Here is a 55,800-nt window from a genome sequence, read left to right on the forward strand (position 1 = left end):
TGCTGGAACAACGCCTCGGCCTGCGCCTGGCACAGAGCGAAGAAACCCTGGCCGGTGACGAGCCGTTCAGCGTCGAGTGGACCAGCCAGCATGGCCTACGCCAGTTAGCCTTGCAGGCCATCGAGAACGGTTGGAGCGAGCGCCAGGAACGCGCCGTTGCGGCGGCTTCCGGTTGGCTGCCGGTGGGCGAGCTGGGCCAAGCGCACTGGGGACAGATTCGCGGGCCGATCCGCGCCTTTGCGCCAACGCTGTTTGACGAGCGCCCGGATGACGCGCCGCAACCGCTGTTGGTCGATATCGAGCTGGCCGGTGTACGCATTCACGGCTGGCTGGATGGCGTGACCTGCGTCGGCCTGTTCGACTACCGCCTGCGTGATCTCGGCGCCTGGGAGCTGGCGCCATTCTGGCTGCGCCATCTGCTGCTCAACTGCGCTGCCACGCCCGAGATCAGCCGCGACAGCCGTCTGCTCTCGCCGAAAAGCGAATGGCGTCTGGGCCCGCTGGCCAATGCCCGCGAGCTGCTGGTGCCCTGGCTCGAAGCCTACAAAAGCGCGCTGTGCGAGCCGCTGCCGCTGTTCGCCAAGTGCAGCCACGGCTTTGCCCGCAAATGGCGTAGCCCCGGCAAGAAGGAGCCGATTGATGCCGCGCGCAGCGAAGCGCGGGTGATGTGGCAAGGCAATGACTTTATGACCGGCGAAGGTCAGGACCCCTGGAATGCCCTGGCTTTTCGCGACCGTGAGCCGCTGGATAAACGCTTTGAAATGCTGGCCGAACAGCTTTACGGCCCGGCGCTGGATGCCCTGCAAGGCAGTGACGAGGATGAAGCATGAGCAGCGCCAGCCTGAACCTGCTGCACGACAGCTTCACCGGCCGCTCGCTGATCGAAGCCAGCGCCGGCACCGGCAAAACCTGGACCCTGACCGCGTTGTACGCGCGCCTGTTGCTGGAGAAGCAGCTCAACGTCAGCCAGATTCTGGTGGTGACCTTTACCACCGCTGCCACCGCCGAGCTGCGCGAACGCATTCGCAAGCGCCTGGCCGAGTTGCTGGCGGTGTATGAACAGGGGCCGGGCGACGACGCCTTGCTCAATGAACTGCTTGCCCAGTACCCGGATGCCGCCAGCCATCGGCGTCTACTGCTGGCGGTGCACGGTTTTGACGAGGCGGCGATCTTCACCATTCACGGCTTCTGTCAGCGCGCCTTGCAGGACGCCGCGTTTGAAGCGGGTGGCGATTTCGACAACGAACTGACCTTTGATGACCGCGAAATTATCGACGCCCTGCTCGCCGACCTCTGGCGGCATGAGCTGGCCAGCGCCGAGCCGGAATGGGCGGCGTTTCTGGTGCAGCAGAAGATCACCCCGCAGGTTCTGCGTCAGCGTTTGCGCAATCACCTGGGTAAGCCGTACCTGCGCATCGAGCCGCAACCGGGCACGCGCAGTGAGATGAGCGCCCTACGTGCCGCCTGGCAGCAGGCGCAGTGTCTTTGGCATGGTGAAAGCGCGGCCTGGTTGCAGCAACTGAAAGCCTTCGATGGCTTTAAGAGCAATATGTGCAACCCAGCCAAACTGGGCGTCTGGCAGGCCGAGTTGGACGGTTATTTCAGCGACGCCGCCGCGCTGTTCAGCAAGACCGAAGCGCATCGCCGCCTGGCCCGCGAAGGCTTGAACAAGGCCAGCAAGAAGGGCTGCGAAGCCCCGGCCAATCCGCTGGCCGCGGCCTTGCAGGAACTCTGCGATGCCCTTGATGCCGCGCAACCCGAGGCCGAGCAACGCCTGATCGACCTGCAAGTGCGCCTGATTCATCAGCTCAACGAGCAACTGCCCGCGCGCAAGGCGGCGCAACGCTTGCTGGCCTTCGATGACCTGCTCAACAAGCTGCAGCAAGCCTTGCAGAGTGAGGGCGGCGAGCACCTGGCCAGCACCCTGCGCACGCAGTATCCGGTGGCGCTGATCGACGAGTTTCAGGACACCGACCCGGTGCAGTACCGGGTGTTTCATCGCATTTATCAGGACGCCGGCGATCTGTGTTTTGTCGGCGATCCGAAGCAGGCCATTTATGCCTTCCGTGGCGCGGATCTGGCGACCTACCTCAAGGCGCGCAGCGAAGCTGCGCGCCAGTACAGCCTGGCCACCAACCACCGCTCCACGCCCGAGCTGATCGCCGCGCTGAATCAGCTGTTCGATCGGCCCATGCCCTTTGCAGAGCAAGGTTTGGCTTACCAACAGGTCGGGGCCAGCAGCAAGGCGCGGGCGCAACTGGTGTTGCCGCATGGTGAGGATGAAACCGACGCACCGCTGGCGCTGGTCTGGCTGGATAACGACTACCTGGGCAAGGGCGAAGCGGGCGCATTGGTGGCGCGGGATACGGCGCAGCGCATTGCGGCGGTGCTTAGCGCCAGCAGCCGTGGCGAGGCGTATTTTGAGCAAGACGGCACGCGCACCCCGCTTAAAGGCGGGGATATTGCCGTGCTGGTCGCCAGTCACCGTCAGGCCGGCGAAGTGGCTGCCGAGCTGGCCGCCCGTGGCGTGCCCAGCGTGCGCCGCGGCAAGGAGAACGTCTGGCACAGCGAGGAAGCTGATGAGCTGTCCGCCGTGCTCGCCGCCTACGCCGAGCCGGGCCGCGAGGGCGCGTTGCGTTATGCTCTGGCTAGCCGTTTGCTGGGCCGTAGCGCCGCCGATCTGGCCGCCTGCAGCGAGGATGCCCAAGCCTGGGACCGCGAGCGCGAAGCCGCCGAGCGCTATCACCAACTCTGGCAACAACAGGGCTTTATGCGCGCCTTCCGCGCCTGGCTGGATGAGCAGCACGTGGCCCAGCGCCTGCTGGCCCTGGTCGATGGCGAGCGCCGCCTGACTAACCTGCTGCACCTGGCCGAACTGCTGCAAACCGAAAGCCTGCAACGCCCCGGTCTGGAGCAATTGCTCGCCTGGTTCAACGCCCAACGCAGCGCCGAGGCCCATGGCGAAGACGCCTTGCTGCGTTTGGAAAGCGATGCCGAACGCGTGCAGATCGTCACCATCCACACCTCCAAAGGCCTGGAATACCCATTGGTGTTCTGCCCCTACCTGTGGGACGGCGCGCTGCTGCGCCAGCATGAAGACATCAGCTGCCACGCCGACGATGGCACACCGCTGCTGGACCTGGGCAGCGAGCAGCTCGACATGCACCGCGAGCGTGCCCGTCATGAGCGTTTCGCCGAAAAACTGCGCCTGACCTATGTGGCCCTGACCCGCGCCCGCGATCGCCTGTGGCTGCACTGGGGGCCGGTGGACTGCAAACCGAAAAAGGACGGCACCCTCGGCGACAGCGGCCTGCACAGCAGCGCCTTGGCCTGGCTGCTGCATGGCCGCGGGTTACCGGGTGAAGATGCTCTGACCGAACTGGCCGGCCACCTGCAAAGCCTCAGCCCGCAAGGGCTGCGTGCCGAAACCGAAAAGCTGATCGCCAGCAGCCAAGGCCAGATGGCCCTTCAACCGTTGCGTGACAGCGAGGCCAGCGCCGCCGGTGAGCAGCGTGCGCCAGCCCCGCAGCAACTCGCCACCTTGCAACGCAGCCTGCACAGCGCCTGGCGCATCGGCAGCTTCTCCGGGCTGGCCGCTGGCATGCATATGGAAGCCCCGGACCGCGACGGCCTGGTGATACCCGATGCCAGCGAGCCGGGCACGGGCTTCTTCGCCTTCCCCCGTGGCGCGCGAGCCGGTACCTGCCTGCACGCCATCCTCGAAGATTGGGCGCGCGGTAAAGGCGCACTGAATGAGCTGATCGAGCCGGGGCTGAGTGGTCACGGTATCAGCAGCGACTGGCAGGCCGTGGCGCTTGACCATCTGCAACAGGTGATCGACACCGATCTGGACGGCCAGGGTCTGACCCTCGCCGGTCTAAATCCGACGCGACGCTTGCCCGAACTGGGCTTTACCTTTCCCCTGGCGGGGCTGGATGTGCAACGCCTGCGCGCGATTCTCTGCGACCCGGCGCATGGCCTGGCGGCACCGATGCGCGAGGCGGCGGCGCGGCTGGAATTCGACAGCCTTAAGGGCTTTCTCAAGGGCTTTATCGACCTGACCTTCGAACATAACGGGCGCTGGTACATCGCCGATTACAAGTCCAACTGGCTCGGGCCGGACGCCAGCTACTACGGCGGCGAACGCCTGCTGCAAGCCCTGGCCGCCGAGCATTACTACCTGCAATACCTGATCTACCTGGTGGCGCTGCGACGCTTTCTGCGTCAGCGTCAGGATGATTTTCACAACGACCAACTGGGTGGCGCCTATTACCTGTTTCTGCGCGGCATGCCGAGTGCTGGGGTGTATTTCTCGCGGCCTGCCGATAGCTTGCTGGATGCCTTGGATAGCCTGTTTGCGGAGGGCGCGTGATGCTTAACGATCTGCCCCTCGGCCCGCTGGAACGCGCCCTGGTCGACAGCCTGCAGCGCCTTGATCCGCAGGCGTCGCCGATGGTGTTGGCCTCGGCGGCGTTGCTGTGCATGGCCTTGGACAAGGGTGATGTTTGTTTGCCGTTGGCGCGTCTAGCCGGGCAGCGGCCCTGGCCCGACCATGGCTTCAGTTTGCCGCCGCTGGCCGAGTGGCAGGCGCAGCTGGAAGCATCTTCCCTGGTGGGTGGTGATGGTGATTTCACCCCGCTGATTCTCGAACACGGCCGTCTCTATCTTGCGCGCTACCAGGCCTACGAACGCCAGTTAGCCGAACAGTTGTTGCTGCGTGCGGCCGATCTACCTGCGGTGGATGAGGCGCAATTGAGCGAAAGCCTCGGCCGTCTATTCGCCTTTAACCAGCAACAACCTGACTGGCAGCGCCTGGCCGCCGCGCAGGCAGTGCGGCGCAAACTGGCGGTGATTTCCGGCGGTCCCGGCACGGGTAAAACCACCACTGTGGTGCGTCTGCTCGCTGCGTTATTAGAGCAACCTGGCTGCGAGCATCTGGCCATCGGCCTGGCCGCGCCCACCGGTAAAGCCGCTGCGCGAATGGCCGAGGCGATCCGCAATGCCAAAGCCGAATTGCCGGTCAGCGAGTCAATCAAAGCCGCCTTGCCGGATGAAGCGCGCACCCTGCACCGCCTGCTCGGCAGCCGTGGCGACAGCCCGCAGGTGCGGCATCACGCCGCCAACCCGCTGGCGCTGGATGTGCTGGTGGTGGACGAAGCCTCGATGGTCGATCTGGCGCTGATGGCCAAACTGCTCGACGCCTTGCCGCCCTCTGCGCGGCTGATCCTGCTCGGCGACAAGGACCAACTCTGCGCCGTGGAAGCCGGTGCGGTGTTTGCCGAACTCTGCGAGGGCCGTGGCTTTGATGCTCAGGCGGCGAGCGAACTGCAACGCATCACCGGCCAGCAGGTGCCTGTCAGCCAACCCAGCTCGCAACTCGGCGATGCAGTGGTGCTGCTGACCCACAGCCACCGTTTTGCCGGCGACAGCGGCATCGGCGAGCTGGCGCGGCGCATTAACGGCGGCGATGTCAGCGGCACGCTGAACCTGCTCAAGGAAGATCGCAGTGATCTGGCCTGGAATGCCCAGCCGACGCCCAACGAGCTGCTGGAACGTCTGGATCAGGGCTATGCGCCCTATATCAGCGCCGCCAAAAGCGCCGACCCAGCGGCAGCCTTCGCCGCGTTCAATACCTTCCGCGCGCTCTGCGCCCAGCGCGAAGGCGCCTGGGGCGTGGCTGGCATCAACGAAGCCCTGGAGGCGCGAATCAAGCGGCGCAGCCAGGTCGCCAGCCGCGAACGCTGGTATGTCGGCCGGCCGGTGATGGTGCGGCAGAACGACTACGCACTTGGTCTGTTCAACGGCGATATCGGCATCTGCCTGCACACTGAGTACGGCCTGCGGGTGTTCTTTGAGGGTGAAGAAGGCTATCGCCCCTTCGCCCCGGCCCGTCTGCCCAGCCACGACAGCGCCTTCGCCATGACCGTGCATAAAAGCCAGGGCTCGGAGTTCAGCGAAGTGCTGCTGGTGCTGCCCGAACTGCCCAGCCCCCTGCTAAGCCGCAGCCTGTTCTACACCGGTATTACTCGTGCCAAACACAAGGTGGAAATCTGGGCTTTGCCGCCACGTCTGGGCGAGGCGGTGGCGACCCGAGCGGAACGGGCGGCTGGTTTGGCTGGGCGGCTGGAGATGCCATTAACTGAAAATGCTGCTTCTGTAACGACGCAGGGACAGCTCGATCTTTTCTAGCTAGGAGTTTTAGATGAGCAACGGAATGTTCTGGTGCCGACTAGTGGCGCTCTTTCTGGGGGTGGTTTCACCTGCGCTATTCGCTGCTGAAGGGCCGCAGGTCTACAGCGGGATGTTGGGCAAGATGGTGATAGTAGTGGAACTCGATCTGCGCGACCCTGAGCAGGTTATTGGCCGCTATTTTTACCGCAAGCACCACCATGATTTGGCCTTGGAGGGCCGACTGCAAGGCCAGCAACTCAGTCTGGTCGAAGGCCGAGATAGGTACGACGGCGCTCCGCGTCCCGAACTGCGCTTGCAGCGCAGCTCGCAGGGGTGGCATGGCGAATGGGTCGGACCGCAGGGTAAAAAGCTTGCCGTTAAGCTTACCCAGCCGACCATTGAGGAGCCGCCAGCGGGAGCCGAACCTTTCTGGTATCGCCTGTATGAGGAGTCGCCCTACGAGTTTTTGCGCCTCAAAAAACTGCCGCTAGAACCCGGTAAACGACAGGACTTTATGGGCCATGAGTTGCAATGGTGGACGGAGGCTGTTTCGGGGCTGGCGATGTTCGAAGTGCTGAGTGGCTACCCCCAGGCACAACTGGATTCGATCAACCAGCAGTTGCGGGCGCGGTTGCGCGAGGAAGTGATCGACTATCACGCCTGCAAGCTGGGGGCGGGTGATTCACGGGCGGAGTTTCTGCAAACCGTGAGGCCGAGGCTTTTGTCAGCGCATGTTGTAAGCCTGAGTATTTTTACCAGCTATGACTGCGGTGGAGCTCACCCGGATTTCAGCGATGCACCGCTCACGCTGGATGTACATACCGGAAAGCCGCTGGGCTTGGAGGACCTGCTCTGGGTCGGTGAGGGCCCTGCTTTTCACTATCTAGAAACGCGAGAGCACAAGCCGGATGAGGAATCGGTGAATTTCGATGTGTTCTCCCAATACCGTAATCGGTACTTCGCGGCCTGGTTGGTCGAGCAGTGGCGACAGATCGCTCCAGACGAGTTGCCAGAGCCTGCAGATGATCTCGAGTGCAATTACAGCGACCCGGAAATCTGGGACTTCCCTAGTTGGTATCTCAATGAGGAGGGTATTGTGTTCGACCCGATCTTCCCGCGTGTCGCGCGTGCCTGCGAAGGGACCGAGTGGTCGGTGCTGCCCTATGCGGTAGTCAAGAAGCATCCCGGTCGATTGCGCTTGGCATTGCCGGACTAAGGCGGGTATTGCACTGCGTGCATCATCGGCCTAGGATGCGCGCCTCTCTCAACCGACAGCAAAGGAGCCACATCATGCAGCAGCTGATCAACCTTTGCAGGTCGCGCCTGGTTTAATCGCCTCTTCCGCAGCTCTTCGCAGCGGTTCGCATTGCCCGGCTTCGGCCTGCCAACTCCAAGATTTTTTCGTTTCAACCAATTTGGATTGGACTATGGGCACTTGCATTCGCAATTTGTCCGACGGCATCGTTTTGATCGCCGCGGACGACACTTGGATCGAAGGAAAAGCGATCCAACAACTTGAAACCACCGCACGTCTGCCGGGTATGCAACGGGTCGCCGGGATGCCGGATCTGCACCCGGGGCGCGGCTATCCGGTCGGTGCGGCATTCTTTTCCGTGGGGCGGCTGTATCCGGCGTTGGTCGGCAACGATATTGGCTGTGGCATGGCGCTTTGGCGCACCGATATCGGCGTGGCCAAGCTGAACCTGGACAAGCTGGAAAAGCGCCTCGGTAGTCTCGACGGCCCCCTTGGTGATGACTGGCAGGAGGCCGTCGCCGCGTTTGGCTTGCCGCTGAGCGGCCACGAGCATTCCCTAGGCACCATTGGCGGCGGCAACCACTTCGCCGAACTGCAGCAACTCGACCAGAGCTTCGATGACGAGGCGCTGGCTGCGTTGGGTATCGACCGTAAGCAGCTGCTATTGCTGGTGCATAGCGGGTCGCGCGGTTTGGGCGAGGCGATTCTGCGCGAGCAGGTCGACTTGTTCGGCCATCAAGGGTTGGAGGCTGGCACAGCGGCTTGCGCCCATTACTTGGTACGTCACGATGGTGCCTTGCGCTTCGCTGAGGCCAATCGGCAGTTGATCGCCCGGCGCATGCTGGAACGACTGCGCGCTGAGGGTGGGCAGTTACTGGATATCAACCACAACCTGGTATCGCCGGCACATATCGTAGGTCAAGACGGCTGGTTGCACCGCAAGGGCGCCACGCCGTCCGATCAGGGTGTACTGGTGATTCCCGGCTCACGTGGCGATTACAGTTACCTGGTGCAGCCGTTGGCCGACGAACGCAGCCTGTTGTCCCTGGCCCATGGCGCGGGGCGTAAATGGATGCGCAGTGACTGCAAGGATCGCCTGGCCGCGCGTTACAGCGTCAAACAGCTGGAGCGTACGGCGCTGGGCAGCCGGGTGATCTGTACTGATCGGGCGTTGATTTACGAGGAAGCGCCAGAAGCCTACAAGGCCATCGATTCGGTGGTCGGTGCGCTGCGCGAGGCGGGTCTGTTGCGGGTATTGGCACGCCTGAAGCCGGTGCTGACCTACAAGACGCGCGGAGGTTGCTGCTGATGATCCTTCTGCAATTGTCGGCGGCCCAAGGGCCGGAAGAATGCGCCTTGGCGGTGGCCAAGGCGCTCAAGCGTCTGCTGGTGGAAGCCACGGAGCTGGGCGTTGAGGTGCGGGTGCTGGAGCAGGAGGCCGGCGAACGCCCGGCAACTTTGCTTTCGGTCTTGCTGGCGCTGAGCGGTGAGGCAGCCGAGCAGTTGGCGGATGACTGGAGGGGTTCGCTGCAATGGATCTGCGTCAGCCCTTATCGGCCGGCGCATCGGCGCAAGAACTGGTTCTTCGGGGGCGCGCGTTTCGCCGTGCCGCCGGCCAACCTGGAAAGCCAGATACGCTTCGAAACCCTACGTTCCTCCGGTCCCGGCGGCCAGCATGTCAACACAACGGACTCGGCAGTGCGCGCCACCCATGTGGCCAGCGGCATTAGCGTCAAGGTGCAGTCCGAACGCAGCCAGCACGCCAACAAGCGTCTTGCGTTGTTGCTGATTGCACGGCGCCTGGTCGAGCAAGCTGAACAGGCGAGCGAAGCCTTGCGGGCCGAGCGTCGGTTGTTTCATCACCAAGTGCAGCGCGGTAATCCGCGGCGCACCTTCCGGGGCGTCGATTTCTCTTCGTAGGCTCTTATACGACGAATTACTCAACTCAGATTCCATTCTCAGGTGCATGTTGTGCTGCCCGCGGGGCAGCACAATACCTACAATGCCGTGAGTGGATATTCGGGGCCGCCCCAGCTTCAAGCACCACTAACGGGGGCTGAAAGTGAGAAAGGCGTTTGCTGTTTTACTTATTAGCCTAGCGCTATGCACCAGCGTTCTGGCGGCGCCTTTGCGTCTGGTTACCGGCGATGACTACGCGCCCTTTACCGGTAAGGCGCTGCCTGAGGGTGGCATGCTGACGCAGGTGGTGCGGGCGGCGTTACAGCAAAGCAATATCGCCAGCAGCCTGGATTGGCAGCCATGGAACCGTGGTTACCTGAAAACCCTGCGCGGGCAATATGACGCAACCTTTCCCTATGTGCGCACTCCGCAGCGTGAGGAAGTGTTTCTCTACTCGGAGCCGCTGTTTGTTGCCGAGCAGCATATTTTCAGCCGCGCTGGTGAGGTGATCGAGGTTGACGATGTGCCCAGCATGCAGGGCCGGCGCCTGTGCTATCCACTCGGTTGGCAGCCGCCACCGATCATTCAGCAACTGGTCGATGATGGGCAACTCAGTCGGCACTCCCCGACGGGGCTGCACGAGTGCGCACGTCTGTTATTGATGGGGCGCGATGATTTCTTTATCTCCGACCGGCGTCTCGGCGAAACCGCGTTGCGCTTGACCGGGGAGCCTATCGAGCGCTTTCGCCGCTCCAACAGCGCGATCAGCCGTAGCACCTTGCATCTGATCGTGCCGCGCAGTCACCCGCAGGCGGCGGTGATCATCGCGCAGTTCAATCAGGGCTTGGCGCAGTTGCGCGCTAGTGGCGATTATCAGCGCATGCTTGAGCGCAACCTACAGCAGAGTGAGGTCGCTGCGCCCTGAGTTGGCGCAGTGCCTTCATGGCCGGCCATCCCTGGCGGCCACCCAGCTATTTCTTAAGTTTGGGGTTGGGGAAAAACTGCACGACTTGCACCTTGGGATCCGCGACCTTGGGTTTTAGCGCGCTGATATTGACCCGCGTCGGCAGCTCACGTGGCACCGAGTTGCCGCGCTCATCCAGGGTGTCGGCGTAGCCGCAGCCGATGCACTCGCGGTGCGGTACGCCGTCCACGTTCCACATCTGGATCTTGTCCATTTCGCTGCAAGCCGGGCAGACCGCGCCGGCGATAAAGCGTTTTGCGCTGATATTCACAGGGGTATCTGTCATGCGGCCTCCTGGCTCAAGCCGAGGTGACGCAGCAGGGCGTCGATGGATGGCGGGCGGCCACGGAAGTCGACGAACAGCACCATCGGCTCCTGCGAGCCGCCACGGGCGAGGATGGCTTCACGGAAGGCACGGCCGGTGGCGCTGTTGAACACGCCTTCTTCCTCGAATTTGGAGAAGGCGTCGGCGCTCAGCACTTCGGCCCATTTGTAGCTGTAGTAACCGGCCGCGTAACCGCCGGCGAAGATGTGCGCGAAACTGTTGGGGAAGCGGTTGTAGGCCGGCGGACGCAGCACCGAGACTTCCTGGCGGATGCCTTCAAGCACGTCCAGCACGCTGCGGCCGTCACCGTGGGTGGCGTGCAGTTCGAAGTCGAACAGGCTGAACTCGATCTGCCGCACCATCATCAGCCCGGATTGGAAGTTCTTCGCCGCCAGCATCTTGTCCAGCAAGTCTTGTGGGAGTGGTTCGCCAGTCTCGTAGTGGCCGGAGATCAGCGCCAGGCCCTCGGGCTCCCAGCACCAGTTCTCCATAAACTGGCTCGGCAGCTCCACTGCATCCCAAGCCACGCCGTTGATCCCGGACGCACCGGCGTGCTCAACGCGGGTCAGCAGGTGGTGCAGGCCGTGGCCGAATTCATGGAACAGGGTGGTGACTTCATCGTGGGTTAGCAGCGCTGGCTTGCCGCCGACGGCTGGGGTGAAGTTGCACACCAGGTTGGCCACCGGGCTGATCAGCGTGCCATCGGCCGTGCGGCGCTTGTCGCGCGCGCCGTCCATCCAGGCGCCGCCGCGCTTGTTGGCGCGGGCGTAGAGGTCGAAGAAGAAACGCCCGACGTGTGAGCCGTTCTCGCTGATTTCAAACAGGCGCACATCCGGGTGCCAGGTGTCGAAGCCGCTCAATTCCTCAATCTGGATGCCGTAGAGTTTTTCAACGATGGCGAACAGGCCGCTGAGCACCTTGTCGATGGGGAAGTAGGCACGCAGGATTTCCTGGGAGATGCTGTAGCGCTGCTCGCGCAGTTTTTCGCTGTAGTAGCCGACGTCCCAGCTTTGCAGCTCGTTACAGCCCTGTTCTGCGGCGAAGGCTTGCAGCTCGCGCAGGTCCTGCTCGGCAAATGGTTTGCCGCGTGTGCCGAGATCACGCAGGAAGTGCAGCACCTGGTCGGTGGTCTCAGCCATTTTGCTAGCCAGGCTTAATTCGGCGTAATTGGCAAAACCCAGTAGCTTGGCCAGTTCCTGACGCAGGGCGAGGATTTCCAGCATCACCGGACCGTTGTCGTTCTTGCCGGCATTCGGCCCCTGGTCAGAGGCGCGTGTGCAGTAGGCGGCATAAACCTCTTCGCGCAACGCGCGGTCGTTGGCGTAGGTCATCACCGCGAAGTAGCTGGGGAATTCCAGGCTGATCAACCAGCCATCCAGACTCTTGGCCTCGGCAGCTTGTTTCATCTGCGCCTTGGCCGAATCGGTCAGGCCATCCAGCGCGGCCTCGTTGGTGATGTGCTTGGTCCAGGCCTGGGTGGCATCCAGCAACTGATTGGAGAACTTGCTGGCCAGCTCGGAGAGCTTCATCTGGATCTCGCCGTAGCGCTTCTGCTGTTCGGCTGGCAGGTCGATACCGGACAGGCGGAAGTCGCGCAGGGCGTGTTCGAGAATGGTCTTCTGCGCCACGTCGAAACCGGCTGCTGCGGGGCTCTCGGCCAGCTTTTGATAGGCCTGGAACAGCGGCTGGTTCTGGCCGATTTCGGTCCAGTATTCGGACAGCTTGGGCAGGCAGGCCTCGTAGGCGGCGCGCAGCTCGGGGCTGTTGCACACTGCGTTCAGGTGGCTGACCGGGCTCCAGGCCTGGCCCAGACGTGCGCCCAGCTCATCAAGCGCGAGCACCAGGCCCTCCCAGCTCGGTGTGCCAGACTGTTGTTCAAGCAGCTGGCTCATGGCCGTGCGGTTATCGGCAAGAATGCGGTCCACCGCTGGCTCGACATGCTCTGGACGGATGGCGGTATAGGAAGGCAGATCGAAGGCTTGCAGCAGTGGGTTGTTGGCAGTCACGACAGGTCACCTGTAACGGAATGGGTTTGCAGCTGTGACCCCGGCGGGCGCAAAAGGCTCCCAGGGTCAGGCTTGAGTGGGCATGGGGCGCTACAAAACAGCGCGCATGTCCTGAACATGGGTGCCATCTTAATTACAATCAAGGTCAGACGCAGCCTAAGAGGTTTCTATCGTGGCGATTCGTACTTATCAACAGTTCACCCCCTTGCTCGGCCCGCGGGCCTTTGTCGATGCCTCGGCCGTGGTGCTCGGCGATGTGGAAATCGGCGCGGACAGCTCGGTCTGGCCGCTGGTGGTGATCCGTGGCGACATGCACAGCATCCGCATTGGCGAACGCAGCAGCATTCAGGACGGCAGCGTGCTGCACATTACCCATGCCGGGCCCTTCAACCCGCGCGGCTACCCGCTGAATATTGGCGACGATGTGACCATCGGCCATAACGTCACCCTGCACGGCTGCAACATCGGCAACCGGGTGCTGATCGGCATGGGCAGCATCATCATGGATGGCGTGGTAATCGATGACGAAGTGATGCTCGGCGCTGGTAGCCTGGTGCCGCCGGGCAGCCATCTGCAAAGCGGCTACCTGTACGTCGGCAGCCCGGCCAAGCAAGCCCGCGAACTGAGCGAGAAGGAGCGCAGCTACTTCCGCTATAGCGCCGACAACTACGTACGGCTGAAGGATCAACATCTGATGGAAGGTTACGGCAGCTGATGACTCAAGCGGCTTTGCATTACTCGAATATCCTGTTTGACCTTGATGGCACCCTGACCGACCCGCGTGAGGGGATTACCCGCTCGGTGCAGCATGCGCTGGCCAAACTGGGCATTGATGAGCCTGATCTGCAGGCGCTTGAACACTTTATCGGCCCGCCGCTGCTGCAGTGTTTTATGCAGACCTATCAGTTCGATGAGGCCACGGCCTGGCAGGCGGTGAACCACTATCGCGAGCGTTTCCGTGAGGTGGGACTTTATGAAAACCAGCTATTCGACGGCGTGGGTGAGCTGTTGCAGCTGCTGCAGAACCAGCAGCGCACGCTGTATATCGCCACCAGCAAACCGACGGTATTTGCCGAGCAGATCGCCCGGCACTTTGGCTTTGCCCAGCACTTCAAGGTGATTTACGGCAGCGAGCTGGACGGCACGCGCACCGACAAGGTTGAGCTGATCGCCCACCTGCTGGAAAAAGAGCAATTAGCGGCCGAGAGTACGCTGATGATCGGCGATCGCAAGCACGACCTGATCGGCGCGCGGCGCAATGGCCTGGATGCAGCCGCAGTGGGCTATGGCTTTGGCAGTCTGGCCGAATTGCAGGCTGAGGCGCCGACCTATCACTTCCACAGCCTGGCCGAGTTACACCAGGCGTTTGTGCGTTAGGTGTCGTAAGCGAGTTGCCAGGAGCAGGCAACCCGCCACCGAGGATTAGCCGTTTTTCTGGTAGATGATCTTTTTGGTGCCGCCGTCGCAGCTGCCGACCACCATATTGGGGTCTTGGGCGTCTTCGTTGGGCACGATTTCCAGGGTGTAGCTGGCAACGCCGGCGGCCTGGATTTTCACTTCAATCTCCGCACGCAGCTCTTCGCAGGGCTTGGGTGCGGCCAGTAGGCTGGTGCTGAATAGACCAAGCAGCACGGCCAGGGTGAATTTGTTCATTGCATCGTTCCTTTTGCGTGAACAGAAATTACCAATCTTGGAGTGGGGTTTAGGTACGTAAGTTCTAAGAGCCCGCAGATAAGTCGGCCAGCGCTTGTTGTCGTTCGCGCTCGGGCAACTCGCCCAAGGCGGCGACGCGTCGATAGAAACGCGACCAGTCGCGCTCAGCTTGCTCGAACAGTGCGGCGAAGGCCGGCACCCATTGATCATAGAGGCCAAACGGCAACAGCTTGGCGTTGTTGATCGGCGCGTTGATCCAGTCGTCGTAACGGCCATTGCCGCCCCACTCGCGGGCGCTTAGCGCATGGTATTCGGCGCGCAGACGGGCGATTTCGGCCTGCTTGTCGGTGCGCATCTGCGTGGGCGGCAGATCACTGGCGTAGAGCTGCTGCAGGCGTGTTCGGCTGGCCAGCACCAGGGCGATAAATTGCTCGCGCTGCTGTTCGCCCTGCGGGTCGCTGGGCGGCAGCCCATGCTTGGCGCGCCATTGGCGTAGGCCCTCGCGCTCGACAAAGCTGGCGAAGGACTCGTTGAACGCGGTGTCGTTGGCCACATACAGCTGCTGGTGCGCCAGTTCGTGGAAGATCACCGCCACCAGGCGTTCATCGCTCCAGCGCAGCATAGTGTTGAGAATCGGGTCATCGAACCAGCCCAGGGTCGAATAGGCCTCGACACCGTCCAGGTAGGTATCCAGGCCCTGCTGTTTCAGCAGTGCTGCCGAACCACGCGCCCGGCCCTGGCTGTAAAAGCCACGATAGGCTACGCAACCGGCGATGGGAAAACAGTGCAGCTCGGGCGATAGGGAAAATTCCGCGGTGGCAAACACATTCCACACCACAAACGGCCGCTGGATATCGGCGTACAGGCGGTAGCTGTCATTATCGGGCAGGCTCAGCTGGGCGCTGGCGAAATCCCGCGCCTGTTGAGCACGTGCCAGGCGTTGCTTGAGTTCGGGGTCGGCCGTCGGGTTCTCCAGCAGCTCGGCAACAGGCTCGCGGGCCTGCAGCAGGTGCAGTTGCCCGCCGGCCAGGTGGCTGTAGTAGTCCAGGGTGCTGCAGCCGTTCAACAGCAGCGCAGCGGCCAGCGGAACCCAGCGCCAGAGCAGAGCGTCGAACATGGATCAGTACCCGTGAGTAAACAGGCTGTCACGCTAGCGCATCGGCGCTGCTGCCTCCAGCACGGGATCGGCGTAGGCTAACTGTCGTTGCGATTTATGGAGGTGTCCCATGCGTTACCTGGCTTTGCTTGGCGGTGTGCTGGTGCTCAGCGCCTGCGCCTCTCCCGTGCCTGCGCCTGATCCGAGCCAAGCCTGGGTGGACCTGCGCAGTAATGCCGGCACCCTGCTGATGGCCAATCGACTTGATGGCCAGCGCCTCAACGATGGCCGTTACTTTCAGGTGCCTGCTGGTGCTCATGAGCTGCAGGCGCGCTTTCAGTTCGAGGTGAACGGCGGCGGTGGCCTGGATGGCGCCTATGAGCCGCGTCAGGTGACCTGCGAAATTCGCGTGCGCTACGACAACTTCGTGGCTGGCCAGCGCTATCGATTGGAAGCCAGACCCATGCAGATGAAAGCGCAGGCCTGGCTCTACGATGCGCAGCGCAACGTGCTGGCGCGCGGTAAGGTACTGCGCTGCGGCACCTTCTAAGAACCTGCCCACGATCTGCTGCGCGTTGGCCCTGCTGCGTTAAAAACAGGCTCGGAATGCTCATGTACAACAGTACACTCCGCTTCCTCGCCTGTTTTTGCCTTGCAGTGCTCTAGCTCGCTAGATCGTGAGCAGGTTCTGAATTAGAGGCTGCTATCGAGCACCGCTTCCAGGGTGATCTCGGCGTTCAGCACCTTGGACACCGGACAGCCATTTTTGGCGGTTTCTACGGCTTTCTCGAAGGCCGCGCGGTCGGCGCCGGGGATGCGCGCCTTGAGTGTCAGATGCACGGCGGTGATGGAAAAACCGCCGTCGGCTTTGTCCAGGGTGACTTCCGCTTGTGTGTCGATACTCTCAGCGGTCATTCCGGCTTCGCCTAGCTCCTTTGACAGTGCCATGGAAAAGCAGCCGGCGTGAGCGGCGCCAAGCAGCTCTTCCGGGTTGGTGCCCGGCTGATCTTCGAAGCGGGTGTTGAAACCATAGGGCGCGCTTTTCAGGGCGCCGCTCTGGGTCGAGATCGTACCTTTGCCGTCCTTGATGCCACCTTGCCAGTGGGCTGATGCTGTCTTCTTCATCCGAGTTCTCCAGTGCATGGGTTACCAGGTTGAGAGCAGGCTGAGGTGGCACAAGTTCGGAAAATAAGTCCCGCCAGTCGGTTAACGCAGTTGCGCGACCAGCTCGAATGCATGCAGTCGGTCGGCAAAGTCGTACAGGTCGCAGGTGAAAATCAGTTCATCGGCACCGGTCTGTTCCAGTAGCACTTCCAGGCGTGCGCGCACCTTGTCCGGGCCGCCGATCATCGCCATGCCGAGGAAGCTGCTCACTGCTTCTTTTTCATGCGGCAACCACAAGCCCTGCATGCTGGTAACGGGCGGTCTCTGCACCAGGCTCTGGCCACGAATCAGCGCGAGGATGCGCTGATAGGCCGAGGTGGCCAGATATTCAGCCTGCTCATCGCTGTCGGCGGCAATCAGCGGTACGCCGAGCATCACATAGGGTTTGTCGAGCACCTCAGAGGGCTTGAAGTGATTACGGTAGACGCGAATCGCCTCATGCATAAAGCGCGGCGCGAAGTGCGAGGCGAAGGCGTAAGGCAGGCCCTTTTCGCCCGCCAGTTGGGCGCTGAACAGGCTGGAGCCGAGCAGCCAGATTGGCACATTGGTGTCGCTGCCGGGCATGGCTATTACCCGCTGATCCGGCGTGCGTGGGCCGAGATAGCGTTGTAACTCCTCAACATCCGCTGGGAAGTCATCAGCGCTGCCAATCCGGTCGCGGCGCAACGCCTGGGCGGTGAAGTGATCGGCCCCTGGCGCGCGGCCCAGACCCAATTCAATGCGCCCAGGATAGAGCGTGGCCAGGGTGCCGAACTGCTCGGCAATTACCAGTGGCGCGTGGTTAGGCAGCATCACCCCGCCAGAGCCCAGGCGAATCTTCGACGTGCCGGCGGCCAGATACCCCAGCAGCACGGCAGTGGCCGAGCTGGCGATGCCGTCCATGTTGTGGTGTTCGGCCACCCAGAAACGCTCGAAGCCCAGGCGCTCGACATGCTGCGCCAGGGCCAGGGAGTTGTGCAGGGCCTGGGCGGCGTTGCCGTCATCGCGAATCGGGGCGAGGTCCAGGGTGGAGAATTTGCTCTGTGCGAGTGCGCTCATCGGGCCGCCTGTGGTTTATCCGTGTGTTGGGGCGCCACAAAGCGCCAATACCTGAGTTAGATAGTGGGGCTTGTTCTGCGGATTCCAAGGGGCACGGCGCGTCGGGCGGGAAGACCCGCGGCCATGTTCAGGCATGACCGCAGCGTTTGGGCTCAGCTATCGCTCAGGCGGAAGCCGATCTTCAAAGTGACCTGATAGTGGCCGACCTTACCATTTACGATATGCCCGCGGGTTTCCACCACCTCGAACCAGTCCATATTGCGTACCGACTTGGCACATTCGGCCAGGGCATTTTCGATGGCGTCCTCGATGCTGACTTTCGAGGAACCGACGATTTCGATTTTCTTGTAGGTGTGATGATCGGACATGGGGCGTTCTCCACTGGTTGATGATTCAACGCTAGTTGAGTCGCCGCAGTTCTGCCTGACTGCCGATTCAGCCTTGCAACTCGTGACGTAGCCAGGTGGCCAACAGCTGCGCGCGTTTATCCAGGCGTCGCGCCGGCACCCACAGGGCCAGGCGTGCCGAGGTTTCGACAAAGCCCCAGGGCGCGACCAGGCGACCAGCGGCCAGGTCGTCGGCCACCAGTTGCTGCGGCGCGATGGCCACGCCCAGGCCGGCTGCGGCGGCTTCCAGCAGGTAATACAGATGTTCAAAGCCCTGGCCGAGCTTTAGCGCGCTGGCATCCAGCCCGTTGCTGGCGGCCCAGCTGGGCCATGCTTGTGGGCGCGAGCTGGTGTGCAGCAAGGGTTCGCCGAGCAGCGCTGCGGCGGGAGCCTGATGCAATGCGGCGAACTGCGCATAACGCGGGCTGAGCACCGGGCCGATGCGCTCGGCGGCCAGCTCGAACACCTGCATATCCGCCGGCCACGGCGGTTCGGCGAACCACAGCGTGGCATCCACACCACTGCGTCGTGGGTCCAGTTCACCTTCGCTGGCGGACAGTTGCAGGCGTAGTTCCGGCAGCTCGCGGTTGAGCCGGTCCAGGCGCGGGATAAACCAGCGCGCCAGCAGGCTGCCCGGGCAGGCCAGGACAAATGGCGCATCGGCCTGACCCTGCTGCAGCTCGGCGCAGGTGCTGCGCAGACGGTTGAACAGTTCGGCGCTGACATCGCGCAGGCGAATGCCGGCATCTGTGAGTTTAAGGCCGCGACCCTCCTTGCTGAACAGCGCTACACCCAGGTGCTCTTCCAGGCTGCGCACCTGGCGGCTGACCGCGCCATGAGTGACATGCAGTTCGTTGGCCGCCTGGCTGACGCTGTTCAAGCGGGCGGCTGCTTCGAAGGCGCGCAAGGCGTTAAGCGGTGGAAGGTCGTGGCTCATATGTGAGTTTTCCTGACAGGTTGTGGCGATCTTATCGCTTTTGCCGCGCGCGCCACAGCTTTATCCTGTGCCCATTGCCGTAGAAGCGGGCATCACTGTCCGCCAAACGCACCCGAATTTTCTGAGGAGAACGCCATGACTTCCTTCCGCGCTGGCCCTGACGCCAACGGCCTGTTCGGCTCGTTCGGCGGCCAATATGTTGCCGAAACCCTGATGCCGCTGATCCACGACCTGGCAGAAGAGTACGAAAAGGCCAAGCTCGACCCCGAGTTCCAGAAGGAACTGGCCTACTTCCAGCGTGATTTCGTCGGCCGTCCGAGCCCGCTGTATTTCGCCGAGCGCCTGACCGAGATGTGCGGTGGCGCGAAGATCTACTTCAAGCGTGAAGAGCTCAATCACACCGGCGCGCACAAGATCAACAACTGCATCGGCCAGGCCCTGCTGGCCAAGCGCATGGGCAAGAAACGCATCATCGCTGAGACCGGCGCCGGCATGCACGGCGTGGCCACCGCCACCGTGGCGGCGCGTTTCGGCATGGAATGCGTGATCTTTATGGGCACCACCGACATCGATCGCCAGCAGGCCAACGTGTTCCGCATGAAGCTGCTGGGCGCCACCGTAATTCCGGTCGTCGCCGGCACCGGCACGCTCAAGGATGCGATGAACGAAGCGCTGCGCGACTGGGTGACCAACGTGCACAACACCTTCTACATGATCGGCACCGTGGCCGGCCCGCACCCGTACCCGGCGATGGTGCGCGACTTCCAGGCGGTGATCGGCAAGGAAACCCGCGAGCAGATCCTCGCCCAGGAAGGCCGTCTGCCCGACAGCCTGGTGGCCTGCATCGGTGGCGGCTCCAACGCCATCGGCCTGTTCCACCCGTTCCTCGACGATAAAGATGTACAGATCGTCGGCGTCGAAGCGGCCGGTTACGGCATCGAAACCGGCAAGCACGCCGCCAGCCTGAATGGCGGCGTACCGGGCGTGCTGCACGGCAACCGCACCTTCCTGCTGCAGAACGACGATGGCCAGATCATCGACGCCCACTCGATTTCTGCCGGCCTGGACTACCCCGGCATCGGCCCGGAACACGCCTGGTTGCACGACGTTGGCCGGGTTGAATACACCTCGGTGACCGACGACGAAGCCCTGGCTGCGTTCCATACCTGCTGCCGCCAGGAGGGCATCATCCCGGCCCTGGAAAGTGCCCATGCCCTGGCCGAAGCCTTCAAACGCGCGCCCACTCTGCCCAAGGAGCACCTGATGGTGATTAACCTGTCCGGGCGTGGCGACAAGGACATGCAGACCGTTATGCACCACATGGAAAACACTGTGCAGGAGAACCACTGATGAGCCGCCTGCAAACCCGCTTTGCCGAGCTGAAACAGCAGAACCGCGCCGCCCTGGTGACTTTCGTCACCGCCGGCGACCCGAACTACGACGCCTCCCTGGCGATCCTCAAGGGCCTGCCTGCCGCTGGCGCTGATGTGATCGAGCTCGGCATGCCGTTTACCGATCCGATGGCCGATGGCCCGGCGATCCAACTGGCGAATATCCGCGCGCTGGAAGGCGGTCAGGACCTGGCGAAAACCCTGCAGATGGTTCGCGCGTTCCGCGAAGGCGAGCAGGTGACGCCGCTGGTGCTGATGGGCTACTTCAACCCGATCCACAAGTACGGCGTTGAACGCTTTATTGCCGAGGCCAAAGAAGCCGGTGTCGATGGCCTGATCGTCGTCGATCTGCCGCCCGAGCATAACGCTGACCTGTGTGATCCTGCTCAGGCGGCGGGGCTGGACTTCATCCGCCTGACCACCCCGACCACCGACGACAAACGCCTGCCCAAGGTGCTCAACGGCAGCTCCGGCTTCGTCTACTACGTCTCGGTTGCCGGTGTGACCGGTGCCGGTTCGGCCACCCTGGATCACGTCGAGCAGGCCGTCACCCGTCTGCGTCGTCACACTGACCTGCCGCTGTGCATCGGTTTCGGCATCCGCACTCCGGAACATGCGGCGACCATCGCGCGTCTGGCCGAAGGCGTGGTGGTTGGCTCGGCGCTGATTGACCAGATCGCCAACGCCAGCAGCCACGAGCAGGCCGTAGACGGTGTGCTGAGCCTATGTGCGGCGTTGGCTGAGGGCGTGCGCGGCGCGCGCGCCTGAGTCCTGGGGTGGGCGGAGTTCCTAGCGGACACTCCACCCATCCACCGCTGCATCGGTGGATGAAAAAGCGTTATCCACCCTACGCGTTACACGCCCCGATCCACCCTACATGACCGAGAAACTTGCGAGTGGGCCGCTGCCTGGCGTCCAATAGCCCACCCCTTGCCCTAGAGTCTCGCCATGTCACGTCCGCCCATCGCTCGCAAACCTCGCGCCAGTAGCCAGAGCCGCATCGCCGGCATTCTGGCCGCTGCCCGTGAGTTGCTGGCCGAGCATGGTGTGGCCAGCCTGTCGATCTACAGCGTGGCTGAGCGCGCGCAGATTCCGCCGTCCTCGGTGTACCACTTCTTCGCCAGTGTGCCCGCCTTACTGGAAGGGCTGACGGCAGACATTCACAGCGCGTTTCGCGCCTGCCTGCAGGAGCCGATTGAACATGCGCAACTGCGCGACTGGCGTGACCTGTCGCGTTTAGTGGAGCAGCGCATGCTGGCGATCTATGCCGCCGATGCCGCCGCGCGCCAGTTGATTTTGGCGCAGCACGGCCTGGCCGAAGTCACCCAGGCGGACCGTCAGCACGATATCGAGCTGGGCCAGTTGATGCAGCAGTTGTTCGATCACCACTTCCCGTTGCCGCAGCTGCCGGAGGATGTCGATGTGTTCGCCCTGGCCATGGAGCTGGGCGACCGCGTCTATGCCCGCTCGGTGCAACTGCACGGCGCAATCACCCCGCGCATGGCCGAGGAAGGCATGCGGGTGTTCGATGCCTATCTCAGTCTCTATCTGCCACCCCATCTACCAAAAAGGGCGCTATAAGCGCCCTTTTCAATTTCCACCACCGCTCGTTCAGAGCGCCTTTTCAAATACCTGCGAGTTGCGCTGGTAGTTGTACAGCGAGGCGCGCGCAGCTGGCAGGCGGTCGACACTGCTGGGCATAAAGCCGCGTTCGCGGAACCAGTGGGCCGTGCGCGTGGTAAGTACGAAGAGGGTCTTCAGACCCTGGGCGCGGGCGCGTTCCTCGATGCGTTCGAGCAGCTCGTCACCGCGGCCACCGTGACGGTAGGCCGGGTTGACCGCCAGGCAGGCCAGTTCACCGAAATCCGAGTCGGCAATCTGGTACAGCGCGGCGCAGGCGATGATCAGCCCTTCACGTTCGACAATGCTGAACTGCTCGATCTCGCGCTCCAGCACCTCGCGCGAGCGGCGCACCAGAATGCCCTGGTCTTCCAGCGGGGTGATCAGTTCCATCAGCCCGCCAACATCCTCGATGGTCGCTTCGCGCAGCGATTCGAACTGCTCCTGGGCCACTAGGGTGCCGTTGCCGGTGCGAGTAAACAGCTCGCTAAGCAGCGCACCGTCTTCGGCATAACTGACGATATGGCTGCGGCGTACCCCGGCCTTGCAGGCCTCGGCGGCGGCATCCAGCAGTTCAGCTTGGTAGCTGCTGCCCAGGCGCAGCAAGTGCGCGGGCACCTGCTGCGGGCGCAGTTCACGCACCAGTTTGCCGGCTTCGTCGAGCAGGCCGCACTCGGCGCCGAACAGCAGCAGCTTGTCGGCGTCCAGGTCGATGGCGGCGCGGGTGGCGACGTCTTCGCAGGCGAGGTTGAAGATCTCACCGGTCGGTGAGTAACCCAGTGGCGACAGCAGCACGATGCTGCGCTCATCCAGCTGGCGATTGATGCCTTTGCGGTCGATGCGCCGCACTTCGCCGGTGTGGTGATAGTCGACGCCATCGACCACGCCAATCGGCCGCGCAGTGACGAAGTTGCCGCTGGTGATGCGCAGGCGTGAGCCCTGCATCGGCGAGCGCGCCATGTCCATCGACAGGCGTGCTTCGATGGCGATGCGCAGCTGGCCGACGGCATCGATCACGCATTCCAGGGTCGGGCTGTCGGTGATCCGCAGGTCACGGTGAAAGCGTGGAGTCAGGCCGTTGTTGGCCAGGCGCGCCTCGATCTGTGGGCGCGAGCCATGCACCAGCACCAGGCGTACGCCGAGGCTGTGCAGCAGCACCAGGTCGTGAACGATATTGCCGAAATTCGGGTGGGCAACGCCCTCGCCCGGCAGCATTACCACAAAGGTGCAGTCGCGGTGGGCATTGATATAGGGCGAAGCGTGGCGGAGCCAGTTGACGTGGTCGTGCATTGCTTGAAGAACCTGTGTCGAATACGGAGCGCATGGGAAGGGCGCAAGGTCGCGCCAGGCGGCAGCCGAGAGCAGCGGTTTTATCGTCGCAGTTGGGGCAGCTTCACGCGTTCTCTCCTCCGGATGACTCAGGTTGTTTGGCTTGTAGGCAGTAATGTTCGATCAGCTGTTGCAGCAGACGCACAGTAGGCTGCAAACGTGACATTTCCAGGTACTCGCCAGGCTGGTGGGCGCAGTCGATATCGCCAGGTCCGAGTACCAGGGTTTCGCAGCCAAGCTGCTGAAGATAAGGCGCTTCGGTGGCAAATGCTACCGCTGTGGCGCTGTGTCCGGTCAGACGCTCGGCAATGCGCACCAGTTCACTGGCGGCGTCTTGCTCGAAGGGCGGCACGCTGGGGAACAGTGGGGCGAAGTCAATCTTCACCTGATGCTGTTCGGCCAGCGGCTGCAGCTTCTGGCGAATGGCCGCGCGCAGGGCTTCCGGCTGCATGCCCGGCAACGGGCGCAGGTCGAACTCCAGTGAGCACTGGCCGCAGATACGGTTGGGGTTGTCACCGCCGTGGATGCAGCCGAAGTTCAGGGTCGGCGTGGGCACGCTGAATTGTGGGTTGTGGTACTCGCGCTGCCATTGCGCGCGCAGGCCACGTAGCTCAAGCATCACGTCCTGCATGGCTTCCAGGGCGCTGTGGCCGAGGCTCGGGTCGGAGCTGTGGCCACTTTGCCCGAGAATATCGATGCGCTCCATCATGATGCCCTTGTGCAGGCGGATGGGCTTGAGGCCGGTCGGCTCGCCGATCACCGCCGCGCGGCCCAGTGGCTGTCCGGCTTGCGCCAGGGCGCGGGCGCCGGACATCGAGCTTTCTTCATCGCAGGTGGCGAGAATTAGCAGCGGCTGCTGGAAACGCTGCGTCAGCAAGGGTTGCACCGCTTCGATGATCAGGGCGAAAAATCCCTTCATGTCGCAACTGCCGAGGCCCACCCAGCGGCCATCGACTTCGCTGAGCTTGAGCGGATCGGTCTGCCACAGCGCGGCGTCGAACGGCACGGTGTCACTGTGTCCGGCCAGCACCAGACCGCCGGGGCCACTGCCATAGCTGGCCAGCAGGTTGAATTTGCCTGGGGCGACTTGCTGCACGTCGCAGGCGAAACCGAGGTCGCCGAGCCAGCTAGACAGCAGTTCGATCACCGCGCGGTTGGACTGATCCCAATGCGCCTGGGTGCAGCTCACCGACGGGGCAGCAATCAGGGCAGCAAACTGGTCTTTGAGGGAAGGCAGGGGCATCGGTCATCTCCGCAAGCGAGGCCCATCATAGGGCCATCGCCTGCGCAGATAAAACCGTGCAGCGGGTGTTTAGAGGAAAACGCCGCGCAGGATGTAGAAGAACAGAATCGACAGGGCAGCACCTACGGGCAGGGTGATCAGCCAGGACATGAAGATCTTGCCGATCACGCCCAGGTTCAACGCGCCAATACCGCGGGCCAGGCCGACACCGAGCACCGCACCGACCAGGGTGTGGGTGGTGGACACCGGCAGGCCGATGGCCGAAGCACCGACCACGGTGGTGGCGGTGGCCAGTTCGGCGGCGAAACCACGGCTTGGGGTCAGCTCGGTGATTTCCTTGCCGATGGTGGCGATCACCTTGTAGCCGTAAGTGGCCAGGCCGATGACGATACCCACCGCGCCGAGCAGCAATACCCAACCAGGCACGGCCGACTTGGCGCCAACGGCCATTTCACCGCCGGACTGGATCACCCCGACAATCGCTGCCAGTGGGCCGACGGCGTTGGCCACGTCGTTGGAGCCGTGGGCGAAGGCCATGGCGCAAGCGGTGAAGATCATCAGTACGGCGAAGACCTTCTCCACGCTGGCGTAGTGGAAGTCCTTGTCCGCTTCGACATCGATCTTGATGCGGCTGAGCAGGACGATGCCGAGCAGCATAACCAGGCCGCCAACACCCAGTGACAGGAAGAAGCCTTCAGTGGCGGATAGGTTCAGGCCGATATGCTTGAGGCCTTTGGTCAGGGTCATGATGCTGACCATAAAACCGGTGGCAAACATATACAGCGGCACGAAGCGCTTGGCGTTGAGGAAGGGGTTGTCGGTGTCGATGATCAGCTTCTGCACGCTGACAAACAGGCCGAAGGCGACGATGCCGGACAGCACGGGGGAAACCACCCAGCTGGCGACGATCGGGCCAACGCCGGCCCAGTTCACCGCATCCATGGACACGCCAACGGCGGCAAAGCCGATGACCGCGCCGACGATGGAGTGGGTGGTAGATACCGGCCAGCCTTTGGTTGATGCCACCAACAGCCAGGTACCGGCTGCCAGCAGGGCCGACATCATGCCCAGCACCATCAGGTCTGGGGTGATCATCGAGGCATCGACGATGCCGCTCTTGATGGTTTCGGTGACTTCGCCACCGGCCAGATAGGCGCCAGCGAACTCGAAGACCATGGCGATCAGGATCGCCTGTTTGATGGTCAGGGCTTTGGAGCCCACCGAGGTACCCATGGCGTTGGCCACGTCATTGGCGCCCACGCCCCAGGCCATGAAAAAACCAAAGAGACAGGCAAGCAGCAGCAATACGAGGCCGTAGTCCGCAATCAGAGACATAAATAATTAATCCGTAGATTCCAGAAAGGACACTGGCGCTTAGCGCGCCAGCAGTTGTTCCAGTCGGTTGCCGACACGTTCGGCACGATCGGCTACGTCGCCGATCCATTCGATGATCTTGTAGAGGAACATCACATCGACAGCGGGAAGGTCCTTCTCCAGTTTGAACAGCGCACGACGCACTTCGATTTGCATCTTGTCGGTGTCGCGTTCGATCTGTTCCAGCTCCATGACCATGGATTCGACCAGCGCCGCTTCACGGCCACCGAAGCCGGTTTCCAGCAGCTCGTCGAGTTCGTTCATGGCTTTCAGCGCTTGGGCGCTGGCATCCACGGTGCGTTGCACAAAGGCGCGCATCAGTGGCTGCAGAGCCTGTGGAATAGCCATTTCGCGGCCAAGCATCAGGCCGGCGATGTCCTTGGCGCGGTTGGCGACTTTGTCCTGTACACTCAGCAGCTCAAGCAGATCCGAGCGCGGTACGGGCAGGAACAGGCTCTTGGGTAGGTGCAAACGCACACTTTTCTTGAGCTTGTCGGCCTCATGTTCGAGGCTGGCCATTTCCTGTTGTACCTGTTCCACCTTGGCCCAATCTTCCACCATCACGGCTTCGAAGAAGGGCACCAGATTGGCTGCGCACTCGTGGGCTTTGGCAAAGTGTTTTTGCATCGGCCCAATCGGTGAGCGGCCAAACAGGCTGGCAAATGGATTGACTGGCATAGGGTGAACCCCGGCGTTAAGAAGGCGGCAAGTATACGGATCAGTCCGCAGGCTCGCCAGCGCAGGTAATCGGACTGTCACAATTTCATAGTAGGCGTTGATCCCCACCATCATGAACAAAGAAACCGAAATCAAACTGCGGGTTAGCCGTGCAACCCTGGCCGCCCTGCGTGATCACCCGTTGCTGAAGAAGCGCAACAAGAGTGGTTGGGAGCAGCGCGAACTGTTCAATCAGTACTTCGATACGCCCGAACGTGACCTGGCTGCGGCCAAAGTGGCCCTGCGTGTGCGCCGCGATGGCGAGCAGTTTATCCAGACCCTGAAAACCCGTGGGCAGAGCGTGGCCGGTTTGTCCGAGCGCAATGAGTGGGACTGGAACCTGGCCAAGGCCAAGCTGGACCTGAAAAAACTCGATGACAGCTGCTGGCCGGCGGCGCTGGCCGAGCTGGACAAGAAGCAGCTGGTGCCGATTTTCACCACCGACTTTATCCGTGAGAAGGCGGAAATCGCCTGGGGCCGTGGCAAAGCCAAGGTGGTGATCGAGGCGGCGCTGGATCTAGGCAAGGTGATTGCCGGCGAAGGCGAAGAAGAAATCTGCGAACTGGAACTGGAACTGCGTCAGGGTGAGCCTGAGGCGCTGCTGGAACTGGCCGCCGAGCTGGCTGCCGACCTGGCGCTGATGCCCTGCGATATCAGCAAGGCCGAGCGCGGTTATCGCCTGTTCGATGCCGGCAGCTACAGTCTGAACCTGCCGGCACCGAGTCTGAGTGCGGAAACCAGCCTGGATGACAGCGTCGCGGCATTGGGCTGGCATCTGCTGGGCAGCAGCCAGCGCCTGGCCGAGCAGTACCGCTTCAATGGGCATTGGCGCTTGCTGGTCGAGTGGCTGGAGCAGCTGATCGGCTTGCGCGCGCTGCTCAGCAGCCTGGGCCAGGCCGCGCCGCGTGCCAGCAGTCATGCCTTGCGTGAGTTGCTGGATGCCTTGCTGCTGGAATGGCGCCCGCGCGTGCTGGCCGGTCAGGACGATGACAGCCTGCGCAAGAACGCCCCGGCGTTGTTCGCAGCAGAACTGCAGGGCAATCGTTGGGGCCTGTTTTCGCTGAACCTGTCGCGCTGGCTGTTGGCCCGCAGCTGGACGGTGGAGCGCAACAACCGTGGTAATCGTCAGGGCGCCGCGCCGCTGGGCAACTGGTTGCCGACGCTGGTTGCCGAAGAAGGCGCTGCCTTGCAACTGCGTCGTTATCAGCAGCAGCCGGAAGACCTCGCCGAACAGCTGCCGCGTATCGAGCGCCTGTTGGTCTGGCTGCACCTGGCCCGTGAGGTGCTGGAGGTGCCCGAGGTCGACCGCCTGTACGGTGAACTGAACAAGCTGGCAGAACTGGCCAATCAGCCCATCGACCCTGAAGTGCTGGCTGCGCGCAAGGCACAGCTATTGACCATCGGTTCGCTGAAAGCCTGGCGTCAGCTGGTCAAGTAACTGCCGCTGCGCTGTAGGCTTGTTGCAGGAGCCCGGCTACACCGGGCTCCTCTCTCATCTCTCAACTGCCATCCCGAAAGCGCGCCCATACGGCATCGCGGGTAGCACTGTGCTTTTCTGGCAGGGTTTCCAGCGGGTGCAGGCGGCGCTTGGTGTCGCGGTCCGGGTAGAGGTCGGGCTGGTTGCGCAGGGCTTCGTCGAGAAACTCGCGGGAATCGGCGTTGCCGCTGGGGTACAGGGTTTCGGCAGTGATCAGTGCGGCGACCTTGGGCTGCATCAGGTAATCGATAAAGCGGTGGGCCAGGTCGACGCGCTTGGCGCTGCTGGGAATCACCAGGTTGTCGATAAACAGGATCGAGCCTTCATCCGGCACCAGGAAACGTACGGGCTGACCCGCATCGGCAGCGGCCAGGGCATCACCGACCCAGGCCATGGCCACGCACAGCTTGCCTTGATTGAGATCGTCGATATAGCGCTCGCTGTCGACATAGCGCAGATTCGGCCGCAGGCCATCCAGCACACGGCTGGAACGCTCGATGCGGCTTGGTGCGCTGCGGGCCAGGCTGCGACCCTGGTAATTGAGCAGCAGGGTCAGGGTCTCGTCTGGAGCGTCCAGTACGCTGATGCCGCAACTGGCCAGGCGTGAGCTTTGCTCGGCATCGAACAGCAGGCTCCAGCTATTGGGCAGCGGGCCGCCAAAGGCTGCTTCGGCCTGCGGCGTGTTGATCGCCAGGCCGACTGCGCCCCACAGGTAGGGCAAGGCATGGCGGTTGGCCGGGTCGAGGGCGACCAGAGTGCTGAGCAGCTGCTTGTCGAGATGCTTGCGGTTGGGTAGCAGGTTGAAATCCAGCGGTTGCAGGGTGCCGTTTTTGATCATCGCCGGCAGGGTATCGTGCGACGGCACGGCAACATCGATGGCTTCACCGCTGGCCAGTACCGTTTCCAGTTCTTCGGCGGTGCTGAAGGTGTGGTATTCCACACGGATGCCGGTTTCTGCCTCGAAGTCCTTGAGCACCTGCGGGGCGATGTAGTCGTTCCAGTTGTAGACGCGAATCACCTCTTCGGCGCTGGCCAGCAGCGGCGTCAGGGCAAGCAGCAGTGAGGCAAACAGGCGAGGCATGGATATCTCCTGAGTAGGTTGATGTCGCGTCAGCAGAAGTTCGCGGCGCAGGTAATCCGTCATCACACCGAGGCGTGACTCAAAGGGCAGGTGCTGCGCAACGCGCGGAATAAAAATGGCCCGCAAGGTGGCTGCCATGGATGGCAGACCATAAAAAACGCCGGCTCAAAGGCCGGCGTTGGGTGTTGCATCAAACCGTGTGCAAGTACCAGTTGTATTCGAGGTCGGAGATCGAGTTTTCAAACTCGGCCAGCTCGCTTTCCTTGCAGGCGACGAAGATATCGATGTATTTCGGGTCGATATAACGGGCCAGCACTTCACTGTCGTCCAGCTCGCGCAGAGCATCACGCAGGTTGTTCGGCAGGCTCTGTTCGTTCTGCTCGTAGGAGTTGCCTTCCACCGGTGCGCTTGGCTCGATCTTGTTGGTCAGGCCATGGTGCACGCCCGCCAGTACTGCCGACATCAACAGGTAAGGGTTGGCATCGGCGCCGGCAACACGGTGCTCGATGCGCACGGCATCGGCTGTGTCATTCGGTACGCGCAGCGCTACGGTGCGGTTGTCGATGCCCCAGCACGGCGAATTCGGTACGTAGTACTGAGCACCGAAACGGCGGTAGGAGTTGACGTTCGGGCAGAGGAAGGCCATCGAGGCCGGCATGGTTTCCAGCACGCCGCCGATGGCGTGGCGCAGGGCGTCATTCTGTACCGGGTCGTCGCAGGCGAAGATGTTGTTGCCCTGCTTGTCGAGGATCGAGATATGCACGTGCAACCCGTTACCCGCCTGGTTGGGGTAGGGCTTGGCCATGAAGGTAGTGTCCATCTCATGGTCGTAGGCGATGTTCTTGATCAGGCGCTTGAGCAGTAGCGCGTGGTCGCAGGCTTTGATCGGGTCAGCGACGTGGTGCAGGTTGACCTCGAATTGCGCCGGGGCGCTTTCCTTGACGATGGCGTCGGCCGGGATGCCCTGCTCTTTGGCGCCTTCGAGGATGTCCTGCAGGCACTCGGCGTATTCGTCGAGGTCGTCGATCAGGTACACCTGGGTCGATTGCGGACGCTTGCCCGACAGCGGCGACAGCGGCGGCTGTGGACGGCCGTTCACGTTGGCCTGGTCGATCAGGTAGAACTCGATTTCAAAGGCGGCACAGATGGTAAGGCCCAGTTCGTCGAACTTCGTAACCACCTGGCGCAACACTTCCCGTGGGTCGGCAAAGAACGGCTCGCCTTCCATTTCATGCATGGTCATCAGCAGTTGCGCGGTTGGGCGCTTCTGCCATGGCTCATTGCTCAGGGTGTTGGGGATGGGAAAGCAGACGCGGTCGGCGTCGCCGATATCCAGACCCAGGCCGGTGCTTTCCACCGTCGAGCCGTTGATATCCAGGGCGAACAGAGAAGCCGGGAGATTAATGCCGCGTTCGTAAACCTTATGCAGGCTCGCACGCTCGATACGCTTGCCGCGCACCACACCATTCATATCTGCGATCAGAAGGTCGACGAACAGGACCTCAGGATGTTTCTTAAGGAACGCGTTCGCTTCATTAAGCTGAACGGCACGCGGGGGTACCGACATGATGCAACACCTTTTTTGTTAAAAATATCAATCATGCAACTGCACGGGTGTGAGTCAATCTTAAACACCAGATGCTGTCAAGAGAGGCGCATTTTGCCCCAAAAGGGGGCTCGGTGGCCAGTTTTAGGGCATTACAGGGCAATGCAGCCCTGCTCAAAGCCTTGTCCGCCGGGGTGCTCAGTCGGGTGTGTTCAATTTTTTACATGACTATTGTGAAAAAAAATGAACAAGGCTAAGCTCGGTCGAAACCCATAACAGCAATAAAACGGGTGTCTCATGTCGCGCCAGCCGATTATCGGCGTTAGTGCCTGCACCAAGCAGATCGGGCACAACATCTACCACACCGCAGGCGATAAATACTTGCAGGCCATCGTTCAGGTGGTTGGCGGTATGCCAGTGATCATTCCCGCACTGGGCGAGCAGCTTGATCAGGCTTACCTGTTGCAGCACCTCGATGGCCTGGTGTTTACCGGCTCGCCATCCAACGTTGAACCACACCACTATGCTGGCGATGCCAGCGAACCCGGCACCGCCCATGACCCGGCGCGTGACAGTACAACTCTTCCCTTGATTAAAGCAGCAATTGCCGCCGGTATCCCGGTGCTCGGCATTTGCCGCGGCTTTCAGGAGATGAATGTGGCTTTCGGTGGCGCGCTGCACCAGCGTGTACACGAGGTTGCTGGGCTTATGGATCACCGCGAGCCGAGTGACCTGCCCGCAGAACAGCAATATGGCCTGCGTCACGCGCTGCATGTGCAGCCGGGCGGGCTGCTCGCCGGCATCGGCTTGCCGGAGGAGATTCAAGTCAATTCCATTCATGGCCAGGGCGTTCAGCGTCTGGCGCCGGGCCTTCGCGTAGAAGCACTGGCGCCTGACGGGTTGATCGAAGCCTTCTCCGTCGAAGGTGCCAAAAGCTTCGCATTGGGGGTGCAATGGCACCCTGAATGGCAGGTACGATCCAACCCGAATTATCTCGCCATCTTCCAGGCCTTTGGTGAGGCTTGCAGGAAGAAGGCGGGGCAACGCTGAGCCGACTATATATAGGTCGGCTCTCACCAACCCTGAGGTCTCTATGAGTACCAAACTAGACCAGCTTTCGAGCTGGCTGAAAGAACGCAAAATCACCGAAGTTGAATGCCTGATCAGCGATCTTACCGGCATTGCCCGTGGCAAGATTTCGCCGACCAACAAGTTCCTCGACGAGAAGGGCATGCGCCTCCCCGAGAGTGTGCTGCTGCAGACCGTAACCGGCGACTACGTCGAGGACGACATCTATTACGACCTGCTCGACGAAGCGGACATCGATATGTTCTGCCGCCCGGACGAGAACGCCGTATTCCTCGTGCCCTGGGCCATTGAGCCGACTGCGATGGTGATCCACGACACCTTCGACAAGCAGGGCAACCCGATTGAGCTGTCGCCGCGCAACATTCTCAAGAATGTGCTCAAGCTCTACGCAGACAAGGGCTGGAAGCCAATCGTCGCACCGGAAATGGAGTTCTACCTGACCAAGCGCAACAGCGACCCGGATTTCCCGCTGGTCGCCCCGATGGGTCGTTCCGGTCGTCCGGAAGTGGGCCGTCAGTCGTTCTCCATTGATGCGGCCAACGAATTCGATCCGCTGTTTGAAGACGTGTACGACTGGTGCGAAATCCAGGGCCTGGACCTCGATACGCTGATCCACGAGGACGGTCCGGCGCAGATGGAAATCAACTTCCGTCATGGCGAAGCCCTGCACCTGGCCGACCAGATCACCGTGTTCAAGCGCACCATGCGTGAAGCGGCGCTCAAGCACGATGTGGCCGCCACCTTTATGGCCAAGCCGATCACCGATCAGCCGGGCAGCGCGATGCACATCCACCAGAGCGTGGTTGACATCAAAACCGGCAAGAACCTGTTCTCCAACCCGGATGGCAGCATGAGCGAACTGTTCATGCTGCACATCGGTGGCCTGCAGAAGTACATCCCCGAGCTGTTGCCGCTGTTTGCGCCGAACGTCAACTCGTTCCGCCGCTTCCTGCCGGATACCTCGGCGCCGGTGAACGTCGAGTGGGGCGAAGAGAACCGTACTGTGGGCCTGCGCGTGCCGGAAGCTACGCCGCAGAACCGCCGCGTGGAAAACCGCCTGGCCGGTGCCGATGCCAACCCTTACCTGGTGTTGGCGGCTTCACTGCTGTGCGGCTACATGGGCATGGTCGGCGACTTCAAACCGAGCGCGCCGGTCAAAGGTCGCGCCTACGAGCGTCGCAACCTGCGCCTGCCGATCACCATCGAGCACGCCCTGGAGCGCATGGAAGCCTGTAAGGACGCGGAGAAGTACCTGGGCGACAAGTTCATGCGCGGCTACGTCGCGGTGAAGCGCGCCGAGCACGAGAACTACAAGCGGGTCATCAGTTCCTGGGAGCGTGAGTTCCTGTTGCTGTCGGTGTAACCGTCAGGCGGCTGGTGCGGGCGATCCCTGTGCCAGCCGCCGCCAAGAATTTTCTGGGGCTGCGGCAATACGCAGCCTGTGTGATCAAGGTGTTGTTATGAACAGTCAAGTGACCAACCCGAAAACCCGCGAGTGGCAGGCCATGAGCCGCGAACACCACCTCGCGCCGTTCAGCGATTTCAAACAGCTGGCGGAAAGTGGGCCGCGCATCATTACCAAGGCCGACGGGGTGTACCTGTGGGACAGCGAGGGCAACAAGATCCTCGATGCCATGGCCGGGCTCTGGTGTGTGGCGATCGGCTATGGTCGCAAGGAACTGGCAGACGCCGCCGCCAAGCAGATGCAAGAACTGCCCTACTACAACATGTTCTTTCAGACCGCCACGCCGCCCGCGCTGGAACTGGCCAAGGCGATTTCCGAGCTGGCTCCGGCCGGTATGAACCACGTGTTTTTCACCGGTTCGGGTTCGGAAGGCAACGACACCATGCTGCGTATGGTGCGCCATTACTGGGCGATCAAGGGGCAGCCGAACAAGAAGGTGATCATCAGCCGGGTTAACGGTTACCACGGCTCCACCGTGGCTGGCGCCAGCCTGGGTGGCATGAAGTACATGCATGAGCAGGGCGACCTGCCGATTCCGGGCATTGTGCACATCCCGCAGCCGTACTGGTTCGGTGAGGGCGGCGATATGAGCCCCGAAGCGTTCGGCATCTGGGCCGCCGACCAGCTGGAGCAGAAGATCCTCGAAGTCGGCGAAGAGAATGTCGCCGCCTTTATTGCCGAGCCGATCCAGGGCGCGGGTGGTGTGATCATTCCGCCGGACAGCTACTGGCCGCGTATCCGTGAAATCCTCGCCAAGTACGACATCCTGTTTATTGCCGATGAGGTGATCTGCGGTTTCGGCCGTACCGGCGAGTGGTTCGGTAGCGATTACTTCGGTAATACCCCGCACATGATGACCATCGCCAAGGGCCTGACCAGCGGCTACATCCCCATGGGTGGGCTGATCGTGCGCGACGATATCGTCGAGGTGCTCAATCAGGGCGGTGATTTCAACCACGGCTTTACCTATTCCGGGCATCCGGTGGCTGCTGCGGTGGCCCTGGAAAACCTGCGCATTCTGCGCGAAGAAAAGATTGTTGAGCGCGTCAAAGCAGAAACGGCACCGTATTTGCAAAAGCGTTTGCGTGAGCTGGCCGATCACCCGCTGGTGGGTGAGGTGCGCGGCGTCGGTATGTTGGGCGCCATCGAGCTGGTGCAGAACAAGGCCAGCCGCAAGCGCTTCAGCGCAGATGTGGGCGTTGGCATGATCTGCCGCGGTCACTGCTTTAATAATGGTCTGATCATGCGCGCCGTAGGCGACACCATGATCATTTCGCCGCCGCTGGTAATCAGCCACGCGGAAATCGACGAACTGGTTGAAAAGGCCCGTAAATGCCTCGACCTGACTGCTGCAGAGGTGCTGGTTTAAGGTTCAATAACCTTTGGTTTCAGATGCTTACGTCTGAAAGTTGTCAACGGGTGGTGACCTTGCCAGACTGCGCCAATGCGTAAGTCAGGCTCACCGGAAGGTGCTGCAGATGACGCGCATCTTCCGGAAACGACTACAACAACAGGAGCTGTACGCATGAAAAAATTCGGCAAAACCCTTCTCGCGTTGTCCCTTGCTGGGGCTGTGGTGAGTGCCGCACACGCGGATGACAAGGTCCTGCACGTTTACAACTGGTCCGACTACATCGCAGAAGACACCCTCGACAACTTCCAGAAGGAAACCGGCATCAAGGTCGTCTACGACGTCTTTGACAGCAACGAAACCCTGGAAGCCAAACTGCTGGCCGGCAGCTCCGGTTACGACATCGTGGTACCGTCCAACCCATTCCTGGCCAAGCAGATCAAGGCCGGTGTGTTCCAGAAGCTGGACAAGTCCAAGCTGCCAAACTGGGAAAACCTCGACAAGAACCTGCTCAAGGCGCTCGACCCAAGCGATCCGGGTAGCCAGTACTCGATTCCCTACATGTGGGGCACCATCGGTATCGGTTACAACGTCGACAAGGTCAAGGCCGCACTGGGCGAAGACGCCCCGGTCAATTCCTGGGACCTGGTATTCAAGCCAGAAAACATCGCCAAGCTGAAAGACTGTGGTGTGTCCTTCCTCGATTCGCCAACCGAAATTCTCCCGGCTGCGCTGAACTACCTGGGCTTCAAGTCGGACAGCACTGATTCCGGCGAGCTGAAGAAAGCTGAAGAACTGTTCCTCTCGATCCGTTCCTCGACTTCCTACTTCCACAGCTCCAAGTACATCGGCGACCTGGCCAACGGCAACATCTGTGTGGCCATCGGCTACTCGGGCGACCTGTACCAGTCCAAGTCCCGTGCTGAAGAAGCCAAGAACGGCGTGAACATCTCCTACAGCATCCCGAAAGAAGGTGCTGGCAGCTTCTTCGACATGATGGCCATCCCGGCCGATGCGAAAAACGTCGAAGCCGCTCACGTGTTCCTCAACTACCTGATGAAGCCAGAAGTCATGGCCAACATCACCAACTTCGTGCAGTTCCCTAACGGCAACGCTGCGGCCACCCCGCTGGTTGACGAAGCACTGCGTAACGACCCGGGCATTTACCCGGACGCGGCCACCATGGCCAAGATCTACACCTTCCCGGATCTGCCAGCTAACGCGCAACGCGCAATGAACCGCAGCTGGACCAAGATCAAATCGGGTCAGTAATGCCATAGCCCTAACGGTGTGCGGCGGGTTGCTCCGCCGCATTCACCCACAACAATAAGGAAGCTCCTATGCGTCGTACTCCACTTCTGGCTGGCCTGCTGGCCGCCGCCGTCAGCATCAGCGCCGTGCAAGCCGCTGAACCTGTGGTCAATGTCTACAACTGGTCTGACTATATCGGCGAAACCACCCTGGCCGATTTCCAGAAGGCTACTGGCATAAAAGCCATGTATGACGTGTTTGACTCCAACGAAACCCTGGAAGGCAAACTGCTGGCGGGCCGTTCTGGCTACGACATCGTAGTGCCGTCCAACCATTTCCTTGGCAAGCAGATCAAGGCGGGCGCGTTCCAGAAGCTCGACCGCAGTCTGCTGCCGAACTGGGAGAACCTTGACCCGGTGCTGCTCAAGCAACTGGAAGTCAACGATCCCGGTAACCTGTATTCGGTGCCGTACCTGTGGGGCACCAACGGTATTGGCTACAACGTGGCCAAAATCAAGGAAGTGCTCGGTGTCGACGAGATCGACTCCTGGGCCATGATCTTCGAGCCAGAGAACCTGAAGAAGCTCAACGCCTGTGGTGTGGCCTTCATGGACTCTCCCGACGAGATGTTCCCTTCCGTCCTCAACTACATGGGCCTCGACCCGCGCAGCACTAATCCTGAGGACTACAAGAAGGCTGAGGCCAAGCTGATGGCCGTGCGTCCTTACGTCACCTACTTCCATTCCTCGAAGTACATCGGCGACCTGGCCAACGGCGACATCTGCGTAGCGTTCGGCTACTCCGGCGACGTATTCCAGGCGGCGGCACGCGCTGAGGAAGCGGGCAAGGGCATCGAGATCGCCTACAGCATTCCCAAGGAAGGCGCCAACCTGTGGTTCGACATGATGGCCATCCCGGCCGATGCGAAGAACGTCAAGGAAGCGCACGCCTTCATCAACTACCTGCTTGAGCCGGCGGTGATCGCCACGGTCAGCGACTATGTTGGCTACGCCAACCCAAACCCCAAGGCGGGCGCGCTGATGGATCAGGAAGTGCGTAACGATCCTTCGATTTATCCATCGCAGGCTGTGTTGGACCGGTTGTACATCTCCGCCGAATTGCCACCGAAGATCCAGCGTGCCATGACGCGCGCCTGGTCCACGATCAAGTCCGGCCAGTAAGCGGAAACTGAAAGACCCCGTACGGCAGGCCTGCCCTGACCGTACGGCCCGCTGCGCCAAGCGCGGCAGATTATATTCGGGTCAGTGACCCAATTTTTGCGGGAGTTTTGGTAATGGCAGTTGCTTCCAGTGCCTATAAAAAGGTTCTCGAGGGTGATCAGCAACCGAAAGAGGTGCTGGTCAAGATCGAGCGTGTGACGAAGAAGTTCGACGAAACCATCGCGGTTGATGACGTTTCGCTGACCATCAACAAGGGTGAAATCTTCGCCCTGCTTGGTGGCTCCGGCTCGGGTAAATCGACCCTGCTGCGCATGCTCGCCGGCTTCGAACGTCCGACCGAAGGGCGCATTCTGCTCGACGGTGAAGACATCACCGACCTGCCGCCCTACGAGCGGCCGATCAACATGATGTTCCAGTCCTACGCTTTGTTCCCGCACATGAGCGTGGCTGACAACATCGCTTTCGGCCTCAAGCAGGACAAACTGCCGAAAGCCGAAATCGACGCCCGCGTCGAAGAAATGCTCAAGCTGGTGCACATGACCCAGTACGCCAAGCGCAAGCCGCACCAGCTTTCCGGTGGTCAGCGTCAGCGCGTGGCCCTCGCTCGTTCGCTGGCCAAGCGGCCGAAACTGCTGCTGCTCGACGAACCCATGGGTGCTCTGGACAAGAAGCTGCGCTCGCAGATGCAGCTTGAGCTTGTCGAGATCATCGAACGCGTCGGCGTAACCTGCGTCATGGTGACCCACGATCAGGAAGAGGCCATGACCATGGCCCAGCGCATCGCCATCATGCACCTGGGCTGGATCGCCCAGATCGGCAGCCCGGTGGACATCTACGAAACCCCGACCAGCCGTCTGGTCTGTGAATTTATCGGCAACGTCAACCTGTTTGAAGGTCAGGTGGTCGAGGACATGGAAGGCCATGCACTGATCGCCAGCCCGGACCTGGAACGCAACATCTACGTCGGCCACGGCGTCAGCACCTCGGTGCAGGACAAGAGCATCACCTACGCCATCCGCCCGGAGAAGCTGATCGTTACCACTGAGCAACCGACCTGCGAATACAACTGGTCGCGCGGCACCGTGCACGACATCGCTTACCTCGGCGGCCATTCGGTTTTCCACGTATTGCTGCCAAGCGGCAAGGTGGTTCAGTCCTTTGTTGCCAACGCCGAGCGGCGTGGCGCCCGACCTACCTGGGACGACGAAGTGTTCGTCTGGTGGGAGGACGATAGCGGGGTGGCATTGCGCTCATGAACATTATCCGAAGCATCAGCCGCCGTATGCCCAAGGGCCGGCACCTGGTTATCGGGGTGCCGTTCCTCTGGCTGTTCCTGTTCTTTATGTTGCCGTTCTTCATCGTTCTGAAGATCAGCTTCGCCGAAGCCGACGTGGCCATCCCGCCGTATACCGACGTGTACAGCTGGGCGGAAAACAAGCTCACTCTGATCATCAACCTGGGTAACTACATCTTCCTCAGTGAGGATGCGCTGTACCTGGCGGCCTACATGGGTTCGCTGAAGATGGCCACGATCAGCACCCTGCTCTGTCTGGTGATCGGCTTCCCCATGGCCTACGCCATTGCCCGTGCCGACAAGGACAAGCAGATGGTCCTGTTGCTGCTGATCATGATGCCGACCTGGACGGCGATCCTGATCCGCGTGTATGCCTGGATGGGCATCCTCAGCAACAACGGCCTGCTCAATGGCTTCCTGATGTGGCTGGGGCTGATCAACGAGCCGTTGCAGATCCTCAACACCAACCTGGCGGTGTACATCGGTATCGTCTATTCGTACCTGCCATTTATGATCCTGCCGCTGTTCGCCAACCTGGTAAAACACGACCAGAGCCTGCTGGAAGCGGCCGCGGACCTGGGTTCGAGCACCTACAACAGCTTCTGGAAAATCACCGTGCCGCTGGCCAAGAACGGCATCATCGCCGGCTGCATGCTGGTGTTTATCCCGGTGGTCGGTGAGTTCGTGATTCCTGAACTGCTCGGCGGCCCGGAGACCCTGATGATCGGCAAGGTGCTGTGGCAGGAGTTCTTCAACAACCGCGACTGGCCTGTTGCCTCTGCTCTGGCTGTGGTGATGCTGGCGATCTTGATCGTCCCCATCATTCTGTTTAACCGCAACCAAGCTAAAGAAATGGAGGGTCGGCCATGAAGCGTTTCAGTTTCTCCAACTTTATGTTGTGGGCCGGCCTGACCTTTATCTACCTGCCGATGCTGATCCTGGTGCTCTACTCGTTCAACGCCTCGCGGCTGGTAACGGTATGGGGCGGCTGGTCGGTGAAGTGGTACGTCGGCCTGCTCGACAACACCCAGCTGATGAACTCGGTGATGCGCTCGCTGGAAATCGCCTGCTACACCGCGATTGCCGCCGTAGCGCTGGGCACCATGGCCGCCTTCGTGCTGACCCGCGTCACTCGCTTCAAGGGGCGCACGCTGTTCGGTGGCCTGGTCACCGCGCCGCTGGTAATGCCCGAGGTGATCACCGGTCTGTCGCTGTTGCTGCTGTTCGTGGCCATGGCCCAGCTGATCGGCTGGCCTGCCGAGCGTGGCGTGCTGACCATCTGGATCGCCCACACCACCTTCTGTTCTGCCTACGTGGCCGTGGTGGTGTCGTCGCGGCTGCGTGAGCTGGACCTGTCCATCGAAGAAGCGGCCATGGATCTCGGCGCCAAGCCGTGGAAGGTGTTCTTCCTGATCACCATCCCGATGATCGCGCCTTCGCTGGCGGCCGGCGGCATGATGTCCTTCGCCCTGTCGCTGGACGATCTGGTGCTCGCCAGCTTCGTTTCCGGGCCGGGCTCGACCACTCTGCCGATGGAAGTCTTCTCCGCCGTGCGTCTGGGTGTGAAGCCGGAAATCAACGCCGTGGCCAGCCTGATCCTGCTGGCGGTGTCCTTCGCCACCTTCCTGGTGTGGTTCTTCGCCCACCGCGCCGAAGAGAAGCGTAAGAAGGCCCTGCAGCAGGCCATGGATGAAACCACCGGTGCCGCGCTGATGAACGGCCCGGACAGCCGTCGTGACCCATCCCAGGTGCATGCCTGATCGCACCTCGTCGTAACCCACAAGGGCCGCATTAGCGGCCCTTGTGCATTCTGCTGCAGTACTGACCAGTCAGCCCGGCCAGTGTTGCGCCGCCCGCTGATCTTGGTTACAACCTCCGCTATCAGCCGTCCGGATTACCTGCCATGACCGACTCGAACAGCGCCGACAGCGCGGTGTACAAGACCCTGCTGGAGTCGACCAAGGCCATCCCCTGGAAGATCGACTGGGCGAGCATGACCTTCGCCTATATCGGCCCGCAAATCGAAACCCTGCTCGGTTGGCCGCAGGCCAGTTGGGTTAGCGCCAACGACTGGGCCGAGCGCATGCATCCCGAAGACCGCGACAGCGTGGTGGCCTTCTGCGTGTCGCAGTCCCAGGCCGGCACCGACCATGAGGCCGACTACCGCGCCCTGACTCGCGATGGCGATTACGTTTGGATACGCGATGTGGTGCACGTGCTGCGTAACGAGGCCGGCGAGGTCGAGTCGCTGATTGGCTTTATGTTCGATATCAGTGAGCGCAAGCAGACCGAACAGCAACTGCTGCAACTGCAGCAACAGCTCGAAGAGCTGTCCTACCTCGATGGCCTCACCGGCGTGGCCAACCGGCGTATGTTCGACAGCCGCCTGCAGGTTGAGTGGAGCAACGCCCAACGCACCGGCCAGCCGCTGTCACTGATCCTGCTGGATATCGACTACTTCAAGGAATACAACGACCACTACGGCCATATCCAGGGCGACGATTGCCTGAAAAGTGTCGGCCAGGCTCTGAGTGGCGCCGCCGTGCGCCCGCGTGACCTGATGGCCCGCTATGGCGGTGAAGAGTTTGTCCTGCTGCTGCCAGAAACCGATGCCCAGGCCGCCGCCCAGGTTGCTGAACGCTGCCGCCAGCTGATTCGAGAGCAGAACATCCAGCACGCCCACTCTCAGGTTAGCCCGCTGCTAACCTTAAGCCTCGGCGTCGGCACCCTGAGCCCTAGCCCACTCGATCAGCCCCAGGCCTTTCTCGAAACCGTGGATCGTTTGCTCTACCAAGCCAAACACCAGGGCCGCAACTGCGCGGTGTTGGCTACTGCGCCCTAAGTCTCGGCAGACGTAGGGTGGATGACGCTCTGTTCATCCACCACGATTGCGCTTCGATATTTCAGGACGGCATGAGGCTATGCGGCTTAGCGCTTGATACGCAACGCCAGCAGGAAGATAAGCGTCGCGCTGATTACCACGATATCCATGATGATCGCTGCAGCGGCCTTGCTCAGAAACGCCTGGCCATAAACCAGCACCAGGGTTACGAAAATCGCCTTGCTCGTTGCCGCGATGGTCGCGCAGAAAGCGCGATGTTTTTCGTTCAGTGCGCCATAAATCAGGATCACGCCCATCAGGCCAACCAGCGCTGACCAGCTGCGAATCACGATGGATTCCAGCTGGCCGCTAAACGCCGCGCCAAACATCGACTCAAGCGCCGCCTGCGGCGCGAACAAGCCGTAGAACATGCTGGCGGTAAGCACGCCGGACACCAGCATCAGCCACTTGAAGTTCCCTATTACAACGTTCATACATTCCCTCGTGTGCGGCATTTGGGTGGATGTGGTGCCCAGTGTAGGGCGTTCTATTTGCCGGAAAGCCGCTGTTTCAGCAGGGTTATGTAGGCGTTAAGTGTTGCAGCCGTACCTGCGGGTGCTCCATGCGCTCAACCCGAAACAGCGGCCACTTTGGCCCGTGCCGCGTGCAGCTTCTTGTAGCTCTCGATCAAGCGCAGATGGCGGTCCAGCCCCTCCAGCTGCATATTGGTCGGCGTCAGGCCATAGAAGCGCACGCTGCCATCCAGCGAGCCGAGCACCGCGTCCATGCGCTCATTGCCAAACATACGGCGGAAGTTCGGTTCGAAGTCGCTCATCTCCAGCTCATCGTCTAGCTGCACTTCCAGCGCCGCGTTCAACGCCTGATAGAACAGGCCGCGCTCGACGGTGTTGTCGTTGTACTGCAGGAACATTTCCACAAGTTCTTTGGCGTCGTCGTACTTCTTCAGGGCGAGGTGGATCAGCAGTTTCAACTCCAGAATCGTCAGCTGGCCCCACACCGTGTTGTCGTCGAACTCGACGCCGATCAGCGTGGTGATATCGGTGTAATCGTCGACATCGCTGTTTTCCAGGTTGCGCAGCAGAGATTTCAGGCCGCGATCATTCAGGCTGTGCAGGTTGAGGATGTCCGCGCGGAACAGCAGCGCCTTGTTGGTGTTATCCCAGATCAGGTCCTCAACCGGATAAATCTCCGAATAGCCCGGCACCAGGATGCGGCAGGCCGTGGCGCCCAGGTGCTCGTACACCGCCATATAGGCTTCTTTGCCCAGCTCTTCGAGGATGCCGAACAACGTTGCGGCTTCCTGCTCGTTCGAATCTGCGCCCTGGCCGGAGAAGTCCCACTCGACGAACTCGTAGTCGGCCTTGGCGCTGAAGAAGCGCCACGACACCACGCCGCTGGAGTCGATGAAATGCTCGACGAAGTTATTCGGCTCCATCAGTGCCTGGCTTTCAAAGGTCGGTGGCGGCAGATCATTCAAACCCTCGAAGCTGCGGCCTTGCAGCAGCTCGGTCAGGCTGCGCTCCAGCGCCACCTCAAAGCTTGGGTGCGCGCCGAACGAGGCGAACACGCCGCCGGTGCGCGGGTTCATCAGAGTGACGCACATCACCGGGAATTCGCCGCCCAGGGACGCATCTTTCACCAATACCGGGAAGCCCTGGGCTTCCAGGCCCTGAATGCCGGCAACGATGCTCGGGTACTTGGCCAGCACATCGGCTGGCACGTCCGGCAGGCACAGCTCGCCTTCGAGGATTTCGCGTTTGACCGCACGCTCGAAGATTTCCGACAGGCACTGCACCTGCGCCTCGGCCAGGGTATTGCCGGCACTCATGCCATTACTGAGGTAGAGGTTTTCGATCAGGTTGGAAGGGAAATACACCACCTCGCCATCCGACTGGCGCACAAACGGCAACGAGCAGATGCCGCGCAGGGTGTTGCCGGAGTTGGTGTCATACAGGTGCGAGCCGCGCAGCTCGTCGTCTGGGTTGTAAATCGCCAGGCAGTAATCGTCGAGAATCTCTGCCGGCAACGCATCCTTGGGCCCCGGCTTGAACCAGCGCTCGTCCGGGTAATGCACGAACGCCGCATTGGCGATCTCCTCGCCCCAGAACTGATCGTTGTAGAAGAAATTGCAGTTCAGCCGCTCGATAAACTCGCCCAGCGCCGAGGCCAGCGCGCTCTCCTTGGTTGCGCCCTTGCCGTTGGTAAAACACATCGGCGACTGCGCATCGCGGATATGCAACGACCACACGTTGGGCACGATATTGCGCCATGAGGCGATCTCAATCTTCATGCCGAGCTTGGCCATGATGCCCGACATATTGGCGATGGTTTCTTCCAGCGGCAGGTCCTTGCCGGGAATGTAGGTGCTGGTTCCCGCCACTGGCATCAGCAAGGCCTGAGCGTCGGCATCCAGGTTGTCGACCTCTTCGATGATGAACTCAGGACCTTGCTGAACCACCTTCTTCACCGTGCAGCGGTCGATGGAACGCAGAATGCCCTGGCGATCTTTCTCGGAAATATCCGCCGGCAATTCGACCTGGATCTTGAAGATCTGCGCGTAGCGGTTCTCCGGATCAACGATGTTGTTCTGCGACAGGCGGATGTTGTCGGTGGGGATATCGCGCGTATCGCAATACAGCTTCACAAAGTACGCCGCACACAGCGCCGAAGAGGCCAAGAAGTAATCAAACGGCCCCGGCGCCGAGCCATCGCCCTTGTAGCGGATGGGCTGGTCAGCCACCACCGTGAAGTCATCGAACTTGGCTTCAAGTCGGAGGTTGTCGAGAAACTTGACCTTGATTTCCATGCGGGATTACCAGAATACGGGCTAAACGAATGGCGGCCATTATCCGGGTTTTCGGTGGGAAGTGGTGCGCGCTGCGGGATAGGACTGACGAGCGCGCAGTGCTGCTGACGCCGACTGCAGGACTCAGCTTGAAGGGCGGGTGTTAGGCCACCCCAGTGGGCGAAGCGAACGGTTTGCACCAGTTGTTAGGTGTGGGCCTGAGCCGCGCGCTACAAGTTGTTGCACCTCGATAGCCAGTAATGCTGTCGCTTTAAATAGCTGATTCATGCTGTTGCGCTGTTTGATGTGCTCTTTCTGCTCGGCAACTGCGAAGCGCCCCAGCGCTAGTGCGATGCAATGATTGGCGTGCAAGGCAATTAAAAAAGCCAAGATGTTTTGCGCCGCTCGCGATTTCCAATGCGTCCGTATTCCTTTGCTTTGTTAGGTTAAGAAATTGAAAATCATATAACTCATTGCAGCTAAAAGAGCTGGTGCAGTGAGAATGTTGAATAATGAATTAACGATTATTTTGCCATTTCTCTCGGATAGACTTACTGAGTCTCCTATTTTGTAGATGTGAACTAATAACCCATTGTCAGCTTCAAATTTGCAGTCAACACCGTTTGAGTCTTTGTAGGAGATCTCAAGTAGTGTTGATTTTGCTGTGCCCGTAAGGCTTCTGTTCCTAGTGATGAGGTTAGTAACTACACCCAAAATTCTGTTACCCGTGAATAGCATGTGTAGCCTGTAAGCTAATAAGGCTATGGCGAGTAAAAATAAGGAGTAGCTTAAAGCCGTGAAGTACCAATGCATACCTTTGCCTTGTGAAAGTATGGAGTAGTTTGTTTACCTAACGATTAAGCTAAGGGGCGGGCTTTAGCCCGTCCCAGTGAGCGAAGCGAACGTTTTGAACCACTAGTTAGGCGGCCTGCAAACCATCGCTATTTCTCCAATACAATGTTGATTCGTACTGGAATGAAACTACAAAATTAGCATCTGACTTGGTTGTAAGGATTTTTATAAAACGTTCTAAATCACCAAGCGCAGAAAAACCTTCTGGCTCCGGCCCTTTTATTCGTATGTAGCAGCGAATAGCTACAGGGAAGGTCATGCCTTTAGTGTCTTCCGCGTATAGCGTATGGTCATTTAGTTCGCACGCGGCCCTCACTGATAATCCGGACTCGAAAATTCCTTCCACCGTATGGTCGTCATTGTCTGTATCCAGTACGCCGAGTTCACTCAATGTCGTAGAGATAGTGGTTATTGAAAGTCGCTCATCGGCTTCAAGGTGAATGTCGAGACTCATTTTTTTAGCCTAACGTATGGTTAAGGGGCGGGCTTTAGCCCGTCCCAGTGAGCGCAGCGAACGGTTTGAACCAATTGTTATGCGATCACGACTCGGGCTGCATATATGATTCAAAATTTTCGATGTAATCATCAAGATTTTCTTCAAGCATTTTACGAAACTCGCGAACAAAATATTCAAGAGTTTCCTGCTTGGCTTCGGCCATTTCTTGTCCGCTATTCCAGCCGCACGCGCTAACCCAAGCATTAAACCTAGCGGTAGCATACATATTTGATGCGCTTACTTTTCCCTTGCCAATCTCTTCAGTTATCTGGCCGTTAGATAAGTGAATATGTGCATCAGCTCGCTCATAAAACGCGTTGTCTACTTCTTGCACGATGCTTCCTTGATTGCATAACGTTGGGTTAAGGGGCGGGCTTTAGCCCGTCCCAGTGAGCGGAGCGAACGTTTTGAACCATTTGTTAGGCGCGGACTTGAGCCGGGCGTTGCAAGTGGTTGCGCCGCGATAGCCAACAGTGCTTTTGCTTTAAATGGCTTCTGCATGCTGTTGTGCTGTTTCATGTGCTTTTCTGCTCCGCAATTTTGGAGCGCCTCTGCGCCGGCACGATGTAATGACTGACGTACAAGGCAATTGCGGAACCAAAATTTTTGCGCCGCCCGCGATTTCAAATACGCCAAATTCCTTTGATGGGAAACACACGGTTTTGAACTATTGATTCCGCGATTTCCCATGCGGCCGCATTCCTTTGCTTTGTTTGCCTAACGATTAAGCTAAGGGGCGGGCTTTAGCCCGTCCCAGCGAACGGAGTGAGCGATTTGAGCGCCTAGTTAGAGGCTTTGGCGCTGAATATTTGTTCGTCAATGCTTTGTGCCTTCGCTATTGTATGAAGGATCATCGCGGCGGCCAATAAGCCAAACTGAATGCTACCCAAAACATCAATTTTAATTGGTGCCGCAATTAGATTGGTACTGACGGCATAGAGTATTCCAAGTATAGAGCCGCTGAGTATAGATAGTGACCCTAGAACGAAGAACATGAAGTTATTGCTAATGTTTTCGCTGAATAATTCTTTTTTTGCTTTTTCTCTTATAATTGTCACGAAGAGAAATGAAGAAAGAAATGACCATTCGGGCATGGTAAACCAACTTACTATAACGCCTTCAGTTGTTCTATAGTTAAAGGCTGTAAGGATTATTATGCATATTAATATTGGCGTAAGCATGTAAAGTGTTTCTAGTGCCGCTAAAATATATTTTTGAGTGGTGCTCATTACTTGTGAAGCCTCTAACGTTTGGTTAAGGGGCGGGCTTTAGCCCGTCCCAGTGAGCGAAGCGAACGATTTGAACCAGTTGTTAGAAGCCATTACGCGCCGGTGCTCCAGGAAAACAGAATGAAAGAATTTTGAGTCTCGTACAAAAACTCCATTTCGTTCCATTCGTTCGCTGATGCAATGACATTGCTGTTTGGCAAGGGCCGCCACAACTCATGAGGTTCTGATAATTTATCTCCATTTAAAAATACTCCCCAATGATCAGGGTTGTACATGCTGTTGGAGCTAATTTTATTTTTGATGCGAGATTGTATTGAAGAAATTATGTCCTCAATTTGAATCAGTGCGTCGCTAAATGATATGTCTTTGGCTTTATTTATCTCTGGCAACAACCATTTGTTAGCTAGTAACTCAAGATCATTAGCGCTTGTTTCGTTTATGAGCCACTCCTCATAAAAGTGAAGTGCATGATTTAATAGCGTAAAAAACGCTATAGCTTTGTGCGATACCTGATTTTTCCCGCAAGCAAAGAGGTTGGCCGAGCACAGTGCCTCGTCTTGGGTTCTAAATTCCAAGATGTCGACGCTAATCTGTAGTGACTGGACAAGCGCATTGCTAAGAAAATTTTCAGAGCTGCCCAGTTCGATAAGGTTGGCTGCATTCATGCTCTTGGCTTCTAACGTTTGGTTAAGGGGCCGGCTTTAGCCGGTCCCGAGTGAGCGAAGCGAACGACTTGAACCAATTGTTATGCATAAACACATTGTCCCTGATTAGTATTGGCTCTAATTATTGGGCTGTGCGGAGTTGGCGTTTGTGCGTGATTTTATGAATAAATAGAGACAGGGAATTAATATGGTTGCCGGTACAATAATCAAAAGTGTCCACCATAACGAGCTGTGATATATCTGGAATGCCTCAATTATGAGACCTGCTAGCGCTAGGCCGAGGCCAATTCCAATAATAATGTCACCACGCCCTGAGAGGCGACACAGAAGAAGTGCTGAGTTGACAATTAAAACTAATAGATATTGCGCCAGAATCACGCATATGAATGCGAGGAAGTAGGCTGAAATAAACTCGGCTATACCCCATAACAAACCATTGCCGTATTCGACGCTCATGTATACAAACGGCATTGATAAAAAAGCAAATGCGATTGTTACAATCCTAGTGTGGAATACCTGCTCTCTTTCAGTGTCTGTCAGGTGCTTTAGATCATAATCTATTCCGTCCGACATATTTACAAGCTGATCTAATCCTATGTATTTGATTGCGCGCTCTATTCGATCAGAGGCTAATTTTGAGAAGTCATTGTTGTATATGTGGATGACTGTCAGTGCGATGCCGGTGATTTCTAATATTAATGCTAGAACTTGTAGTTGATCCATGCTCACTGCTGGTTATCCTTGCATAACGTTTGGTTAAGGGGCGGGCTTCAGCCCGTCCCAGTGAGCGAAGCGAACGGTTTGAACCACTTGTTAGGTTTCAATTGCACAGTCTCGTTCTTTAGAACTCGATTACAGGCTGCTTCATACTCATGTCTGATGGGAAAACTGGATGAAGCGCTTGAGGGTTCTTTTTAAGTGCTAGCTCAACGAATTTTTTGTCTTCTTCAAATGTGTGCATGATTTTGAATTTTTTGATACCAAGCCTCTGTGACCTTATTGTGTCGTGAAGAGAACTTGCCCTGAAACTAATGGTTCTCATGAATAAGGAGTACAGCTCGAAATCGAATTTGCTGTATATCTGGTTGATTTTTTCAATTACTACAGGTGAGTTTTCTATGCTGGGCACTATTTTTAGAGCTTCGATGATTTCATCTTTCTTTGCTTTTGCTGAAGGTACTACCTGATTTTCGCTGCATAGTTCTTTTAGGTCGCTGACTTTCAATTTTTGCAATAGTATTTCTATGCTACTGGAGTCGAAATTTGGCCTTACTGGGAATCTAGATGGAAATTTTCCAATTTCTATAAATACTCCTTTCCATTCTTCGTATTCACACCATTGCCATTCTTTATCTTTGAAGTGCTCTTCCCATACGCTGGAATAGTAACCTGACATATTGAGGAAGCCGCCTTCGCTGCCTTTTATTACGCGAAGTATTTTTTCTCCTGCGCAAGCTTCCAGCCCCTTAATGTCCTTGATCATTGAATCAAAGATTTTGTCATAGCACTCATACAGCTCTTTGTCTGGTGTTATTGTTGGAATTGGAGAGCTTGGCTCGCTTGCTTTTATTGTGCTACTGGCAGCTCTGTTTTCCTTGCTTTTATTCGGCCGTAGAAAGTCAAAAAAACCCATAATAAACTCCTGTTTTATTGCTCTTAGTGGGCTTTAAGGCCGGTTTATTCTTGAGCTGCTTGAAACCTAACGTATGGTTAAGGGGCGGGCTTTAGCCCGTCCCAGTGAGCGAAGCGAGCGGTTTGAACCAATTGTTAGGCTGGCGTCGCCGGGTGAGTTACGAGAGACAATCATGGTCTTCCAGTTCTGGCTCTGAATAAACATTAATTTTATATTTTTTCTGAAGAAAACTTATGACTTGTTGAATGTGCGGCCCGGCGTCAGCAGATTTTATTTGATGTTTCATTGATGAGAATGTATCTATTATAACTTTATGCTTGTCTATGTGTATCCAAAACCAAGAGTCAGTTTGCAGCCCGCACTCGATGCTCTTGAAGTGCTCCAGCAAATATTTCTTTAGCCCCTCATGAAAGTCCCAGTATTCTTCTGGATATTCAAATTCTGCGAATATCATTGGGGCTCCTGCATAAGTGCCTAACGTTTGGTTAAGGGGCGGGCTTTAGCCCGTCCCTAGAGAGCGCAGCGAACGGGCTTGAACCGCTTGTTATAACCTACTGCGGAGGCGTGAGATGCCTTAATGCTTTTTGCATGTTTTCTACAAGAACAACAGTGGTTTTTTCATTCACCTCTGGCGCTTTAGCTATAAATGATTTCCCAATTGGAGAGGAAAAAAATTCAGTGATAGCTTTGAGTTCGTTCACCGTGTAGGACTCTTCGTATATTTTTGTTGTAGGTCCAACTAGCGCCTCCCAGGCCATGGCCTCCCTAAAATATTTTTCAAATCCAGGTGTTTGTGCTACTGGGTTTCCGGCAAGCTGTTTTATGTAAGCATCAACTATTAACTCATGGTTCTGCTTGGCGTTTGTTACCTCTAACATCTCTAATACTAAGTCATGCTTTTCACCCCCGTAAGCAGAGGTAGCAAATGCTAAGCATAGTCCGAGTGCAAACTTCATGTTTTTCATGCGTATCTCCTTGGTTATAACGTTCGAGGTGAGCGACACGAAGTGTTCGCTCTAGTGAGTAGTTATCCGACGATTTGCACTCGCCCGCGAAGCGGGTCGGTAAATGCAGGTAAAACTCAAGGGAGAAAAAATCAAAAAACAGCGATTTCCAGCGAAACCAAACAGCGCTGTTCGCCTTAACAGCAGTTAAGCGATAGCGCTGTTTGGTTTCGCTAATTAGCATATTTTTTGCTTTTTGGTCACCTTGATTCCATGTCATTTACGTGTCCTTGAACGCCGATTTCCCTATCGTTGGGTAACGTTTGGTTAAGGGGCCGGCTTTAGCCGGTCCCGAGTGAGCGAAGCGAGCGACTTGAACCATTTGTTAGGCGAATTCTGACACTATGCATATGACAGTAAGGCCTAATAATATGGTTATGAATATTTTATTTATTAAGCTCTCGGTGCGCCGACTACTGATTTTGTGCTCTGGATAAATTATTGGCCATATTTTATTTGTGGCGGCAAGCAGTAGTATTTCTGGGGTGATCGGTATGCGGTTAACCTGCTGATATGGTGCTGGCGAGAATAGAGCGCCGAAATTTAACCCCTCTTCATTGTGGTGAAAATACCAGCAGTAGTTGTTCATGGAAACGTTGTATCTTGATGAAAAATCTTCCATTAACTCAAAGAAATCATCTCCGTCTATGCCAAGGTCATAGCATAGATCAGCTTCTGGAGTAAGTTTGCCTTTGCTTACTCCTTGGCTTTTTTCAAGGAAATTGTAGATTTCTTCGATATCCATATTCGCCTAACGTTTGGTTAAGGGGCGGGCTTTAGCCCGTCCCAGTGAGCGAAGCGAACGGTTTGAACCACTTGTTAGGGCGCTGCATTGATTTTTCCCTGAAACAGCTCTAGTAATTTTAGGCAGTACTGCGCAGCCTCAATGGGTGATGAAACTCTATATCCACTACGATTGACCGCGATGACTACAGACTGATCTCCGCCTGTGCCTTGCTCAGCACCCGTAATTAAGCAAGTGACAATTTCTTTGGCGAATACTGGATCTTCTTCCGCTAGCTCTGCCATACATAGAGCAGCTTCTTCGAGAGTTCCTTGATTCACAAAGGCCCCGAAAATATCTTCCAATGTTGCTGGGTATGGCATGTGGTTGTTAGCCCTAACGTTTGGTTAAGGGGCGGGCTTTAGCCCGTCCCAGTGAGCGAAGCGAGCGATTTGAACCAGTTGTTATATTTCAGTGTTGAATTTACCGAGATAGACAAGTGATTCGGTGCTTTCAGGTTCCCTTAGATTTTTCTCATTTGACGTGGTTCTGAGGTCGCCATATATGGATTCAGTGCCAACTATTATGTAGTGACTGAAATTTTCAGAAGATTTATTTTTTAGAATGCATTGTTCATCTTTGCTTTTAATGAGGCTACTGATATAGGCTAAGTCGGTTGCCAGTTCAACAAAATCGGAATCCATATAAAACCCCAATTCTTGTTTAAGTCGCCAGCTAGGATTTCTCTCTTCCCAAGCCTCGTAATCACTATCGCTTGCGTCAGTTGAAGGCTCGGGCTCCCACTGCTCAAATGCAAATTCTTGAGCTTCTGCTTCATTCTTAAATTTTCCGGCAAATAGATAGAATGAATAGAACATCGACTTTGACTCTGAAATATAACGTTTGGTTAAGGGGCGGGCTTTAGCCCGTCCCAGTGAGCGAAGCGAACGGTTTGAACCAGTTGTTAGGTGCGTTAGCCTGAGTGAACACTTTTAAAATACTCTGTTCGCTCAATAGTCATTCTTAGCTTACATTCCTCTACTTGGACGCCCTGCCAAGGAGATGGGGTGGATGATATTCCTATGAATTCACACTCGGCATCTCTAAATTTAAGCCAAGCCCTTTGAGCTGAACGAAATAAGCTAACAAGTTCGGTGTTTGGCCAGTTCTGGCGTAATGCAGTTTCTTCTTCTTCGGTTCTTTTTATGGCTTTTTTGTATTCTATATTCAATTGTTCGTCAGCGAGTTTGTTCTTTTGAGTTACACACATATGCCCTGCCATGACTCCACCGCCCTGAGTATTGCAAGGGTCACTTTCCTCAGCGCCAAAGGCTGCTGCTGAAAAGAAGAAAAGTAAAAAGTAAATTGCTTTCAAATATACACCTAGCATCTAACGTTTAAGCTAAGGGGCGGGCTTTAGCCCGTCCCAGTGAGCGAAGCGAACGATTTGAGCGCATTGTTAGGTGTGCCCAGTGATTTTATTATGAATATGCTGTTCAAGTTCATTAATGAATTTTATAAATTCAAAGTCGATGACCTTAAGTCGTCTTGCAGACTTTATTAGGCCTTCCGAAATTCGGTTTGCGATGTAGCAGTTAGCGGAGCTTTGATTGCCGGAAATGCTATTCTGGTTTATGACCAAACTGAGGTCCCATAATTTATGCTCCGGATGATATTTTGTACGATCCTTTAGATTTTTGCTTTCTGGTATAACTATTAGCTCGATAAATACTTTATTGATTGAGTCGCCATAATCCTCGCTTTCGAAATTTGATAGGCGAGGCCCGGTAATTATTTTTATAAACTCTATTGGGGCGCTCCAGCCAACTGAAGAGAAAGATACGTCCATGTAAACACCTAACGTTTGGTTAAGGGGCGGGCTTTAGCCCGTCCCAGTGAGCGAAGCGAGCGATTTGAACCACTTGTTAGGCGAAATTAAGTACTAATGTTGTCTCGTATGATAATGCTGATAATTTCATTGCTCTCAGTTTCGTAATAAATATTATACAGTTTAGAGTTTATTGCAAATTTCCGGGCTGGATGAGTGTTAGGCATGCCCGGTATCCTGATGCTCGGTATATCTTTATAGATTCCACCTAGCTCTATTGTTGCTTCCGCAATAGAACGTGATAGTAAATAGTTATTAACTATGTGGTCTTCGGCGGCGAAAAAGCCATCAGCTTCTTTGAGATAAATTCGGATGTCTGATATTTCGCCGCTGTTATCGGCGTGAAAGCAGATGCCCAATTCGGGCAGCTTTAAAAATTCATCGCTTTCTATTTTTTGATATTCTATGATTTCAATAAGTGACCTTAGTGTTTTCAGTGCGGCGATTATGTCGCCATTCAAATAGTCATCAGGAGTTATTGTTGTCATCAAAGGTTTTGCCTAACGTTTGGTTAAGGGGCCGGCTTTAGCCGGTCCCGAGTGAGCGAAGCGAACGACTTGAACCAATTGTTATGCATAAACACATTGTCCCTGATTAGTATTGGCTCTAATTATTGGGCTGTGCGGAGTTGGCGTTTGTGCGTGATTTTATGAATAAATAGAGACAGGGAATTAATATGGTTGCCGGTACAATAATCAAAAGTGTCCACCATAACGAGCTGTGATATATCTGGAATGCCTCAATTATGAGACCTGCTAGCGCTAGGCCGAGGCCAATTCCAATAATAATGTCACCACGCCCTGAGAGGCGACACAGAAGAAGTGCTGAGTTGACAATTAAAACTAATAGATATTGCGCCAGAATCACGCATATGAATGCGAGGAAGTAGGCTGAAATAAACTCGGCTATACCCCATAACAAACCATTGCCGTATTCGACGCTCATGTATACAAACGGCATTGATAAAAAAGCAAATGCGATTGTTACAATCCTAGTGTGGAATACCTGCTCTCTTTCAGTGTCTGTCAGGTGCTTTAGATCATAATCTATTCCGTCCGACATATTTACAAGCTGATCTAATCCTATGTATTTGATTGCGCGCTCTATTCGATCAGAGGCTAATTTTGAGAAGTCATTGTTGTATATGTGGATGACTGTCAGTGCGATGCCGGTGATTTCTAATATTAATGCTAGAACTTGTAGTTGATCCATGCTCACTGCTGGTTATCCTTGCATAACGTTTGGTTAAGGGGCGGGCTTTAGCCCGTCCCAGTGAGCGAAGCGAACGGTTTGAACCATTTGTTAGCGGTTTATTTCAAGATATAGCTGACTAACAAACTCGGATATTCTGATTTTGGCATCGCGAATGAACTCTAGGGCGTCATTGTTTGACCCTTCAATGAAGAATTTAATTTCCTCTGAAATTCGAGTTACCTGAAGATATAAGTTTGGGTTGAGTTGGGCGTTAATCTCTTCGTTTGTCATTGCGTCAGTAATAATTACAGGGGTTGACTGATTTTTCCCTATTGGTATCCCGTTAAATGTTGAGTTTGTAAATGAAATAGTACTATTTCCGGATATTTTAACTAAGTTGCCGATGTTGACGCTGTCTTTCGTTTTTTTAATTTGCGGAGTCAGATTGTTGTGTTTATTGGTGTTTGTGTACTCGCACAAATCAATTAACCAGTTGGAACCTGAAGCATGTGGTTGTAGAGATTCAATGAGCTCGTAGATCTTTTGATTTTTCTGGGGAAGTGATTTGAAATTTTTGGCAAGATACGTCTGGAATAAAGCTTCGTTCTTTGCGTACGGAAAATACAGTTTCCCAGTTTTTTTCCGTAAACATGTAAGTAAATTTCCAGTGCGCAGTAATCGAGAATGCTGCGGAGGTGTTCTAGCACACTCTTAATTTTAGCTTTTGATATTTGAGTAACTGTGCTGTCAGTTTTTGCATTCTCATAAAGAACAGAAATAGTTGAAATGACCTCTTCAACTTCTTTCAGGATTTCTTCGATATCTGATGTTCGGGTCATGGTTTACCGCTAACGTTTGGTTAAGGGGCGGGCTTTAGCCCGTCCCAGTGAGCGCAGCGAACGATTTGAACCATTTGTTAGCATGTTGCCAGTGCTCATTGCAGAGGTTCATTAATGTTTTTTGCGCACAAAGGGCAATGGTGTATTTTTTTAGAAAGAGAGAAGAAGTTGCCAGTATTCATTAGTGTAGAGCCTACATAGCCTTTGCAAGCAGGACATTTGCTAGAAAACTTTATTGAAAGCATTGTAATAAAACCGATGATAAATGCAGTGAAAGCTAGCGGCGAGGGCTCACCGTTGTTTTCAATTTGGTACTGAGCTATGCCTGCTGAAATTAGTAAGCCGCTAAAAATGGAAGCGCTAGCTATTCGTATGCGAGTATTTATGACTTTCCGAATTGTCAAAGTTGCTCCCTTTGTTTGCTAACGATTAAGCTAAGGGGCCGGCTTCGCCGGTCCCAGCGAGTGAAACGAGCGATTTGAGCGCATTGTTAGGTGCGACTCGATAGCTGCAGTAGAAACTCACTAATGCTCCTCCTAAGCTCTAAATCATCCGTCATTATTGCTGCTTCGTTGGCCTGAGTAGCGTAGCTCCTAGCTTGGGAGGTATTACCCAAGCTAATGAACGCTTCGGCCATTGCGAAACTGATTGAGGAAATATACTCGTTAAGCCCCGCTGAGCGCGCATAACTCAATGCTTTTTCATAGAACCCAACTGCCAGCGCCGGGTCATTAGTGAAGTCGCCGAGTGTTTCCCATTGGAAGGGATGGTTCTTCCCTGCTTTTTCACTGCTTTCACAGAGGGTGACTAGCCGTTGATAGGCTGCCCACTGTGATTTTTTGTCACCTATTTCAGATGCATCGACAATATCTAGAACTATTTCATGAACAGCATCGTGGAGTTCTGGATTCATGCCGAAGGCACCTAACGTTTGGTTAAGGGGCCGCGGAACGCGGTCCCGAACGAGCGAAGCGAGTGACTTGAACCAGTTGTTAGGCATCAATTGCACCATATTAGACTGGGCCAGCGAATGAGTAACATGTTCCGCCATATTCAATTAGGGTGTTGCTTTGATATTCCCCTCGTTTCTCTGGAATACTGACTATCCCAGAGCCAAACTCACCTAGTAAAAATGATTCGCGCTTTGCGAAGTAATTACGGAGTTTGGCGATGCACTTCCGGTAGGCATCCGTTGATATTTGAGCAGGGCGATGCAGTCCGATTTCGTCCGGCTTATGACGCAAATGTAAAATGACTTGTTCTGGGCTTGAAGGTTGAATTGGGTAGATTATTACCAGCCGATACTCTTCATTGCCTTTGTCCATGAACTCAAGGATTTTTGCGCT

57 protein-coding genes (2 of these 57 only partly in view) are annotated in these 55,800 nt (G+C 57.6%); 23 read left to right on the forward strand and 34 right to left on the reverse strand.

The genetic code is table 11. The features are described from left to right. The 7 genes from recC to RHP75_RS00795 form a co-directional block, all read left to right on the forward strand. Positions 1-830, forward strand: the final stretch of a protein-coding gene (recC, locus tag RHP75_RS00765) for an exodeoxyribonuclease V subunit gamma (protein ID WP_311090040.1). The gene continues 2,509 nt to the left of window position 1, outside the view; only the last 830 of its 3,339 coding nucleotides appear in the window; the start codon falls outside the window, past its left edge; the stop codon is at positions 828-830. After that, entirely contained in the window at positions 827-4,372 is a 3,546-nt protein-coding gene (gene recB / locus RHP75_RS00770; RefSeq protein ID WP_311090041.1) for an exodeoxyribonuclease V subunit beta, read from the forward strand. The genes recC and recB overlap by 4 nt, the downstream gene beginning before the upstream one ends. Beyond that, positions 4,372-6,189 (forward strand): exodeoxyribonuclease V subunit alpha, encoded by a 1,818-nt coding sequence (gene recD, locus RHP75_RS00775; protein ID WP_409079691.1) that lies wholly within the window; start codon positions 4,372-4,374, stop codon positions 6,187-6,189. The genes recB and recD overlap by 1 nt, the downstream gene beginning before the upstream one ends. A gap of 13 nt (positions 6,190-6,202) precedes the next feature. Further along, a complete protein-coding gene (locus RHP75_RS00780) occupies positions 6,203-7,387 on the forward strand; it encodes a hypothetical protein (RefSeq protein WP_311090043.1) in 1,185 nt (394 codons plus the stop codon). 211 nt (positions 7,388-7,598) lie between these two features. Next, positions 7,599-8,735, forward strand: a complete 1,137-nt coding sequence (locus RHP75_RS00785; RefSeq protein WP_311090044.1) for an RNA ligase RtcB family protein — start codon at positions 7,599-7,601, stop codon at positions 8,733-8,735. Next, positions 8,735-9,346, forward strand: coding sequence for a peptide chain release factor H (prfH, locus tag RHP75_RS00790; protein ID WP_311090045.1), 612 nt, complete (start codon positions 8,735-8,737; stop codon positions 9,344-9,346). The genes RHP75_RS00785 and prfH overlap by 1 nt, the downstream gene beginning before the upstream one ends. A 208-nt stretch (positions 9,347-9,554) precedes the next feature. Next, positions 9,555-10,250 carry a transporter substrate-binding domain-containing protein gene (locus RHP75_RS00795; RefSeq protein WP_311090046.1) on the forward strand — a complete coding sequence of 232 codons (696 nt, stop codon included), beginning with the start codon at positions 9,555-9,557 and terminating at the stop codon, positions 10,248-10,250. Positions 10,251-10,296: 46 nt separating this feature from the next. Here RHP75_RS00795 and RHP75_RS00800 read toward each other — a convergent pair whose 3' ends face one another. Both RHP75_RS00800 and prlC read right to left on the reverse strand, forming a co-directional pair. After that, positions 10,297-10,575: a YheV family putative zinc ribbon protein gene (locus tag RHP75_RS00800; RefSeq protein ID WP_311090047.1), complete on the reverse strand. Its 279-nt coding sequence runs from the start codon at positions 10,573-10,575 to the stop codon at positions 10,297-10,299. Beyond that, the gene (gene prlC, locus RHP75_RS00805) at positions 10,572-12,620 is read right to left on the reverse strand and encodes an oligopeptidase A (protein ID WP_311090048.1); all 2,049 of its coding nucleotides are present in this window, start codon (positions 12,618-12,620) and stop codon (positions 10,572-10,574) included. The genes RHP75_RS00800 and prlC overlap by 4 nt, the downstream gene beginning before the upstream one ends. 172 nt (positions 12,621-12,792) lie before the next feature. Between prlC and RHP75_RS00810 the strand changes: the two genes are divergently transcribed. After that, positions 12,793-13,335 carry a gamma carbonic anhydrase family protein gene (locus RHP75_RS00810; RefSeq protein ID WP_311090049.1) on the forward strand — a complete coding sequence of 181 codons (543 nt, stop codon included), beginning with the start codon at positions 12,793-12,795 and terminating at the stop codon, positions 13,333-13,335. Positions 13,336-13,349: 14 nt separating this feature from the next. Then, the gene (locus RHP75_RS00815) at positions 13,350-13,997 is read left to right on the forward strand and encodes an HAD family hydrolase (RefSeq protein WP_311092010.1); all 648 of its coding nucleotides are present in this window, start codon (positions 13,350-13,352) and stop codon (positions 13,995-13,997) included. 45 nt (positions 13,998-14,042) lie between these two features. On the opposite strand, the gene RHP75_RS00820 is transcribed toward RHP75_RS00815, so the two are convergent. Together RHP75_RS00820 and RHP75_RS00825 are read right to left on the reverse strand one after the other, a co-directional pair. Continuing rightward, complete coding sequence (locus RHP75_RS00820; protein WP_090379109.1) at positions 14,043-14,273, reverse strand: DUF1161 domain-containing protein; 231 nt, start codon at positions 14,271-14,273, stop codon at positions 14,043-14,045. Positions 14,274-14,337: 64 nt separating this feature from the next. Beyond that, a complete protein-coding gene (locus tag RHP75_RS00825; protein WP_311090050.1) occupies positions 14,338-15,390 on the reverse strand; it encodes an aminopeptidase in 1,053 nt (350 codons plus the stop codon). A 109-nt stretch (positions 15,391-15,499) separates the two neighbouring features. Between RHP75_RS00825 and RHP75_RS00830 the strand changes: the two genes are divergently transcribed. Next, a complete protein-coding gene (locus RHP75_RS00830; RefSeq protein ID WP_311090051.1) occupies positions 15,500-15,919 on the forward strand; it encodes a hypothetical protein in 420 nt (139 codons plus the stop codon). Positions 15,920-16,062: 143 nt separating this feature from the next. Here the strand turns inward: RHP75_RS00830 and RHP75_RS00835 are convergent, their stop codons facing one another. From RHP75_RS00835 to RHP75_RS00850, 4 genes are all read right to left on the reverse strand, one after another. After that, positions 16,063-16,494, reverse strand: coding sequence for an OsmC family protein (locus RHP75_RS00835; RefSeq protein WP_311090052.1), 432 nt, complete (start codon positions 16,492-16,494; stop codon positions 16,063-16,065). 81 nt (positions 16,495-16,575) lie between these two features. Further along, positions 16,576-17,571, reverse strand: coding sequence for an LLM class flavin-dependent oxidoreductase (locus tag RHP75_RS00840; protein WP_311090053.1), 996 nt, complete (start codon positions 17,569-17,571; stop codon positions 16,576-16,578). Positions 17,572-17,723: 152 nt separating this feature from the next. Further along, positions 17,724-17,939 (reverse strand): dodecin, encoded by a 216-nt coding sequence (locus RHP75_RS00845; protein ID WP_311090054.1) that lies wholly within the window; start codon positions 17,937-17,939, stop codon positions 17,724-17,726. Positions 17,940-18,006: 67 nt separating this feature from the next. Then, complete coding sequence (locus RHP75_RS00850) at positions 18,007-18,894, reverse strand: LysR family transcriptional regulator (protein WP_311090055.1); 888 nt, start codon at positions 18,892-18,894, stop codon at positions 18,007-18,009. A gap of 135 nt (positions 18,895-19,029) precedes the next feature. Here RHP75_RS00850 and trpB point away from each other — a divergent pair, with 135 nt between their 5' ends. The 3 genes from trpB (at position 19,030) to RHP75_RS00865 (ending at position 21,866) form a co-directional block, all read left to right on the forward strand. Further along, complete coding sequence (gene trpB, locus RHP75_RS00855) at positions 19,030-20,244, forward strand: tryptophan synthase subunit beta (RefSeq protein ID WP_233685611.1); 1,215 nt, start codon at positions 19,030-19,032, stop codon at positions 20,242-20,244. After that, positions 20,244-21,053 carry a tryptophan synthase subunit alpha gene (gene trpA / locus RHP75_RS00860; protein ID WP_311090056.1) on the forward strand — a complete coding sequence of 270 codons (810 nt, stop codon included), beginning with the start codon at positions 20,244-20,246 and terminating at the stop codon, positions 21,051-21,053. The genes trpB and trpA overlap by 1 nt, the downstream gene beginning before the upstream one ends. A 180-nt stretch (positions 21,054-21,233) precedes the next feature. Next, positions 21,234-21,866 (forward strand): TetR/AcrR family transcriptional regulator, encoded by a 633-nt coding sequence (locus tag RHP75_RS00865; RefSeq protein ID WP_311090057.1) that lies wholly within the window; start codon positions 21,234-21,236, stop codon positions 21,864-21,866. 30 nt (positions 21,867-21,896) lie between these two features. Here the strand turns inward: RHP75_RS00865 and argA are convergent, their stop codons facing one another. The 4 genes from argA to RHP75_RS00885 all read right to left on the reverse strand — a co-directional run bounded on the left by argA (position 21,897) and on the right by RHP75_RS00885 (position 26,529). Next, on the reverse strand, positions 21,897-23,195 hold the full coding sequence (gene argA / locus RHP75_RS00870) for an amino-acid N-acetyltransferase (protein ID WP_090254507.1): 1,299 nt from the start codon (positions 23,193-23,195) through the stop codon (positions 21,897-21,899). 103 nt (positions 23,196-23,298) lie between these two features. Then, a complete protein-coding gene (argE, locus tag RHP75_RS00875) occupies positions 23,299-24,477 on the reverse strand; it encodes an acetylornithine deacetylase (protein ID WP_311090058.1) in 1,179 nt (392 codons plus the stop codon). A gap of 69 nt (positions 24,478-24,546) precedes the next feature. Then, on the reverse strand, positions 24,547-25,812 hold the full coding sequence (locus RHP75_RS00880; protein ID WP_311090059.1) for an inorganic phosphate transporter: 1,266 nt from the start codon (positions 25,810-25,812) through the stop codon (positions 24,547-24,549). A gap of 39 nt (positions 25,813-25,851) precedes the next feature. Next, a complete protein-coding gene (locus RHP75_RS00885; RefSeq protein WP_160014094.1) occupies positions 25,852-26,529 on the reverse strand; it encodes a TIGR00153 family protein in 678 nt (225 codons plus the stop codon). 112 nt (positions 26,530-26,641) lie between these two features. Here RHP75_RS00885 and RHP75_RS00890 point away from each other — a divergent pair, with 112 nt between their 5' ends. After that, positions 26,642-28,006: a CYTH domain-containing protein gene (locus RHP75_RS00890; RefSeq protein WP_311090060.1), complete on the forward strand. Its 1,365-nt coding sequence runs from the start codon at positions 26,642-26,644 to the stop codon at positions 28,004-28,006. 61 nt (positions 28,007-28,067) lie between these two features. On the opposite strand, the gene RHP75_RS00895 is transcribed toward RHP75_RS00890, so the two are convergent. Together RHP75_RS00895 and RHP75_RS00900 are read right to left on the reverse strand one after the other, a co-directional pair. After that, positions 28,068-29,126: a polyamine ABC transporter substrate-binding protein gene (locus RHP75_RS00895; RefSeq protein WP_311090061.1), complete on the reverse strand. Its 1,059-nt coding sequence runs from the start codon at positions 29,124-29,126 to the stop codon at positions 28,068-28,070. Between the two features lie 190 nt (positions 29,127-29,316). Next, a complete protein-coding gene (locus RHP75_RS00900; protein WP_160014096.1) occupies positions 29,317-30,693 on the reverse strand; it encodes a glutamine synthetase family protein in 1,377 nt (458 codons plus the stop codon). Between the two features lie 276 nt (positions 30,694-30,969). On the opposite strand from RHP75_RS00900, the gene RHP75_RS00905 reads away from it, so the two are divergent. From RHP75_RS00905 to RHP75_RS00945, 9 genes are all read left to right on the forward strand, one after another. Next, positions 30,970-31,722 (forward strand): gamma-glutamyl-gamma-aminobutyrate hydrolase family protein, encoded by a 753-nt coding sequence (locus tag RHP75_RS00905; RefSeq protein ID WP_311090062.1) that lies wholly within the window; start codon positions 30,970-30,972, stop codon positions 31,720-31,722. 43 nt (positions 31,723-31,765) lie between these two features. Then, positions 31,766-33,124, forward strand: a complete 1,359-nt coding sequence (locus RHP75_RS00910; RefSeq protein WP_108487209.1) for a glutamine synthetase family protein — start codon at positions 31,766-31,768, stop codon at positions 33,122-33,124. A gap of 97 nt (positions 33,125-33,221) precedes the next feature. Further along, complete coding sequence (locus tag RHP75_RS00915) at positions 33,222-34,595, forward strand: aspartate aminotransferase family protein (RefSeq protein ID WP_311090063.1); 1,374 nt, start codon at positions 33,222-33,224, stop codon at positions 34,593-34,595. A gap of 156 nt (positions 34,596-34,751) precedes the next feature. Beyond that, positions 34,752-35,849 (forward strand): extracellular solute-binding protein, encoded by a 1,098-nt coding sequence (locus tag RHP75_RS00920; protein WP_311090064.1) that lies wholly within the window; start codon positions 34,752-34,754, stop codon positions 35,847-35,849. A 68-nt stretch (positions 35,850-35,917) separates the two neighbouring features. Next, on the forward strand, positions 35,918-37,009 hold the full coding sequence (locus RHP75_RS00925) for a polyamine ABC transporter substrate-binding protein (RefSeq protein ID WP_311090065.1): 1,092 nt from the start codon (positions 35,918-35,920) through the stop codon (positions 37,007-37,009). 113 nt (positions 37,010-37,122) lie between these two features. Then, positions 37,123-38,265 (forward strand): polyamine ABC transporter ATP-binding protein, encoded by a 1,143-nt coding sequence (potA, locus tag RHP75_RS00930; protein ID WP_160014102.1) that lies wholly within the window; start codon positions 37,123-37,125, stop codon positions 38,263-38,265. Positions 38,266-38,291: 26 nt separating this feature from the next. After that, positions 38,292-39,173 carry an ABC transporter permease subunit gene (locus RHP75_RS00935; protein WP_311092011.1) on the forward strand — a complete coding sequence of 294 codons (882 nt, stop codon included), beginning with the start codon at positions 38,292-38,294 and terminating at the stop codon, positions 39,171-39,173. Continuing rightward, positions 39,170-40,063 (forward strand): ABC transporter permease subunit, encoded by an 894-nt coding sequence (locus tag RHP75_RS00940; protein ID WP_311090066.1) that lies wholly within the window; start codon positions 39,170-39,172, stop codon positions 40,061-40,063. The genes RHP75_RS00935 and RHP75_RS00940 overlap by 4 nt, the downstream gene beginning before the upstream one ends. A 143-nt stretch (positions 40,064-40,206) precedes the next feature. Further along, positions 40,207-41,145 (forward strand): sensor domain-containing diguanylate cyclase, encoded by a 939-nt coding sequence (locus RHP75_RS00945; protein WP_311090067.1) that lies wholly within the window; start codon positions 40,207-40,209, stop codon positions 41,143-41,145. Positions 41,146-41,231: 86 nt separating this feature from the next. Here RHP75_RS00945 and RHP75_RS00950 read toward each other — a convergent pair whose 3' ends face one another. The 20 genes from RHP75_RS00950 to RHP75_RS01045 form a co-directional block, all read right to left on the reverse strand. Continuing rightward, positions 41,232-41,618, reverse strand: coding sequence for a hypothetical protein (locus tag RHP75_RS00950; RefSeq protein WP_311090068.1), 387 nt, complete (start codon positions 41,616-41,618; stop codon positions 41,232-41,234). A gap of 134 nt (positions 41,619-41,752) precedes the next feature. After that, positions 41,753-43,951 (reverse strand): OsmC domain/YcaO domain-containing protein, encoded by a 2,199-nt coding sequence (locus RHP75_RS00955; protein ID WP_311090069.1) that lies wholly within the window; start codon positions 43,949-43,951, stop codon positions 41,753-41,755. Positions 43,952-44,371: 420 nt separating this feature from the next. After that, positions 44,372-44,743 carry a hypothetical protein gene (locus RHP75_RS00960; protein ID WP_311090070.1) on the reverse strand — a complete coding sequence of 124 codons (372 nt, stop codon included), beginning with the start codon at positions 44,741-44,743 and terminating at the stop codon, positions 44,372-44,374. A 106-nt stretch (positions 44,744-44,849) separates the two neighbouring features. Further along, positions 44,850-45,236, reverse strand: a complete 387-nt coding sequence (locus RHP75_RS00965) for a hypothetical protein (RefSeq protein ID WP_311090071.1) — start codon at positions 45,234-45,236, stop codon at positions 44,850-44,852. Positions 45,237-45,321: 85 nt separating this feature from the next. Continuing rightward, positions 45,322-45,615, reverse strand: a complete 294-nt coding sequence (locus RHP75_RS00970) for a DUF3144 domain-containing protein (RefSeq protein ID WP_409079752.1) — start codon at positions 45,613-45,615, stop codon at positions 45,322-45,324. A gap of 445 nt (positions 45,616-46,060) precedes the next feature. Beyond that, a complete protein-coding gene (locus tag RHP75_RS00975; RefSeq protein WP_311090073.1) occupies positions 46,061-46,507 on the reverse strand; it encodes a hypothetical protein in 447 nt (148 codons plus the stop codon). A gap of 92 nt (positions 46,508-46,599) precedes the next feature. Next, a complete protein-coding gene (locus tag RHP75_RS00980) occupies positions 46,600-47,172 on the reverse strand; it encodes a hypothetical protein (RefSeq protein WP_311090074.1) in 573 nt (190 codons plus the stop codon). A gap of 117 nt (positions 47,173-47,289) precedes the next feature. Then, on the reverse strand, positions 47,290-47,895 hold the full coding sequence (locus RHP75_RS00985) for a hypothetical protein (protein ID WP_311090075.1): 606 nt from the start codon (positions 47,893-47,895) through the stop codon (positions 47,290-47,292). A 118-nt stretch (positions 47,896-48,013) separates the two neighbouring features. Beyond that, positions 48,014-48,805, reverse strand: coding sequence for a hypothetical protein (locus tag RHP75_RS00990; protein ID WP_311090076.1), 792 nt, complete (start codon positions 48,803-48,805; stop codon positions 48,014-48,016). Between the two features lie 551 nt (positions 48,806-49,356). Then, positions 49,357-49,770, reverse strand: coding sequence for a DUF2059 domain-containing protein (locus RHP75_RS00995; RefSeq protein WP_311090077.1), 414 nt, complete (start codon positions 49,768-49,770; stop codon positions 49,357-49,359). Between the two features lie 364 nt (positions 49,771-50,134). Next, a complete protein-coding gene (locus RHP75_RS01000; RefSeq protein WP_311090078.1) occupies positions 50,135-50,554 on the reverse strand; it encodes a DUF1493 family protein in 420 nt (139 codons plus the stop codon). A 74-nt stretch (positions 50,555-50,628) separates the two neighbouring features. Further along, positions 50,629-50,916: a hypothetical protein gene (locus RHP75_RS01005; RefSeq protein ID WP_311090079.1), complete on the reverse strand. Its 288-nt coding sequence runs from the start codon at positions 50,914-50,916 to the stop codon at positions 50,629-50,631. An 81-nt stretch (positions 50,917-50,997) separates the two neighbouring features. Further along, positions 50,998-51,411, reverse strand: a complete 414-nt coding sequence (locus RHP75_RS01010) for a hypothetical protein (RefSeq protein ID WP_311090080.1) — start codon at positions 51,409-51,411, stop codon at positions 50,998-51,000. Positions 51,412-51,506: 95 nt separating this feature from the next. Continuing rightward, on the reverse strand, positions 51,507-51,908 hold the full coding sequence (locus RHP75_RS01015) for a lysozyme inhibitor LprI family protein (RefSeq protein ID WP_311090081.1): 402 nt from the start codon (positions 51,906-51,908) through the stop codon (positions 51,507-51,509). A gap of 84 nt (positions 51,909-51,992) precedes the next feature. Continuing rightward, entirely contained in the window at positions 51,993-52,382 is a 390-nt protein-coding gene (locus RHP75_RS01020) for a hypothetical protein (protein WP_311090082.1), read from the reverse strand. Positions 52,383-52,468: 86 nt separating this feature from the next. Continuing rightward, positions 52,469-52,909 (reverse strand): hypothetical protein, encoded by a 441-nt coding sequence (locus RHP75_RS01025; protein WP_311090083.1) that lies wholly within the window; start codon positions 52,907-52,909, stop codon positions 52,469-52,471. 118 nt (positions 52,910-53,027) lie between these two features. Beyond that, the gene (locus tag RHP75_RS01030) at positions 53,028-53,633 is read right to left on the reverse strand and encodes a hypothetical protein (protein ID WP_311090075.1); all 606 of its coding nucleotides are present in this window, start codon (positions 53,631-53,633) and stop codon (positions 53,028-53,030) included. A gap of 467 nt (positions 53,634-54,100) precedes the next feature. Continuing rightward, positions 54,101-54,454 (reverse strand): hypothetical protein, encoded by a 354-nt coding sequence (locus RHP75_RS01035; protein ID WP_311090084.1) that lies wholly within the window; start codon positions 54,452-54,454, stop codon positions 54,101-54,103. 490 nt (positions 54,455-54,944) lie between these two features. Then, a complete protein-coding gene (locus RHP75_RS01040; RefSeq protein ID WP_311090085.1) occupies positions 54,945-55,367 on the reverse strand; it encodes a hypothetical protein in 423 nt (140 codons plus the stop codon). Positions 55,368-55,467: 100 nt separating this feature from the next. Next, positions 55,468-55,800: the 3' portion of a hypothetical protein gene (locus RHP75_RS01045; protein WP_311090086.1), read on the reverse strand. It continues 66 nt past the right edge of the window; 333 of the gene's 399 nt are visible here — the last part of the coding sequence; the start codon falls outside the window, past its right edge — the gene reads right to left on this strand; the stop codon is at positions 55,468-55,470.

The sequence above is a fragment of the Pseudomonas sp. SG20056 genome, from assembly GCF_031764535.1.
Classification (GTDB): Bacteria; Pseudomonadota; Gammaproteobacteria; order Pseudomonadales; family Pseudomonadaceae; genus Aquipseudomonas.

Excerpts from the sequence above, each read along its gene's own strand:
- recB (WP_311090041.1), top strand. The coding sequence starts at position 827 with ATGAGCAGCGCCAGCCTGAACCTGCTGCACGACAGCTTCACCGGCCGC.
- recD (WP_409079691.1), top strand. The coding sequence starts at position 4,372 with ATGCTTAACGATCTGCCCCTCGGCCCGCTGGAACGCGCCCTGGTCGAC.
- RHP75_RS00780 (WP_311090043.1), top strand. The coding sequence starts at position 6,203 with ATGAGCAACGGAATGTTCTGGTGCCGACTAGTGGCGCTCTTTCTGGGG.
- RHP75_RS00785 (WP_311090044.1), top strand. The coding sequence starts at position 7,599 with ATGGGCACTTGCATTCGCAATTTGTCCGACGGCATCGTTTTGATCGCC.
- prfH (WP_311090045.1), top strand. The coding sequence starts at position 8,735 with ATGATCCTTCTGCAATTGTCGGCGGCCCAAGGGCCGGAAGAATGCGCC.
- RHP75_RS00800 (WP_311090047.1), bottom strand. The coding sequence starts at position 10,575 with ATGACAGATACCCCTGTGAATATCAGCGCAAAACGCTTTATCGCCGGC.
- RHP75_RS00820 (WP_090379109.1), bottom strand. The coding sequence starts at position 14,273 with ATGAACAAATTCACCCTGGCCGTGCTGCTTGGTCTATTCAGCACCAGC.
- RHP75_RS00825 (WP_311090050.1), bottom strand. The coding sequence starts at position 15,390 with ATGTTCGACGCTCTGCTCTGGCGCTGGGTTCCGCTGGCCGCTGCGCTG.
- RHP75_RS00830 (WP_311090051.1), top strand. The coding sequence starts at position 15,500 with ATGCGTTACCTGGCTTTGCTTGGCGGTGTGCTGGTGCTCAGCGCCTGC.
- RHP75_RS00835 (WP_311090052.1), bottom strand. The coding sequence starts at position 16,494 with ATGAAGAAGACAGCATCAGCCCACTGGCAAGGTGGCATCAAGGACGGC.
- RHP75_RS00840 (WP_311090053.1), bottom strand. The coding sequence starts at position 17,571 with ATGAGCGCACTCGCACAGAGCAAATTCTCCACCCTGGACCTCGCCCCG.
- RHP75_RS00845 (WP_311090054.1), bottom strand. The coding sequence starts at position 17,939 with ATGTCCGATCATCACACCTACAAGAAAATCGAAATCGTCGGTTCCTCG.
- RHP75_RS00850 (WP_311090055.1), bottom strand. The coding sequence starts at position 18,894 with ATGAGCCACGACCTTCCACCGCTTAACGCCTTGCGCGCCTTCGAAGCA.
- trpB (WP_233685611.1), top strand. The coding sequence starts at position 19,030 with ATGACTTCCTTCCGCGCTGGCCCTGACGCCAACGGCCTGTTCGGCTCG.
- trpA (WP_311090056.1), top strand. The coding sequence starts at position 20,244 with ATGAGCCGCCTGCAAACCCGCTTTGCCGAGCTGAAACAGCAGAACCGC.
- RHP75_RS00865 (WP_311090057.1), top strand. The coding sequence starts at position 21,234 with ATGTCACGTCCGCCCATCGCTCGCAAACCTCGCGCCAGTAGCCAGAGC.
- argA (WP_090254507.1), bottom strand. The coding sequence starts at position 23,195 with ATGCACGACCACGTCAACTGGCTCCGCCACGCTTCGCCCTATATCAAT.
- argE (WP_311090058.1), bottom strand. The coding sequence starts at position 24,477 with ATGCCCCTGCCTTCCCTCAAAGACCAGTTTGCTGCCCTGATTGCTGCC.
- RHP75_RS00880 (WP_311090059.1), bottom strand. The coding sequence starts at position 25,812 with ATGTCTCTGATTGCGGACTACGGCCTCGTATTGCTGCTGCTTGCCTGT.
- RHP75_RS00885 (WP_160014094.1), bottom strand. The coding sequence starts at position 26,529 with ATGCCAGTCAATCCATTTGCCAGCCTGTTTGGCCGCTCACCGATTGGG.
- RHP75_RS00890 (WP_311090060.1), top strand. The coding sequence starts at position 26,642 with ATGAACAAAGAAACCGAAATCAAACTGCGGGTTAGCCGTGCAACCCTG.
- RHP75_RS00895 (WP_311090061.1), bottom strand. The coding sequence starts at position 29,126 with ATGCCTCGCCTGTTTGCCTCACTGCTGCTTGCCCTGACGCCGCTGCTG.
- RHP75_RS00900 (WP_160014096.1), bottom strand. The coding sequence starts at position 30,693 with ATGTCGGTACCCCCGCGTGCCGTTCAGCTTAATGAAGCGAACGCGTTC.
- RHP75_RS00905 (WP_311090062.1), top strand. The coding sequence starts at position 30,970 with ATGTCGCGCCAGCCGATTATCGGCGTTAGTGCCTGCACCAAGCAGATC.
- RHP75_RS00910 (WP_108487209.1), top strand. The coding sequence starts at position 31,766 with ATGAGTACCAAACTAGACCAGCTTTCGAGCTGGCTGAAAGAACGCAAA.
- RHP75_RS00915 (WP_311090063.1), top strand. The coding sequence starts at position 33,222 with ATGAACAGTCAAGTGACCAACCCGAAAACCCGCGAGTGGCAGGCCATG.
- RHP75_RS00920 (WP_311090064.1), top strand. The coding sequence starts at position 34,752 with ATGAAAAAATTCGGCAAAACCCTTCTCGCGTTGTCCCTTGCTGGGGCT.
- RHP75_RS00925 (WP_311090065.1), top strand. The coding sequence starts at position 35,918 with ATGCGTCGTACTCCACTTCTGGCTGGCCTGCTGGCCGCCGCCGTCAGC.
- potA (WP_160014102.1), top strand. The coding sequence starts at position 37,123 with ATGGCAGTTGCTTCCAGTGCCTATAAAAAGGTTCTCGAGGGTGATCAG.
- RHP75_RS00935 (WP_311092011.1), top strand. The coding sequence starts at position 38,292 with ATGCCCAAGGGCCGGCACCTGGTTATCGGGGTGCCGTTCCTCTGGCTG.
- RHP75_RS00940 (WP_311090066.1), top strand. The coding sequence starts at position 39,170 with ATGAAGCGTTTCAGTTTCTCCAACTTTATGTTGTGGGCCGGCCTGACC.
- RHP75_RS00945 (WP_311090067.1), top strand. The coding sequence starts at position 40,207 with ATGACCGACTCGAACAGCGCCGACAGCGCGGTGTACAAGACCCTGCTG.
- RHP75_RS00950 (WP_311090068.1), bottom strand. The coding sequence starts at position 41,618 with ATGAACGTTGTAATAGGGAACTTCAAGTGGCTGATGCTGGTGTCCGGC.
- RHP75_RS00955 (WP_311090069.1), bottom strand. The coding sequence starts at position 43,951 with ATGGAAATCAAGGTCAAGTTTCTCGACAACCTCCGACTTGAAGCCAAG.
- RHP75_RS00960 (WP_311090070.1), bottom strand. The coding sequence starts at position 44,743 with ATGCATTGGTACTTCACGGCTTTAAGCTACTCCTTATTTTTACTCGCC.
- RHP75_RS00965 (WP_311090071.1), bottom strand. The coding sequence starts at position 45,236 with ATGAGTCTCGACATTCACCTTGAAGCCGATGAGCGACTTTCAATAACC.
- RHP75_RS00975 (WP_311090073.1), bottom strand. The coding sequence starts at position 46,507 with ATGAGCACCACTCAAAAATATATTTTAGCGGCACTAGAAACACTTTAC.
- RHP75_RS00980 (WP_311090074.1), bottom strand. The coding sequence starts at position 47,172 with ATGAATGCAGCCAACCTTATCGAACTGGGCAGCTCTGAAAATTTTCTT.
- RHP75_RS00985 (WP_311090075.1), bottom strand. The coding sequence starts at position 47,895 with ATGGATCAACTACAAGTTCTAGCATTAATATTAGAAATCACCGGCATC.
- RHP75_RS00990 (WP_311090076.1), bottom strand. The coding sequence starts at position 48,805 with ATGGGTTTTTTTGACTTTCTACGGCCGAATAAAAGCAAGGAAAACAGA.
- RHP75_RS00995 (WP_311090077.1), bottom strand. The coding sequence starts at position 49,770 with ATGAAAAACATGAAGTTTGCACTCGGACTATGCTTAGCATTTGCTACC.
- RHP75_RS01000 (WP_311090078.1), bottom strand. The coding sequence starts at position 50,554 with ATGGATATCGAAGAAATCTACAATTTCCTTGAAAAAAGCCAAGGAGTA.
- RHP75_RS01005 (WP_311090079.1), bottom strand. The coding sequence starts at position 50,916 with ATGCCATACCCAGCAACATTGGAAGATATTTTCGGGGCCTTTGTGAAT.
- RHP75_RS01010 (WP_311090080.1), bottom strand. The coding sequence starts at position 51,411 with ATGTTCTATTCATTCTATCTATTTGCCGGAAAATTTAAGAATGAAGCA.
- RHP75_RS01020 (WP_311090082.1), bottom strand. The coding sequence starts at position 52,382 with ATGGACGTATCTTTCTCTTCAGTTGGCTGGAGCGCCCCAATAGAGTTT.
- RHP75_RS01025 (WP_311090083.1), bottom strand. The coding sequence starts at position 52,909 with ATGACAACAATAACTCCTGATGACTATTTGAATGGCGACATAATCGCC.
- RHP75_RS01030 (WP_311090075.1), bottom strand. The coding sequence starts at position 53,633 with ATGGATCAACTACAAGTTCTAGCATTAATATTAGAAATCACCGGCATC.
- RHP75_RS01035 (WP_311090084.1), bottom strand. The coding sequence starts at position 54,454 with ATGACCCGAACATCAGATATCGAAGAAATCCTGAAAGAAGTTGAAGAG.
- RHP75_RS01040 (WP_311090085.1), bottom strand. The coding sequence starts at position 55,367 with ATGAATCCAGAACTCCACGATGCTGTTCATGAAATAGTTCTAGATATT.